This window comes from Herbidospora yilanensis (assembly GCF_001570565.1).
Taxonomy (GTDB): Bacteria; Actinomycetota; Actinomycetes; order Streptosporangiales; family Streptosporangiaceae; genus Herbidospora; species Herbidospora yilanensis.
In genome coordinates this window covers 1-55416 of record NZ_BBXE01000018.1, presented here as the reverse complement: position 1 = coordinate 55416, position 55416 = coordinate 1, and the positions used below count along the sequence as shown (strand labels likewise).

The 55416-nt window shown below is 71.3% G+C and carries 58 protein-coding genes and 1 pseudogene (1 of these 59 only partly in view); 29 read left to right on the top strand and 30 right to left on the bottom strand.

From position 1 onward, the window contains the following. Positions 1-769 carry the 3' portion of a radical SAM family heme chaperone HemW gene (hemW, locus tag AW273_RS11540; RefSeq protein WP_062348095.1) on the top strand. Its footprint begins 449 nt before the window's first position, so the window shows 769 of its 1218 coding nt (coding positions 450-1218); the start codon falls outside the window, past its left edge; its stop codon occupies positions 767-769. On the opposite strand, the gene AW273_RS11535 is transcribed toward hemW, so the two are convergent. Both AW273_RS11535 and AW273_RS11530 read right to left on the bottom strand, forming a co-directional pair. Further along, entirely contained in the window at positions 753-1559 is an 807-nt protein-coding gene (locus AW273_RS11535) for a DUF3097 domain-containing protein (protein ID WP_083949688.1), read from the bottom strand. The two genes, hemW and AW273_RS11535, sit on opposite strands and share 17 nt — an antisense overlap. A gap of 10 nt (positions 1560-1569) precedes the next feature. Beyond that, on the bottom strand, positions 1570-2229 hold the full coding sequence (locus AW273_RS11530; RefSeq protein WP_157555712.1) for a hypothetical protein: 660 nt from the start codon (positions 2227-2229) through the stop codon (positions 1570-1572). A 140-nt stretch (positions 2230-2369) separates the two neighbouring features. Here AW273_RS11530 and hrcA point away from each other — a divergent pair, with 140 nt between their 5' ends. From hrcA to AW273_RS11515, 3 genes are read left to right on the top strand one after another with little or no spacing between them, the layout of a single operon-like run. Beyond that, entirely contained in the window at positions 2370-3383 is a 1014-nt protein-coding gene (hrcA, locus tag AW273_RS11525; RefSeq protein ID WP_062348091.1) for a heat-inducible transcriptional repressor HrcA, read from the top strand. Next, complete coding sequence (gene dnaJ / locus AW273_RS11520; protein ID WP_062348089.1) at positions 3384-4514, top strand: molecular chaperone DnaJ; 1131 nt, start codon at positions 3384-3386, stop codon at positions 4512-4514. It abuts the gene before it with no gap. Continuing rightward, positions 4511-5236 (top strand): 16S rRNA (uracil(1498)-N(3))-methyltransferase, encoded by a 726-nt coding sequence (locus tag AW273_RS11515; RefSeq protein ID WP_062348087.1) that lies wholly within the window; start codon positions 4511-4513, stop codon positions 5234-5236. Before dnaJ ends, AW273_RS11515 begins: the two co-directional genes overlap by 4 nt. A 154-nt stretch (positions 5237-5390) precedes the next feature. Here the strand turns inward: AW273_RS11515 and AW273_RS11510 are convergent, their stop codons facing one another. Together AW273_RS11510 and AW273_RS11505 are read right to left on the bottom strand one after the other, a co-directional pair. Beyond that, positions 5391-6098, bottom strand: a complete 708-nt coding sequence (locus tag AW273_RS11510) for a hypothetical protein (RefSeq protein ID WP_062348085.1) — start codon at positions 6096-6098, stop codon at positions 5391-5393. Further along, positions 6095-6574 carry a SigE family RNA polymerase sigma factor gene (locus tag AW273_RS11505; protein ID WP_051759275.1) on the bottom strand — a complete coding sequence of 160 codons (480 nt, stop codon included), beginning with the start codon at positions 6572-6574 and terminating at the stop codon, positions 6095-6097. The genes AW273_RS11510 and AW273_RS11505 overlap by 4 nt, the downstream gene beginning before the upstream one ends. Before the next feature lie 255 nt (positions 6575-6829). Here AW273_RS11505 and AW273_RS11500 point away from each other — a divergent pair, with 255 nt between their 5' ends. From AW273_RS11500 to AW273_RS11485, 4 genes are read left to right on the top strand one after another with little or no spacing between them, the layout of a single operon-like run. Beyond that, a complete protein-coding gene (locus AW273_RS11500) occupies positions 6830-7171 on the top strand; it encodes a histidine triad nucleotide-binding protein (RefSeq protein WP_062348083.1) in 342 nt (113 codons plus the stop codon). A gap of 59 nt (positions 7172-7230) precedes the next feature. After that, positions 7231-8253: a PhoH family protein gene (locus AW273_RS11495; RefSeq protein ID WP_062348081.1), complete on the top strand. Its 1023-nt coding sequence runs from the start codon at positions 7231-7233 to the stop codon at positions 8251-8253. After that, positions 8250-8714, top strand: coding sequence for an rRNA maturation RNase YbeY (ybeY, locus tag AW273_RS11490; RefSeq protein WP_062340126.1), 465 nt, complete (start codon positions 8250-8252; stop codon positions 8712-8714). The genes AW273_RS11495 and ybeY overlap by 4 nt, the downstream gene beginning before the upstream one ends. A 5-nt stretch (positions 8715-8719) precedes the next feature. Then, positions 8720-9991 (top strand): hemolysin family protein, encoded by a 1272-nt coding sequence (locus AW273_RS11485; RefSeq protein ID WP_062348080.1) that lies wholly within the window; start codon positions 8720-8722, stop codon positions 9989-9991. Between the two features lies 1 nt (position 9992). Here the strand turns inward: AW273_RS11485 and AW273_RS11480 are convergent, their stop codons facing one another. From AW273_RS11480 to AW273_RS11465, 4 genes are all read right to left on the bottom strand, one after another. Next, entirely contained in the window at positions 9993-10499 is a 507-nt protein-coding gene (locus AW273_RS11480) for a M15 family metallopeptidase (protein WP_062348078.1), read from the bottom strand. 105 nt (positions 10500-10604) lie between these two features. Continuing rightward, entirely contained in the window at positions 10605-11762 is a 1158-nt protein-coding gene (locus AW273_RS11475) for a sensor histidine kinase (RefSeq protein ID WP_062348076.1), read from the bottom strand. Position 11763: 1 nt separating this feature from the next. Then, a complete protein-coding gene (gene cseB, locus AW273_RS11470) occupies positions 11764-12426 on the bottom strand; it encodes a two-component system response regulator CseB (RefSeq protein WP_062348074.1) in 663 nt (220 codons plus the stop codon). 96 nt (positions 12427-12522) lie between these two features. Further along, complete coding sequence (locus AW273_RS11465) at positions 12523-12912, bottom strand: pyridoxamine 5'-phosphate oxidase family protein (RefSeq protein ID WP_157555710.1); 390 nt, start codon at positions 12910-12912, stop codon at positions 12523-12525. Between the two features lie 303 nt (positions 12913-13215). Here AW273_RS11465 and AW273_RS11460 point away from each other — a divergent pair, with 303 nt between their 5' ends. The 3 genes from AW273_RS11460 to era are packed head-to-tail and all read left to right on the top strand — an operon-like array spanning position 13216 to position 15105. Continuing rightward, complete coding sequence (locus AW273_RS11460) at positions 13216-13872, top strand: hypothetical protein (protein WP_062348071.1); 657 nt, start codon at positions 13216-13218, stop codon at positions 13870-13872. After that, entirely contained in the window at positions 13869-14198 is a 330-nt protein-coding gene (locus AW273_RS11455) for a cytidine deaminase-like protein (RefSeq protein ID WP_062348069.1), read from the top strand. The genes AW273_RS11460 and AW273_RS11455 overlap by 4 nt, the downstream gene beginning before the upstream one ends. Beyond that, complete coding sequence (gene era / locus AW273_RS11450) at positions 14191-15105, top strand: GTPase Era (RefSeq protein ID WP_062348067.1); 915 nt, start codon at positions 14191-14193, stop codon at positions 15103-15105. The genes AW273_RS11455 and era overlap by 8 nt, the downstream gene beginning before the upstream one ends. Here the strand turns inward: era and AW273_RS11445 are convergent. The 6 genes from AW273_RS11445 to AW273_RS11420 all read right to left on the bottom strand — a co-directional run bounded on the left by AW273_RS11445 (position 15096) and on the right by AW273_RS11420 (position 19915). After that, on the bottom strand, positions 15096-15518 hold the full coding sequence (locus AW273_RS11445; protein ID WP_062348065.1) for a hypothetical protein: 423 nt from the start codon (positions 15516-15518) through the stop codon (positions 15096-15098). The two genes, era and AW273_RS11445, sit on opposite strands and share 10 nt — an antisense overlap. A gap of 66 nt (positions 15519-15584) precedes the next feature. Beyond that, positions 15585-16391, bottom strand: a complete 807-nt coding sequence (locus AW273_RS11440; RefSeq protein ID WP_063909924.1) for an urease accessory protein UreD — start codon at positions 16389-16391, stop codon at positions 15585-15587. Beyond that, entirely contained in the window at positions 16388-17065 is a 678-nt protein-coding gene (ureG, locus tag AW273_RS11435; protein ID WP_062348064.1) for an urease accessory protein UreG, read from the bottom strand. Before ureG ends, AW273_RS11440 begins: the two co-directional genes overlap by 4 nt. Beyond that, positions 17055-17858 carry an urease accessory protein UreF gene (locus AW273_RS11430; RefSeq protein WP_232327297.1) on the bottom strand — a complete coding sequence of 268 codons (804 nt, stop codon included), beginning with the start codon at positions 17856-17858 and terminating at the stop codon, positions 17055-17057. Before AW273_RS11430 ends, ureG begins: the two co-directional genes overlap by 11 nt. Positions 17859-17868: 10 nt before the next feature. Continuing rightward, entirely contained in the window at positions 17869-19581 is a 1713-nt protein-coding gene (locus tag AW273_RS11425) for an urease subunit alpha (RefSeq protein ID WP_062348440.1), read from the bottom strand. A 7-nt stretch (positions 19582-19588) separates the two neighbouring features. Then, the gene (locus AW273_RS11420; RefSeq protein ID WP_062348062.1) at positions 19589-19915 is read right to left on the bottom strand and encodes an urease subunit beta; all 327 of its coding nucleotides are present in this window, start codon (positions 19913-19915) and stop codon (positions 19589-19591) included. A gap of 74 nt (positions 19916-19989) precedes the next feature. Between AW273_RS11420 and AW273_RS11415 the strand changes: the two are divergent. Next, positions 19990-20907: pseudogene (locus AW273_RS11415) on the top strand (RNA-guided endonuclease InsQ/TnpB family protein); the annotation flags it as partial. 26 nt (positions 20908-20933) lie between these two features. On the opposite strand, the gene AW273_RS11410 reads toward AW273_RS11415, so the two are convergent. Continuing rightward, positions 20934-21236 carry an urease subunit gamma gene (locus AW273_RS11410; protein ID WP_030450727.1) on the bottom strand — a complete coding sequence of 101 codons (303 nt, stop codon included), beginning with the start codon at positions 21234-21236 and terminating at the stop codon, positions 20934-20936. 231 nt (positions 21237-21467) lie between these two features. Between AW273_RS11410 and urtA the strand changes: the two genes are divergently transcribed. The 5 genes from urtA to urtE all read left to right on the top strand — a co-directional run bounded on the left by urtA (position 21468) and on the right by urtE (position 26126). Further along, positions 21468-22697 carry an urea ABC transporter substrate-binding protein gene (gene urtA / locus AW273_RS11405; RefSeq protein WP_062348060.1) on the top strand — a complete coding sequence of 410 codons (1230 nt, stop codon included), beginning with the start codon at positions 21468-21470 and terminating at the stop codon, positions 22695-22697. Between the two features lie 61 nt (positions 22698-22758). After that, positions 22759-23625 (top strand): urea ABC transporter permease subunit UrtB, encoded by an 867-nt coding sequence (gene urtB / locus AW273_RS11400; protein WP_030450725.1) that lies wholly within the window; start codon positions 22759-22761, stop codon positions 23623-23625. Continuing rightward, on the top strand, positions 23622-24692 hold the full coding sequence (urtC, locus tag AW273_RS11395; protein ID WP_083949686.1) for an urea ABC transporter permease subunit UrtC: 1071 nt from the start codon (positions 23622-23624) through the stop codon (positions 24690-24692). The genes urtB and urtC overlap by 4 nt, the downstream gene beginning before the upstream one ends. Beyond that, positions 24689-25450 carry an urea ABC transporter ATP-binding protein UrtD gene (urtD, locus tag AW273_RS11390; RefSeq protein WP_062348058.1) on the top strand — a complete coding sequence of 254 codons (762 nt, stop codon included), beginning with the start codon at positions 24689-24691 and terminating at the stop codon, positions 25448-25450. The genes urtC and urtD overlap by 4 nt, the downstream gene beginning before the upstream one ends. Continuing rightward, the gene (urtE, locus tag AW273_RS11385) at positions 25437-26126 is read left to right on the top strand and encodes an urea ABC transporter ATP-binding subunit UrtE (protein WP_062340107.1); all 690 of its coding nucleotides are present in this window, start codon (positions 25437-25439) and stop codon (positions 26124-26126) included. Before urtD ends, urtE begins: the two co-directional genes overlap by 14 nt. A 137-nt stretch (positions 26127-26263) precedes the next feature. Here the strand turns inward: urtE and AW273_RS11380 are convergent, their stop codons facing one another. Genes AW273_RS11380 through AW273_RS11370 form a run of 3 tightly spaced genes read right to left on the bottom strand, consistent with a single transcriptional unit; the run spans position 26264 to position 28446 of the window. Next, complete coding sequence (locus AW273_RS11380) at positions 26264-27211, bottom strand: GNAT family N-acetyltransferase (RefSeq protein ID WP_062348056.1); 948 nt, start codon at positions 27209-27211, stop codon at positions 26264-26266. Next, the gene (locus AW273_RS11375) at positions 27208-28161 is read right to left on the bottom strand and encodes a GNAT family N-acetyltransferase (protein ID WP_062348054.1); all 954 of its coding nucleotides are present in this window, start codon (positions 28159-28161) and stop codon (positions 27208-27210) included. The genes AW273_RS11380 and AW273_RS11375 overlap by 4 nt, the downstream gene beginning before the upstream one ends. A gap of 42 nt (positions 28162-28203) precedes the next feature. Beyond that, on the bottom strand, positions 28204-28446 hold the full coding sequence (locus AW273_RS11370) for a DUF2630 family protein (protein ID WP_062348431.1): 243 nt from the start codon (positions 28444-28446) through the stop codon (positions 28204-28206). A gap of 191 nt (positions 28447-28637) precedes the next feature. Here AW273_RS11370 and leuA point away from each other — a divergent pair, with 191 nt between their 5' ends. Next, positions 28638-30353 (top strand): 2-isopropylmalate synthase, encoded by a 1716-nt coding sequence (gene leuA / locus AW273_RS11365; RefSeq protein ID WP_062348052.1) that lies wholly within the window; start codon positions 28638-28640, stop codon positions 30351-30353. 135 nt (positions 30354-30488) lie between these two features. On the opposite strand, the gene AW273_RS11360 is transcribed toward leuA, so the two are convergent. Next, complete coding sequence (locus AW273_RS11360; RefSeq protein ID WP_063909923.1) at positions 30489-31625, bottom strand: NAD(P)/FAD-dependent oxidoreductase; 1137 nt, start codon at positions 31623-31625, stop codon at positions 30489-30491. 70 nt (positions 31626-31695) lie between these two features. On the opposite strand from AW273_RS11360, the gene AW273_RS11355 reads away from it, so the two are divergent. Continuing rightward, positions 31696-32589 carry a Gfo/Idh/MocA family protein gene (locus AW273_RS11355; protein WP_062348048.1) on the top strand — a complete coding sequence of 298 codons (894 nt, stop codon included), beginning with the start codon at positions 31696-31698 and terminating at the stop codon, positions 32587-32589. Positions 32590-32595: 6 nt separating this feature from the next. Here AW273_RS11355 and AW273_RS11350 read toward each other — a convergent pair whose 3' ends face one another. Beyond that, a complete protein-coding gene (locus tag AW273_RS11350; RefSeq protein ID WP_062348046.1) occupies positions 32596-33567 on the bottom strand; it encodes a Glu/Leu/Phe/Val family dehydrogenase in 972 nt (323 codons plus the stop codon). Between the two features lie 168 nt (positions 33568-33735). Beyond that, positions 33736-34404 (bottom strand): TetR/AcrR family transcriptional regulator, encoded by a 669-nt coding sequence (locus AW273_RS11345; RefSeq protein WP_062348044.1) that lies wholly within the window; start codon positions 34402-34404, stop codon positions 33736-33738. An 82-nt stretch (positions 34405-34486) separates the two neighbouring features. On the opposite strand from AW273_RS11345, the gene AW273_RS11340 reads away from it, so the two are divergent. From AW273_RS11340 to AW273_RS11330, 3 genes are read left to right on the top strand one after another with little or no spacing between them, the layout of a single operon-like run. Next, positions 34487-34927: an SRPBCC family protein gene (locus AW273_RS11340; RefSeq protein ID WP_062348042.1), complete on the top strand. Its 441-nt coding sequence runs from the start codon at positions 34487-34489 to the stop codon at positions 34925-34927. Next, entirely contained in the window at positions 34924-35820 is an 897-nt protein-coding gene (locus tag AW273_RS11335) for an NAD-dependent epimerase/dehydratase family protein (protein WP_062348040.1), read from the top strand. The genes AW273_RS11340 and AW273_RS11335 overlap by 4 nt, the downstream gene beginning before the upstream one ends. 17 nt (positions 35821-35837) lie before the next feature. Further along, positions 35838-37406: an alkaline phosphatase D family protein gene (locus AW273_RS11330; RefSeq protein WP_062348038.1), complete on the top strand. Its 1569-nt coding sequence runs from the start codon at positions 35838-35840 to the stop codon at positions 37404-37406. Here the strand turns inward: AW273_RS11330 and rocD are convergent. The 3 genes from rocD to AW273_RS11315 all read right to left on the bottom strand — a co-directional run bounded on the left by rocD (position 37390) and on the right by AW273_RS11315 (position 39985). Beyond that, positions 37390-38568, bottom strand: coding sequence for an ornithine--oxo-acid transaminase (gene rocD / locus AW273_RS11325; protein WP_062348036.1), 1179 nt, complete (start codon positions 38566-38568; stop codon positions 37390-37392). The two genes, AW273_RS11330 and rocD, sit on opposite strands and share 17 nt — an antisense overlap. A gap of 11 nt (positions 38569-38579) precedes the next feature. Continuing rightward, complete coding sequence (ddaH, locus tag AW273_RS11320; RefSeq protein WP_062348034.1) at positions 38580-39353, bottom strand: dimethylargininase; 774 nt, start codon at positions 39351-39353, stop codon at positions 38580-38582. Between the two features lie 200 nt (positions 39354-39553). After that, the gene (locus tag AW273_RS11315) at positions 39554-39985 is read right to left on the bottom strand and encodes an Lrp/AsnC family transcriptional regulator (RefSeq protein ID WP_062348429.1); all 432 of its coding nucleotides are present in this window, start codon (positions 39983-39985) and stop codon (positions 39554-39556) included. 144 nt (positions 39986-40129) lie between these two features. Between AW273_RS11315 and AW273_RS11310 the strand changes: the two genes are divergently transcribed. The 3 genes from AW273_RS11310 to AW273_RS11300 all read left to right on the top strand — a co-directional run bounded on the left by AW273_RS11310 (position 40130) and on the right by AW273_RS11300 (position 42392). Further along, positions 40130-40330 carry a hypothetical protein gene (locus AW273_RS11310; RefSeq protein WP_062348032.1) on the top strand — a complete coding sequence of 67 codons (201 nt, stop codon included), beginning with the start codon at positions 40130-40132 and terminating at the stop codon, positions 40328-40330. Continuing rightward, entirely contained in the window at positions 40330-40674 is a 345-nt protein-coding gene (locus tag AW273_RS11305; RefSeq protein WP_062348030.1) for an ArsR/SmtB family transcription factor, read from the top strand. The genes AW273_RS11310 and AW273_RS11305 overlap by 1 nt, the downstream gene beginning before the upstream one ends. Before the next feature lie 68 nt (positions 40675-40742). Next, positions 40743-42392 (top strand): SulP family inorganic anion transporter, encoded by a 1650-nt coding sequence (locus tag AW273_RS11300; RefSeq protein WP_083949714.1) that lies wholly within the window; start codon positions 40743-40745, stop codon positions 42390-42392. 740 nt (positions 42393-43132) lie between these two features. Here the strand turns inward: AW273_RS11300 and AW273_RS11295 are convergent. The 4 genes from AW273_RS11295 to AW273_RS11280 all read right to left on the bottom strand — a co-directional run bounded on the left by AW273_RS11295 (position 43133) and on the right by AW273_RS11280 (position 50001). After that, the gene (locus AW273_RS11295) at positions 43133-43360 is read right to left on the bottom strand and encodes a DUF397 domain-containing protein (RefSeq protein ID WP_030450704.1); all 228 of its coding nucleotides are present in this window, start codon (positions 43358-43360) and stop codon (positions 43133-43135) included. A 60-nt stretch (positions 43361-43420) separates the two neighbouring features. Then, positions 43421-44311: a Sco1979 family transcriptional regulator gene (locus tag AW273_RS11290; protein WP_232327295.1), complete on the bottom strand. Its 891-nt coding sequence runs from the start codon at positions 44309-44311 to the stop codon at positions 43421-43423. A gap of 137 nt (positions 44312-44448) precedes the next feature. Then, complete coding sequence (locus AW273_RS11285; RefSeq protein ID WP_062348028.1) at positions 44449-46551, bottom strand: MMPL family transporter; 2103 nt, start codon at positions 46549-46551, stop codon at positions 44449-44451. Between the two features lie 81 nt (positions 46552-46632). After that, entirely contained in the window at positions 46633-50001 is a 3369-nt protein-coding gene (locus AW273_RS11280; RefSeq protein WP_062348026.1) for an ATP-binding protein, read from the bottom strand. Positions 50002-50094: 93 nt separating this feature from the next. On the opposite strand from AW273_RS11280, the gene AW273_RS11275 reads away from it, so the two are divergent. Both AW273_RS11275 and AW273_RS11270 read left to right on the top strand, forming a co-directional pair. Next, entirely contained in the window at positions 50095-50754 is a 660-nt protein-coding gene (locus AW273_RS11275) for a hemerythrin domain-containing protein (RefSeq protein ID WP_062348024.1), read from the top strand. Between the two features lie 38 nt (positions 50755-50792). After that, positions 50793-51449: a hemerythrin domain-containing protein gene (locus AW273_RS11270; RefSeq protein WP_062348022.1), complete on the top strand. Its 657-nt coding sequence runs from the start codon at positions 50793-50795 to the stop codon at positions 51447-51449. Here the strand turns inward: AW273_RS11270 and AW273_RS39080 are convergent. Continuing rightward, positions 51446-52162, bottom strand: a complete 717-nt coding sequence (locus AW273_RS39080) for a DUF5941 domain-containing protein (RefSeq protein WP_062348020.1) — start codon at positions 52160-52162, stop codon at positions 51446-51448. The two genes, AW273_RS11270 and AW273_RS39080, sit on opposite strands and share 4 nt — an antisense overlap. Further along, a complete protein-coding gene (locus tag AW273_RS39075) occupies positions 52159-53694 on the bottom strand; it encodes a CDP-alcohol phosphatidyltransferase family protein (RefSeq protein WP_062348019.1) in 1536 nt (511 codons plus the stop codon). The genes AW273_RS39080 and AW273_RS39075 overlap by 4 nt, the downstream gene beginning before the upstream one ends. Positions 53695-53862: 168 nt before the next feature. On the opposite strand from AW273_RS39075, the gene recO reads away from it, so the two are divergent. Both recO and AW273_RS11250 read left to right on the top strand, forming a co-directional pair. After that, positions 53863-54609, top strand: a complete 747-nt coding sequence (recO, locus tag AW273_RS11255) for a DNA repair protein RecO (RefSeq protein WP_062348017.1) — start codon at positions 53863-53865, stop codon at positions 54607-54609. Positions 54610-54654: 45 nt separating this feature from the next. Then, the coding region (locus tag AW273_RS11250) for an isoprenyl transferase (protein ID WP_062348423.1) at positions 54655-55416 on the top strand (762 nt) is incomplete at its 3' end.

Genomic DNA, 55416 nt, shown 5'->3' with positions numbered 1-55416 from the left:
CTTCGGCATGCAGAGCGCGCGCGACCACGTGCTGCGGGTGCTCGACCGGCGGCACACGCCGGGGCGCGCGGCCCAGGCCGTGCAGGAGGCGAAGGAGGCGGGGTTCGGCCACGTCAACCTCGACCTGATCTACGGCACCCCGGGCGAGACCGACGACGACTGGCGGGCCTCGCTCGAAGCGGCCATCGCGGCCGGGCCCGACCACGTGTCGGCCTACTCCCTGATCGTCGAGACCGGCACCCGCCTGGCCACCCGCATCCGGCGCGGCGACCTGCCCATGCCCGACGACGACGTCGCCGCCGACCGCTACCTGATCGCCGACGAACTCCTGACCAAGGCCGGCTTCTCCTGGTACGAGGTCTCCAACTGGGCCACCAGCGAGAAGGCCCGCTGCCGCCACAACCTGCTCTACTGGTCGGGCGCCGACTGGTGGGGCGCCGGACCGGGCGCCCACAGCCACGTCGGCGGGGTGCGCTGGTGGAACGTCAAACACCCCTCGTCCTACGCCGCCCGCCTCGCCCAGGGCCACTCGCCCGCCCACGCGCGGGAGCAGACCACGGCCGAGGAGCGCACCCTCGAACGCGTCATGCTCGAACTCCGCCTGGTCGACGGCTACCCCCTCGCCGACCTGGCCAAGGAGGTCAGGCCGGCGGCGGCCAAGGCGCTCGCGGGCGGGCTGCTCGACGTCGAGGCGTTCAAGAAGGGCCGTGCGGTGCTCACCCTCCAGGGCCGCCTGCTGGCCGACGCGGTCGTCAGAGATCTGACGTGACGAAGTCGATGAGCTCCTCGACCCGGCCCAGCAACTCGGGCTCCAGGTCGGCGTAGCTGTTCACCCGGCCGAGGATGTGCCGCCACGCGTCCGGCGGCTCCATCCGCCAGCCCAGGGCGGCGATGACGCCTTCTTTCCACGGGATGCCGCGCGGCACCTGCGGCCACGCCCCGATGCCCAGGGCCGCGGGCTTGACGGCCTGCCAGACGTCCACGAACGGATGGCCCGTCACCAGCACGTGGGGGCCCGCCACCTGGGCGGCGATCCGGCTCTCCTTGGAGCCGGGGACGAGATGGTCGACCAGCACGCCGAGCCGCCGGCCGGGCTCCGGCGCGAACTCGGCGACGATCTCGGGCAGGTGGTCGACGCCTTCGAGGTATTCGACGACCACGCCCTCCACCCGGAGGTCGTGGCCCCAGATCTTCTCCACGAGCGCGGCGTCGTGCACGCCCTCGACGTAGATCCTGCTCTCCTTGGCCACCTGGGCCCTCAGGCCCTCGACCGCGATGGAACCCGAGGCGCTGCGCCTCGGGCCCTGCGGCCTGGCCTGGGGACGGACGAGCGTGACGGGCTTCCCCTCCAGGAGGAAGGCGGCGGGTTCCAGGGGGAACAACCGTCGTCGCCCGAACCGGTCCTCCAGGGTGACGGCCTCCTTGTCGCAGGCCACCACCGCCCCGCAGAACCCGTCGTCGGCCCACTCGACCACGAGGTCGAGCTCGGCTGGGATCTGCGGGATCGTCCCCTTCTTGGGGCGCCGCCAGTCTCCGGAGAGCACGTCCCGCTCGTACATGCCGCGAACGTTAGTACATGCCCATCATCCGGCGGCGGGCGCGGGAGCGCCGCACCAGCACGACGATGGTGGTGATCACGGCGGTCAGGAAGCCGAGACCCGCCAGGCCGATGAAGGCCGCCATGCCGCCCAGCATGCCGCCCATCGCGCCGCCGGCGGCGGACAGGAGCTGCTTGCCGACGCCGAACGTGACGCCGTCGCCGTCGCAGGCGACCTGGTATTCGCCGGCGGCCGGGACGCCGATCGTGAAGAGCATCTCCCAATCGGTGCCGTTGTAGCTGAGGGTCTGCGAGCCGGTCGCCTTCTCCAGCGTGATCTGCTGACTGGCGTCACCTCCCGTGACCTGGCACTGGACATCGGTCGGTTGCCCGGCGGCGGCCCAGATGGCGGGGCTGTCGGCCGGATTGAGGTTCACCTTGACGGTCTCGCCGCCCTGGAAGGACGAGGAGGGGGCGATCTCGCCGATGTTGGCGATGGTCGAGCCGACGCCCGCGGCGAAGATCACGGCGCCGACGACGAGCGTGACGATGAAGAACACCCAGGACAGAACGATCCACAGGATCCTCGGGCGGACGGGGCCCTGAGGGGGCGGAGCGCCGTAGGGGGACTGGGGGGCGCCGTAGTAAGGGTGGGGCTGCTGGCCATGGTTCTGGCCATATTGAGCGGTCATAGGGGAGATTGTGTAATGCGCGACTTGCGACGTATTTGCAGTCGGCTTGTTCCGGCCGTGCCCGGTTGTGTTATCGCACCCTGGGAGCGGTGGCCGTACACTTGGCACTCGGGAACACGGAGTGCCAGGGAGGTGAGACCGTGCTTGACGACCGGAAGCTGGCGGTACTGCGGGCGATCGTCGAAGACTACGTCTCCACCAACGAGCCCGTGGGCTCCAAGGCGCTGGCCGACCGGCACAACCTCGGAGTCTCGCCGGCCACCATCCGCAACGACATGGCGGCCCTCGAAGACGGCGGCTACATCCACCAGCCCCACACGAGCGCGGGGCGGGTGCCGACCGACAAGGGCTACCGGCTGTTCGTCGACCGGTTGTCCCAGGTCAAGCCCCTCTCGGGAGCCGAGCGGCGGGCCATCGAGACGTTCCTGGCCGGCACACTCGACCTCGACGAGATCGTCACCCGGACCGTCCGGCTGCTCGCGCAGCTCACCCGGCACGTCGCGGTCGTGCAATACCCGTCCCTGACCCGCTCGACGGTCCGTCACGTGGAGATCGTGCCGCTGGCCGAGACGCGGGTGATGCTGGTCCTGATCACCAACACCGGGCGCGTCGAGCAGCGGGTGGTCGACCTGCCCGAGGTGATCGCCGACGACCGGGTGTCCCACCTGCGCGCCGTGCTCAACGCGGCGCTCGACGGCTGCGGGCTGGCCAAGGTCCCCGAGACCGTGGCCGCGCTGCCCGAACGGCTGTCCCCCGAAGACCGGCCGGTGGCCGCCACGATCCTCTCGGTGATCCTGGAGACCCTGGTCGAACGGCACGAAGAGAAGATCGTGTTCGCCGGGGCCGCCAACCTCGCCGCCGCCGATTTCACCATCGGCCTGCGCGACGTGCTGGAGGCCCTGGAGGAGCAGGTCGTCCTGATGCGCCTCCTCGGCGAGACCGACGACCTGTCCGAGCTGACCGTCCGGATCGGCTCGGAGAACCCCTACACCGGTCTGCGCGGCACCTCGATCGTGGCCGCCGGATACGGCGCGGGAGACAAGGAACTGGCCCGGCTCGGAGTGCTGGGCCCGACGCGAATGGATTATCCGGTGACGATGGGTGCGGTGCGCGCGGTCGCGCGCTATGTCGGCCAGATCCTGGCGGGGTCATAAGTGGCCAAGGACTATTACGCCACCCTCGGCGTACGCCGCGACGCGAGCCAGGAAGAGATCAAGAAGGCCTACCGACGGCTGGCCCGTGAACTGCATCCCGACGTCAACCCCGACCCGGCGACGCAGGAGCGCTTCAAGGAGATCACCGCGGCCTACGAGGTGCTCTCCGACCCCCAGAAGCGCCAGATGCACGACATGGGCGGCGACCCCTTCGGCGGCGCGGCCGGCGCCGGCGCCGGCTTCGGCGCGGGCTTCCCGTTCAGCGACATCATGGACGCCTTCTTCGGCACGGCCTCCGCCTCCCGCGGCCCCCGTTCGCGGGCCCGCCGGGGCCGTAACGCGACGATCCGGGTCGAACTCGACCTGGCCGAGTCGGGCTTCGGCACCACCCGCGAGCTCGTGGTCGACACCGCGATCCTCTGCGAGGTCTGCCAGGGCTCCGGCGCCGCGGCCGGCACCCACCCCGACACCTGCGACATGTGCCACGGCCGGGGCGAGGTCTCCCAGGTGACCCGTTCGTTCCTGGGCCAGGTCATGACGTCGCGCCCCTGCCCCCAGTGCGGCGGCTTCGGCAGCGTCATCCGCCACCCCTGCCAGGAGTGCTCCGGCGACGGCCGCGTGCGCACCCGCCGGACCATCAAGGTCCGCATCCCGGCGGGCGTCGAAGACGGCACCCACATCCAGCTCGCGGGCGAGGGCGAGGTCGGCCCCGGCGGCGGCCCGCCCGGCGACCTGTTCCTGGAGATCGTGGAGCGCCCCCACCCGACCTTCGAACGCCGCGGCGACGACCTCCACTGCACCGTCTCGATCCCCATGACGGCCGCCGCCCTGGGCACCTCGCTGACCATGGAGACCCTCGACGGCCCCGAACAGATCGACGTCCGCCCCGGCACCCAGTCGGGCCAGGTCATCCCCCTCTACGCGCGGGGCGTCCAGCGCCTCAACGAGAGCGGCCGGGGCGACCTGCTGATCCACGTCAACGTCGAGACCCCCCTCAAGCTCGACCCCGAGCAGGAGGAACTGCTCCGGAAGTTGTCCCAGTTGCGCGGCGAGGAGCGCCCGCCCGGCAAGTTCGCCCCGGGCCAGCAGGGCTTCTTCTCCCGCCTCAAGGACGCCTTCAACGGCCGATGACCGTCCCCGTCTTCCTGGGTGAGGTCACCCCGGGCCCGCGCCTGACCCTGGCCGGGCCCGAGGGCCGCCACGCGGCGGCCGTGCGCCGCATCACGGCGGGCGAGCGCGTCGACGTCACCGACGGCGCCGGCCGGGTGGCCGAGTGCACGGTCGACGCGGCCGGGAGAGACCACCTCGACCTGACCGTCCTTCGCGTGTACGAGATCCCGCCGCCCGCACCCCGCCTGGTGGTCGTGCAGGGGTTGCCGAAGGGCGACCGGGGCGAGCTGGCGGTCGAGATGATGACCGAGGCGGGGGTCGACGCGATCGTGCCCTGGTCGGCCTCCCGGTCGATCACCCAGTGGAAGGGCGACCGCGCGGCCAGGTCGCTGGCCCGCTGGCGCTCGACGGCGCGTGAGGCGGGCAAGCAGGCCCGGCGCTTCCACCTGCCCGAGGTCCTGGAACCGGCCACCACGAACCAGGTGGCGGCGCTGCTCGAAGCCGCCGCCCTGGCCGTGGTGCTCCACGAGGAGGCGGCCGAGCCGCTCTCCCGGGTCGAACTGCCAGAGAAGGGCGACATCGTCCTGGTGGTGGGCCCGGAGGGCGGCGTGTCCGACGAGGAGATCACCCGCTTCCGCGCGGCCGGGGCGCTTCCGGCGCTCCTGGGGCCGACGGTGCTGCGCACCTCGACGGCGGGGGTCGCGGCGGCCGCGGTCCTGATGGCCCGCACCGGCCGCTGGTAGACGCGGCACTTACGCTTTCGCGCCCAATGTTTCGGAAATGTCCCGGGGCATTTCCCGTTTCGCCGTCAATCGCCGCCGCCGAATCGCCGGAAAGCGAAAACGGGCCCCCTCGGTGCGTGCTTGGCACGTTCCGGGGAGGCCCGCCGCGACAGGCTCAGGACGCCGGGGCCGAGACCTCCACCGTCGTCGACGGCGTCTCCGCGGGAGACGGGGCGGGCGTCGGGGTCGGACAGTTGTCGCCGCAGCCTGTGGGGGTCGGGCTGGGGGCGTCGGCCGTCGGGGTGGGAGACGGCTTGGACGGGGACTTGGTCCCGCCCGGGTTCGGCTTCGTCGTGGGTCCCGAGCTCGGGTTGGCCTCCTGCGTCGGGCACTTCGCCGCGGTGGCCGGGTCGGGGGCCGGGGTCGGCTCCGGGGTGACGCACGGGTCGGACGACGGTTCGGGCGGCGGCGCGGCGGCGGGCTGCGACGGGGCGGACGAGGCCGCCGGGGGCGTCGTCTCCGCGGGCCGGGTGGGATTCTGCGTGGTGATCGAGATCCCGGGCTGGTCCTGGGTCGGCGGCGGCTGGGCGGTCGAGCCGGCACTCGGCAGCTCTCCCGCGGGGGGCTGCTCGGTTCCGGTGTTGACCTCGATGATGCCCACGTTGTCGCGTATCTGAGGAACCGAGACGACCACGATTCCGGCCACCAGGGCGGCGGCGGCCACGGACGCACCTATGCGCCACCACAGCAGACCGCGGAGGCCGCGGTTCTCGATGCGGTGGCGGATTATCTCCAGTCCGTCGGGAGACGGCACGACCGAGTCCGCCTCCGCGCGCATGACACGGCGGAGGAGGTCGCCGTGCTCGTCGGGGGGGATGGTCATGAGAACTTCTCCAGCACTTGACGTAATGAGGCCATGCCTCTGGCGGTGTGACTCTTCACCGCGCCTTTGGAGATGCCCATGGCGTGGGCGATCTCGGCCTCGGACAGGTCGCCGTAGTAACGCAGGACCAGCGCCTCGCGCTGCCGCTGGGGCAGGGCGCGCAGCGCCTCGATCACCGCGGTGCGCTCAAGCTCGCCGATGGCGCCGTTCTCGGCGCTCGGCGCGTCGGGGAGGCCCTTGGGGGCGTACTTCTCCACGACGGCTCGATGGCGCAGCACGGAGCGCGAACGGTTGACGACCGACTGTCGCAGGTACGCAAGTGCCTTGTCGGGGTCGCGCAGCCTGCGCCAGGCGCCATGGATGGCGACGAACGCGTCCTGCACGACTTCTTCGGCGCTGGCCACATCGCGGACCAGCAGCACCGCGAGACGCACCAGTGACCGATAGTGGGCGCTGTAAAGCGCCGTAACGGCCATGTCGGCATCCCACCCGACCGGCACCGTGCCCAGCGACCTGTCGGCCACGAGGGTCTCGGTGGTCACATCAGTAGGACGCTCGTCCTTGCCAGGGGGTTTACGTTCTTCCGAATCATTAGGGGGCATGACCCAGTTGTGTCCTCGCCCGACACAGGGGATTGGTTGACGGTGCAGTCTCGCACATAAACCCTATCCGGGCAGATCTTTGCACGGGACATTCCGGGGATTACCGATTGGCAACGCTAGGCTTCCCCCGTGAAGAATGAGTGCCTGTTCTGCGGAATCGTGGCTCGTGAGATACCCGCGACGGTCGTGTACGAGACCGACGCCACACTTGCCTTCCGTGACATCAACCCCCATGCCCCCACGCATGTTCTGGTCGTACCGAAAAACCATGTGCGCGACGCGGGGGAACTGGCGGAGGCTGGTCTCGCCGACGAGGTGATCAAAACGGCGAAGGCCGTCGCGGTCGCCGAGGGCATCGCCGAGTCCGGCTACCGGCTGGTCCTGAACACCGGGCCCGACTCGGGGCAGAGCGTCTTCCACGCCCACCTCCACCTGCTGGGCGGGGCGCCGCTGACGCTCCAGATGGGGTAGCGGACGGCTACCATTGACAGCGGTTAATAGGGAGGCGAGCAGGCCCGACGAGGCCGCCCATGTCCGAGACGCGCGAAACACAGAAGACCCACGCCAAGGTCGTGATCCCCGACGAGCACGCGATGATCAGCATCCTGGGCTCGCGTGACGAGCTCCTCCGGGTCATCGAGAGAAGCTTCCGGGCCGACATCCACGTGCGGGGCAACGAGATCACCATCACCGGGTCCCCCGACGAGAGCGGTGTCGTCGTCCGGCTGTTCGAGGAGCTGGTCGAGCTCGCCCGTTCGGGGGCGCAGCTCACCCCCGACGCGGTCGAGCGCAGCATCGCCATGCTGCGTCAGAGCAACGGCCGGCCGGCCGAGGTGCTCTCGCTCGACATCATCTCCTCGCGCGGGCGCACGATCCGCCCGAAGACGGTCAACCAGAAGAACTACGTCGACATGATCGACAAGCACACGATCGTCTTCGGCATCGGCCCCGCGGGCACCGGCAAGACCTACCTGGCGATGGCCAAGGCCGTGAAGGCCCTGCAGGAGAAGCGGGTCAACCGCATCATCCTGACCCGCCCGGCCGTGGAGGCCGGCGAGCGGCTGGGCTTCCTGCCCGGCACGCTCTACGAGAAGATCGACCCCTACCTGCGGCCGCTCTACGACGCCCTCCACGACATGATCGACCCCGACTCGATCCCGCGCCTGATGGCGGCGGGCACGATCGAGGTCGCCCCGCTGGCCTACATGCGCGGCCGCACCCTCAACGACGCCTTCATCATCCTCGACGAGGCCCAGAACACCTCGCCCGAGCAGATGAAGATGTTCCTGACCCGTCTGGGGTTCAACTCCAAGATCGTCGTCACCGGTGACGTCACCCAGGTCGACCTGCCGGGCGGCACCCAGAGCGGCCTCAGGGTGGTCCAGGACATCCTCGACGGCATCAACGACATCCACTTCAGCCGTCTGACCAGCGCCGACGTGGTCCGCCACAAGCTGGTGGGGCAGATCGTCGACGCCTACGGCCGCTACGACGCCGCGCTGGCGTCCGACCCGCGCGCCAACGGCACCAACCGGCCCAGGGGGCGGCGATGACGATCGAGGTCAACAACGAGTCCGGCACCGAGGTCGACGAGAACCGCCTCGTCGCCCTCGCCGGGCACGTCCTCGGCCAGATGGGCATCAACTCCCTGGCCGAGTTGTCCATCCTGGTCGTCGACGAGGCCGCGATGACCGCCCTCCACGAGCAGTGGATGGGCGAGCCCGGCCCGACCGACGTGCTGGCCTTCCCCATGGACGAGCTCCGGCCCGGCCAGGGCCGCAACGACGACGCCTCGCCCGACCCCGCGCTGCTCGGCGACGTCGTCCTCTGCCCGACGGTGGCGGCCCGGCAGGCCGCCGAGGCGGGCCATCCGACGCAGGACGAACTCGATTTGTTGTGCACCCACGGCATCCTTCATCTGCTGGGCTACGACCACGCCGAGCCCGAGGAGCACGCCGAGATGTTCGGCCTCCAGGGCGAGCTGCTGGAGTCGTGGCGTAAAACAGCCCCTTAGGAACCATGAGTAACGGCTGGTTGATCTCGGCCGTCGCCCTCATCATCGGCGGCGGCCTGCTCGCGAGCGCGGAGACGGCGCTCACCCGGATCTCGCGTGTGCGCGCCGAGGAGTTCGTCAAAGACGGGCGCCGCGGCGCGAACCGCCTCCAGGCCATCGTGGCCGACCCCCCGCGCTACCTGAACCTGCTGCTGCTCCTGCGGATGAGCTGCGAGCTCGGCGCGACCGTGATCGCGACGCTGCTGTTCATCGACTGGCTGGGCGACACGGGCCAGGCCTACACGGCGGCGGCCGGGGCCATGATCGTCATCGCCTACGTCATCGTCGGCGTCTCCCCGCGCACACTCGGGCGCCAGCACGCCGAGCCGATCGCGCTGGCCAGCGCGCCCGTCGTCTACGGGCTGACCCGGATCTTCGGGCCGCTGCCGACGCTGCTGATCCTGCTCGGCAACGCGGTCACGCCCGGCAAGGGCTTCCGCGAGGGGCCGTTCACCTCCGAGGCCGAGCTGCGCGACCTGGTCGACCTGGCCGAGGAGCGGCGGGTCATCGAGCCCGACGAGCGCGAGATGATCCACTCGGTGTTCGAGCTGGGCGACACGCTGGTGCGCGAGGTCATGGTGCCCCGCACCGACATGGTCTTCATCGAACGCCACAAGACCCTCGAACAGGCGCTGTCGCTGGCGCTGCGCAGCGGCTTCTCCCGGGTCCCGGTGACGGGCGAGAACGAGGACGACGTCATCGGCATCGCCTACCTGAAAGACATCGTCCGCCGCATCCAGGAGACCGGCGACGACGAGGGCGCGGTCGAGGAGCTGATGCGCCCGGCGACCTACGTCCCGGAGAGCAAGCCCATCGACGACCTGCTGCGCGACATGCAGGCCCGGCAGATCCACCTGGCGATCGTGATCGACGAATACGGCGGCACCGCCGGGCTGGTCACGATCGAGGACGTCATCGAGGAGATCGTCGGCGAGATCGCCGACGAATACGACCAGGAGGCCCCCCGCGTCGAGCACCTCGACGACGGCGCCGTCCGGGTCACCGCCCGGCTGCCGGTGTGGGAGCTGGAGGAGCTGTTCGACACCGAGATCGAGTCGGAGGACGTCGACACCGTGGGCGGCCTGCTGGCCCACGCGCTCGGCCGCGTGCCGATCGCGGGCTCCGAGGCGACGGTGGCCGGGCTGCGGCTGAGGGCCGACGAACTCGCGGGACGCCGCAACCGCATCAGCACGGTGGTGGTCCGGCGCGTCGACGACGACGCGGTCGCGCGGCACTGACTCACGACGCGTCCGGCCGCATCGGAGGGCAGTCGCCGCCCGGCTCGGTGGCCAGTTCGAAGTGCCAGATCTCGTTCGTGTACGTCTGGCAGAGGCCGTACCCGGCGCCGTGCCGGTTGAGCCAGTCGTCGGCGTCGGTGGGGCCGACGTCGACGGCGTCGCCGGTGACGTGACGGGAGCGGTCGGGGGTGCTGACGAAGCGGCGGGCCTCCTGCTCGCTCCCATACTCGGTGATCGCCTCGTCGTACAGCTTCCGCTGGTAGCGCTCGCTGCGCCAGGCGGTGGTGAGGAACAGCGGGACGCCGTCGGCGGCGGCGTCGCGGGCGGCCGAGCGCACGGCCCGCAGCAGGGCGGGGTCCAGGTTCGTGATCGCGGGCAACTCCGTGTCGAACGGGGAGATGTGCGCTCCGTCGGCCACGAAGCCGTCCGCCACGCCGACCGGGTCGTCCGGCAGGGCCACGCAGGCGGTCGTGAGAATGAGCAGCAGGGGCACCAGTCGGCGGCGCATGGGTGAACGTCCGTTCCTGATCGGCATCGGGTGGATGCGTTCAGGCTGGTCGGCGCAGGTGTCAGTCCCGCGGGGGCCGCGTTTCGGCGGTCGCTCGGCCGTGTATCAGTTCAGTCGCACGGTGGCGACCGCGCCGCCCTCCGGAGCGTTGGCGAACCCGAGCCGGGCGCCGATGACCCGGGCCTGCCCGGCGGCGATGGTCAGCCCCAGGCCGTGCCCTCGGCCGCGCTCGCTCGCCCCGGTCCGGAACCGTCGCGGCCCCTCCGCGAGCAGCGAGGCGGGAAAACCGGGCCCGTGGTCGCGGACGGTGATCGTCGTGCCCGCCACACGCACCTCGACCGGGGCCCTCCCGTGGCGGTGGGCGTTGACGACCAGGTTGGCGAGGATGCGGTCGAGGCGGCGGGGGTCGGTCACGGCGATCGGGTCGCCGTGCACGGTCACCTCGGCCGCCAGGCCCGTGCGGTGCACGCAGTCGCCGGCGAAGCGGCCCAGCGGAACCTCCACCCGGTCGGCGGATTCGGCGCCCGCGTCCAGGCGGGAGATCTCCAGCAGGTTCTCCACGAGGGTGCGCAGGACGCGGACCCGGTCGCGCACCAGGTCGGTCGCCTCCCCCTCGGGCAGGAGCTCGGCCGAGGTGACCAGGCCCGTCAGCGGGGTGCGCAGCTCGTGGGCGACGTCGGCGGTGAACCGCTGCTCGGTGCGCAGGCGGTCGTGCAGGGCCGCGGCCATCGTGTCGACGGCGGCGGCGATGCCGGTGATCTCGTCGCCGCCGCGTCCGGCCGAGGTGCGGGCCTCCAGGTCGCCGTCGGCGACGCGGCGGGCGGTGCGGGCGACCCGCCTGAGGCGGTGGTTGGGCAGTTCGGCGGCCAGCGCCGCCAGCGGCACCACCAGGCCCAGGACGCCCAGCGAAGCGAGCACGATGTGGCGGTCGAGGGCGCGCAGGTTGCGGAGCTCCCCGCCCATGTCGATCCTGACGGCCTTGGCGGTGGTGGCCGCCCACATCCACGGGACGTCGGGGTCGCGGTCGTCGTACCAGGTGACGTAGGTGTCCGGCCCGCCGATCTGGGCGGCCAGCGCGGCCGGGAGCGGGCCCGGGTCGGCCGGGTCGGCCATCAGGGCGGTCAGGGCCCGGTCTCTGCCGAGGTTCAGTGAGCGGTCGAAGGTGCTCCGGTGGACCAGGAGGCCGACGGCCAGCGCCACCACGCCGGACGCCACGGCGACCAGGGCGGCGATCTGCCAGCGCAGGGATCTCCAGGGGGACATCTCAGCGCCGCAGCTTGTAGCCGAACCCGCGGACCGTCTCGACCCGGTCGGCGCCGATCTTCCTGCGCAGCCGCTGGACGCACAGGTCGACGACCCGGCTGTCGCCGTCCCAGCCGTAGTCCCAGACGTCGCGCAGGAGCGTCTGACGGTCCAGGACGATGCCGGGATTGGCGGCGAACTCCAGCAGCAGCCGCAACTCGGTGGGCGCCAGGGAGATCCGCTCGCCCGCGACGTACACCTCCAGCGCCTCGGGGTCGACGGTCAGGTCGCCGAAGACGAGACGGGGGGTGCCGGGGGCGGGCGTGGCCCGGCGCAGCAGTGCCCGGATCCTGGCCACCAGCACGGAGGTGTCGGCGGGCTTGACCACGTAGTCGTCGGCCCCGGCCTCCAGCCCGGACACCACGTCCAGGGCGTCGCCGCGCGCCGACATCATCAGGATCGGGACCAGGCTGGTCTCGCGGACCCGGCGGCACAGTCCGATGCCGTCGAGGCCGGGCAGCATCACGTCGAGCAGCAGGAGGTCGTGGCCGCCGGATCGGAACCGCTCCAGGCCGGTCAGGCCGTCGGCCGCCGAGGCGACGCGGTAGCCGTAGCGCTCCAAAGCCATGCCGACGCTTCTGCGGATCACCTCGTCGTCCTCGACCAGGAGCACCGAAACCGACATCGATCTCCAATGACGCGCGAACAGGTCCGATGCAGAATACGCGGACCGGACGGCCGCCCCGCCTCAGCCGGGTATCAGCCGTGAATCGGCGGGTTCCTACGTCCTGATCGGGTGGACGCGGTACTCGTAGGCGTGCTCGTCGAAGAGTAACCACTCGGTGACGTCGATCCGGTAGAGCCGCTCGCCCGGGGCCAGCCTGACCGGGTCGGGTGACTCGGCGGCGGTGGCCAGGCCCGCGAAGGTCACGCCGCGCCCCTCTCCGGCGATGATCGAGCCCGCCACCTTCGGTCGAACGGCCAGGCCGGCCACCAGCGGGCGGTCGCGGTGGGCGATGAACAGGAGCCGGTCGGGGCCGAAGGCCGCGTGGAAGGGCAGGGGGAGGAGCGCCGGTGCCCCATCGCCGTCGACGGCGGACAGGGACATGAGCCGGGCGCTGCCGACGTACTCCTGCAAGAGGCGTCGGTGGTGGGCGAGCGCGGTTGTCACGTGCCAAGAATGCTCTCAGCTGCTTGGGTGTGTCTTGCATCCGACAGGGAGTTTCTCCGCAAGCGTTCTTTAAGCGACTTGCAAGTCATCTCCGGCATTCTTTCCTCAAGGCGTCCGGGAGGGGTTCGGGGCGCCGAACAAGGGGTCGATCGGTGCGCCGGGAGGGGTTCGCGGCGCACCGGCTGATCTGAGGGGGATCATCGATTAGGGGGCTCTCGTCCGGCGAGAGCCCCCTAATGATGTTTTTAGGCCCGTCGCCATTCGGGAATGTAGCCCGGGGGATGTCGACGGGGGGACCTGAAAATGCGCGTGGCGAGACTGACCATCGCCTGCTGTCTGCTCGCCGCCGCCGTCGCCGGGTGCGGCTCGGCCCCCGTCGGCGACGTCCGCTCCACCCCGCAGGCGCTCAAGATCAAGGCGCTGTTCGCCGATCTCGACGAGATCCCGCGCGGTTTCGCGACCCGGTCGCGGCCCGGCTGGGAGGAACCGTTCAAGCCGGTCGTGCAGGAGTGCCGCCGCCTGTTCAACCTGATGGCCGGCCGGCCCGCCCGCAAGGGCCTGACCGCCGCCACCACCGCCAGCTACCTGGGCGAGGGCGTCGGCCAGACGGCCGCCGTCTCACTCGCCCTCTACGGCTCCCGCGAGGCCGCCGAGCAGATGGACGCCCTGGCCAAGGCCTCCCGCGCCTGCACCACGGCCCGCGACCAGGCCCCCGGCGAGGTCAACCGGCTGACGGTGGCCCCGCTCGCGGTCTCGGAGAAGGTGCTCGTAGGCGGCGGCGTCGCGCGCCGCCTGGTCGGGCGGGTCGGCGGCTATCCCTACGAGATGCACCTGATCGTGGCCCGGCAGGGCGGGGCGGTGATCGGCCTGGTGAACGCCGGCATGAGCGGCGCCGACGCCCGCACGACCGAGGAACTGGCCCGATTGGTGTCCCGCAAGGTCGCTACCCTTGACCTGTGACGCTCGACCCTGAAGACCAAAAGATCCTCACCCTGGCGCGGTCGGCCAGGGCCAGGAACGGCACCGCCGAAGGCGCCGCCGTCCGTGACGAGACCGGCCGGACCTATGTCGCGACCGACGTGAACCTGCCCTCGCTGCGGCTGACCGCCGTGCAGGTCGCGGTGGCGACGGCGGTGTCGAGCGGGGCCCAGGGCCTGGAGGCCGCGGCGCTCGTCAACGACGCCGAGGAGCCCGCCCGGGAAGACCTGTCGGCGGTGGAGGACCTGGGCAACGCCATCCTGTTCCACGCGGGCGCCGACGGCTCGCTGAAGGGCCGTTATGTCTGATCGGTCGGCGTCTGAGTTCCGCGCGGGGTTCGCCGCGTTCGTGGGGCGGCCCAACGTGGGCAAGTCGACCTTGATGAACGCCCTGGTCGGCACCAAGGTCGCGATCACCTCCTCCAAGCCTCAGACCACCCGGCGGGTGATCCGCGGCATCGTCCACCGGCCCGACGCGCAGCTCGTCATCGTCGACACCCCCGGCCTCCACCGGCCCCGCACCCTCCTGGGGGAGCGGCTCGACAGCCTGGTGCTCTCCACGCTGACCGAGGTCGACGTGCTGGGGTTCTGCGTCCCGGCCAACGAGCCCATCGGGAAGGGCGACCGGTTCATCGCCGAGAAGCTCGGCGCGGTCAAGAAGACGCCCGTGGTCGCGGTGGTCACCAAGTGTGACCTGGCCTCCCGCGAGGAGGTCGCCAAGCAGCTGCTCGCCGTGTCGCAGCTCGCCGAGTTCGCCGAGATCGTGCCGGTGTCGGCGAAGGGCGACGACCAGCTCGACGTGCTGGCCGACCTGCTGATCGAGCGCCTGCCCGAGTCGCCGCCCCTCTACGCCGGCGGCGAGCTGACCGACGAGCCCGAGCAGGTGCTGGTCGCCGAGCTGATCCGCGAGGCGGCCCTGGAGGGCGTGCGCGACGAGCTGCCCCACTCGATCGCGGTGGTCGTCGAGGAGATGGGCCCCCGTGAGGGGCGCGACGACCTGCTCGACGTGTACGCCTTCATGTTCGTCGAACGCGACTCGCAGAAGGCCATCGTCATCGGTCCCGGCGGCTCGCGGCTGAAAGACGTGGGGAGCAGGGCCCGCAAGCAGATCGAGGCGCTGCTCGGCAGCCGCGTCTACCTCGACCTGCGGGTCAAGGTCGCCAAGGAGTGGCAGCGCGACCCGAAGCAGTTGCGCCGGCTCGGCTTCTACGACTGATCCGGCGGGCGGCGCCTCATGAGCGCCACGCAGGCCAGCGCGGCGAGCACGATCGAGGCGCCCAGGCCGGCCCACCAGCCGTAGAGGATCACGGGTTCGACCCTGACCAGGCCGGGGATGGCCATCGTGAGCCGGTCGAACCCATGGGGCCTGGTCAGGAACATGGCCAGCGAGAACGCCGCGACCGCGCCCGGCAGGATGGCCAGGCCGGTGATGATCCGGCTGCGCGAGATGCCCAGCGCGCCCAGCCCGGCGGCGACGACGCCCGACCCCATCACCCACCATCCGGCCCCGTCTTCGGTTCCGTGGACGGAGGTCAGGTCGGCGTTGACGACCCCGAAGGTGGCGCTTATTCCGGCCCAGGGCAGCACACCGGTGACGGCGAGGGCGAGCCCGGCGGCGACGACGGCCACGCCCAATAAGGCGCTTGTCCCGCTTCGATCCGGTCTGGAGGGATGTGCGGTTGCCACCTCTCCACCCTAGGGGAAGCGAGACGCCGGCGGCCGGAGGCCGACGGTGGCTCGCGCTGGCGAATCTGCCTGAATGGACACGCGGCTCTCTCCCCAGGAGAGCCGGGCGCGGAGTTCGACGGCGTCGGCGGCGAGCGCCGAGACGAGAGTGCCGGGACCGGCCAGCGGGAGCACGGCGACCCCTTCGGCGACTTCCGCCTCCCTGGGGTCGCTTTTCGGCTCGTCCGCCGGGGTTTCGGTCGTGATGAGGGTGCTGCCGACGCAGCGGGCCGTACCGAACACCGCTGGGCTGCCGTCGGATTCCGGGTCGCCCACGACGAACTCCTGGCGGAGCAGGGGGCGGCCGCCGACCGTCGCGTCGAAGCGGGAGTGGCAGCGGCCGGGCCGCTCGCCGTGGCGGCCGAAGACGATCTCCTCGCGCCAGAAGAGGGACGCGTCCGGGGCCAGTGCGATGGTCGTGGTCATCCGGTGGTCGCAGCCGGCCGCCAGGACCGTCGGCTCGGGGGCGAAGACGAGGGTGGCGCCGGAGGCCACGTCGACGTGGATCTCCATCAGGGAGCGGCCGGTGCCGGGCAGCACCAGCGTGCTCGCGATGGAGCGGACCGTCAGGGAGGTGCCCTCGGCGACCTCGATGTCGAGGCGGAGGTGGTCGCCGCCCAGCGGGCCGGCGCCCGTGGAGACGAGATGGATCTCGCCCGGCGCGGTCTGGCGCAGGGTCAGGGGCGGGTCGGAGCGCATGGTCTCGATGCGGGTGAGGCCCCGGTCGTCCAGGCCCGTGCGGAGGATCGCACGGGCCCGGACCAGCGCTTTCGTCATGACAGGTGGCTGTGGGAGTGCTGGTGCCGCCACGACTCGACGATGCCGGCGACCCATTCGGCGACCGAATGGGCACCCCTGTCCTCGCGGATCGAGGTGAACAACACCGGCTTGCCCTCCCGGACGGCCGCCGCGTCGCGGGACATGACCGTGAGGTCGGCGCCGACCATCGGGGCCAGGTCGGTCTTGTTGACGACCAGCAGGTCGGCCGACGTGACGCCGGGGCCGCCCTTGCGGGGGACCTTGTCGCCGCCGGAGACGTCCAGGACGAAGATCTGGCGGTCGGCCAGGCCCCGGCTGAACGTCGCGGTCAGGTTGTCGCCGCCCGACTCGACGATGACCAGGTCGAGGGGGCCGAAGCGCTCCTCCAGGGTCTCGACGGCGTCGACGTTGGCGGCGATGTCGTCGCGGATCGCGGTGTGCGGGCAGCAGCCCGTCTGCACGGCCATGATCCGGTCGGGGTCGATGACGCCGGCTCTGCGCAGGAAGTCGGCGTCCTCGGTCGTGTAGATGTCGTTCGTCACCACGCCCAGGCGCAGCGACGGGCCGAGGCTCCGGCAGAGCGCCGCGGTGAGAGCGGTCTTGCCGCTCCCGACCGGGCCGCCGATGCCCAGGCGCAGCGCCCGGCCGTGCCCGTCGGGCGCGTCGTGGTGGTCATCGTGGTTAGCTGACAAAGAGCCTTACCTCCGTACGTAGGTGCTGTTCGGCCAGCAGATCGAGAGCGGGGGCGGCGTGCGCGGGTAGCGCTGACCAGTCGTGCTGTTCGGCGATGACCGAGTCGGTGAGGTCCGCCAGGGGGAGTTCGGCCAGGACGCGGTGCACGGTCACCGGGTCGAGCCCCAGCAGCCTGACCGCGGCCGTGGCCGCACCGGTGACGGACGTGTAGGCGGCGGCCATGGCGGCCTGGGCCGGAGTGCACCCGGCGGCCTGGGCGGCGGCGCCGAGGGCGATCGGGTGGTGGGCGCCGTCGGGGACGGCCCCGGCCAGGGTGCCGAGCGCCGTGGACGGCCAGACGCGTTTCGCGGTCCTGACCAGGAGACGGCCCTGGGTGCGGCTGGCCAGCCGCTGGGCGGGAGAGGCGATCCGGGCGTCGGCCTCGGCGTCCAGCAGCCGCCAGGCGGTGGCGGCATCGGCCGCATGTGCGTGCCCGTCCGGAGCCGTGTTGTGGGAGTTCGGCCGCCTCATGTCCGGAAATTTCGGGTCATGGGCCGCCACGCACGCGGACCAGGCCAGGGCCGCCGCCACCCGGCCCGCCGTCGCGAGCCGGCCCCGGAGGAACCGCGCCAGGTCCTCGGGGCCGGAGATCGCGCCGGTGCGGCAGGCCTCCTCCGCGCCGCCCGAATGGGCGTGGCCGCCCGCGGGCAACCGCGAGTCGGCGAGCAGCAGAAGACCGGCCAGACCGTGTGTGGGCGGCATCCCGGGGGCCGCGCCGTTCACGGCGGGTCCTCCGGCAGCCGTTCCGTCCATGGTCGTTTTCCTAGAAGAGGAAGTAGCGCTGGGCCATGGGCAGGACCTCGGCCGGGGCCGGTTCGATCAGTTCGCCGTTCACCTTCACGGCGAACGTGTCGGGGTGGACCTCGATGTCGGGCAGGGCGTCGTTCAGGGGCATCGACTCCTTGCCCCGGGACCGGACGTCGGCCACCGGCACCAGCCGCCGGTTCACCCGCAGGCGGTCGGCCAGATCGCCTTCGAGGGCCAGGGGCGCGACGAAGTGGACCGAGGTCCGCGCCGGGGCCGCGCCGTAGGCGCCGAACATCGGGCGGGGGAGGACCGGCTGCGGGGTCGGGATGGACGCGTTGGCGTCGCCCATCTGGGCGTAGGCGATCATGCCGCCCTTGACCACCAGGTCGGGCTTCACGCCGAAGAACGCCGGGGTCCACAACACCAGGTCGGCGAGCTTGCCGACCTCCACCGAGCCGACCTCGGCGTCGAGGCCGTGGGCGATCGCCGGGTTGATGGTGTATTTGGCGACGTACCGGCGGGCCCTGAGATTGTCGGCCACGCCCTCCAGGGCGCCGCGGCGCTTCTTCATGACGTGGGCCGTCTGCCAGGTGCGGATGATCGTCTCGCCGACGCGGCCCATGGCCTGGGCGTCCGAGCCGATCATCGAGATGGCGCCGATGTCGTGCAGGACGTCTTCGGCCGCCATCGTCGACGGGCGGATGCGGGACTCGGCGAAGGCCAGATCCTCCGGGATCGACGGGTTCAGGTGGTGGCAGACCATGAGCATGTCGAGGTGCTCGTGGTGGGTGTTGACCGTGTGGGGCCGGGTCGGGTTGGTCGACGACGGCAGGATGTTGCGCTCCCCGGCGACCTTGATGATGTCGGGGGCGTGCCCGCCTCCGGCGCCCTCGGTGTGGTAGGCGTGGATGCTCCGGCCGTTGATCGCGGCCAGGGTCGACTCGACGAACCCGGCCTCGTTGAGAGTGTCGGTGTGGATGGCGACCTGCACCCCGGTCACGTCGCAGACCGCCAGGCAGGCGTCGATCGCGGCGGGGGTGGTGCCCCAGTCCTCGTGCAGCTTGAAGCCCGACGCGCCCGCCCTGAGCTGCTCCAGCAGCGCCTCGCTGCTGACCGTGTTGCCCTTGCCGAGCAGGGCGACGTTGACGGGCATGCCGTCCATCGCCTCCAGGATCCGGCCGACGTACCAGGCTCCGGTGACGGTGGTCGCCTTGGTGCCCTCGGCCGGGCCCGTGCCGCCGCCGACCAGGGTGGTCACGCCACTGGCCAGGGCCTCCTCGACGATCTGGGGGCAGATCAGGTGGACGTGGGAGTCGACCGCCCCGGCCGTGACGATCTTGCCGTTGCCGGCCAGGATCTCGGTCGACGGGCCGATCACCAGGTCGGGGTGGACCCCGTCCATCGTGTCGGGGTTGCCGGCCTTGCCGATGGCGACGATCCGGCCGTCGCGCACCCCGATGTCGGCCTTGACGACGCCCCAGTGGTCGAGGATGACCGCACCGGTGATGACCAGGTCGGGGGCGCCCTCGGCGCGGGTGGCGCGGGCCTGGCCCATCGACTCGCGGATCACCTTGCCGCCGCCGAACACCGCCTCGTCGCCGGCCCCGGCGGGCCCCATCGCGAGGTCGTCGGTGACCTCGACGAACAGGTCGGTGTCGGCCAGCCGGATGCGGTCGCCGGTGGTCGGGCCGTAGAGGGCGGCGTATCGGGCGCGGCCGATCTCAGGAATGCGGGTCTCAGGCATGGGGGCTCCCGTCGAGAGGGCCGGCCCATTCGGAGCGCAGGCCGGGCACGACCCGCTTCCCGGTGATGGGCACCAGGGTGACGTCACGCTCGACGCCCGGCTCGAACCGGACGGCGGTGCCCGCCGGCACGTCGAGCCGGTGGCCCCAGGCGGCCTCGCGGTCGAAGTCGAGCCCCGGGTTGGCGGCGGCGAAATGGTAGTGGGAGCCCACCTGGACGGGCCGGTCGGCGGTGTTCACCACACGCACGGTCACCCGCTCACGCCCCGGGTTCAGCGGGACGGGCGTCTCGCCCGGGATGATCTCTCCGGGGACGGTCATCAACGCTCCCAAAGGGTGGATACTCCCGCCTGCGGGCGGGAGAGGAGATACAGGCTGGCATCACAAGATCGAACATGTGTTCTATTTTCCGCTCGATCCGGGCTGGATTGCCGATCGTGGCGAAGATGGTGAAGCGGGCTTACAGGTACCGCTTCCATCCGGCCTCCGAGCAGGCAGAGGAGTTGTCCCGGACGTTCGGTTGTGTACGTCTGGTCTACAACAAGGCCTTGGAGGAACGGATCCATGCTTATCGGGTGGAGGGCGAAAGGACCTCCTACATGCAGTCCCCGGCCAGGTTGACGGCATGGAAACGCACGAAGGAGCTGAGTTTTCTCAGTGAGGTGTCGTGTGTTCCGCTGCGGCAGGCCCTGCGACATCTTCACGTGGCGTTCGGGAACCCGGCGTTCAAGTCTCGGAAGCGGTCGCGGGCTTCCGCCGAGTACACCCGTTCGGCGTTCCGTTGGCGTGGAGGCAGGCTGACCCGGGCCAAGATGGACGCTCCGCTGGACATCGTGTGGTCGCGACCGCTGCCCAAAGGCAGCGGCAACCGGGCCAGAGCCAAACAGGTCGTCGCCCGGATCCAGGCCAGAACCGCCGATCGCAGGCGAGATCATTCGCACAAGGTCACCACACGGCTGGTTCGCGAGAACCAAGTGATCGCCGTGGAAGATCTGAACGTCGCCAGCATGGTCAAGAACCGATCGCTCGCACGCACGATCAGCGATGCGGGATGGCGGGAACTGCGCTCGACGCTGGCTGACAAAGCCGCCTGGTATGGGCGGGAGCTGATCGTCGTCGACCGCTGGTTTCCCTCCAGCAAACGGTGCTCGGCCTGCGGCGCCTCTCACGACCGAGACGTGAACGCGGCCGAGAACATCCTCGCGGCCGGGCTGGCCGAGAGGTGAAACGCCTGCGGAGCTGGTGTAAGACCCCAAGGGAGACTCCTCTCTGGCGGGCGGCCGGCGGTGAAACGGGAATTCTCGCGGGTGACCGTGAGAACCCCTGCGATGGGGAGAGGTCAAGAGATGGGGTGGTGGACGGTGACGAGCTTGGTGCCGTCGGGGAAGGTCGCCTCGATCTGCACGGAGTCCAGCATTTCCGGCACGCCCTCCATGACGTCCTGACGGCGCAGGACCTTGCGGCCCGCGTCCATGAGTTCGGCGACCGACTGGCCGTCGCGGGCCCCTTCGAGCAGGAACGAGGCGATGATCGCGGTGGCCTCCGGATGGTTCAGGCGCAGGCCCCGGTCCATCCGGTCGCGCGCGACGCCGGCCGCTACGTGAATGAGCAGGCGTTCCTGCTCGTGTGGGGTGAGCCGCATGGCCGGACCCTAAGAAAGATCGGTTTCAATGGCGTTTCCGCGCGATGACGGACGCGTTTCCGAGTTTTCCGGCGCTCCCGGTCAATGATAGCGCCGTCCGCCGCGTTCATTGATTGAGTGAAGTTTCGGTAATCGGCTATTAACCTCACCGATTTTCCCGGGAAATCGCGCTCGATCACCTTTGCGGCAGATGGGTCGGTGCGGGGGCCGTATCGGCAAGGAGGAAATTCATTGCGCAACGCATTCTTACGGACCGCGGTGGGCGCGGGTCTGGTGCTGGTTCTGGCCGCGTGCGGCGGTGACCCGACCGAGAGCACGACCGGTGGCGGGGCCGCGGCGGGCGGCGACACCATCAAGGTCGGCCTGCTGCACTCGCTGAGCGGCACGATGGCCATCAGCGAGGTCACGGTCCGCGACGCCGAGCTGCTCGCGATCGAGGAGATCAACGCCGCGGGCGGCGTGCTCGGCAAGAAGCTCGAACCGGTGGTCGAGGACGGCGCCTCCGACTGGCCGACCTTCGCCGAGAAGGCCAACAAGCTGATCAGCCAGGACAAGGTCGCCACCGTCTTCGGCGGCTGGACGTCGGCCTCGCGCAAGGCGATGCTCCCGGTCTTCGAGCGCCACAAGGCGCTGCTCTGGTATCCGGTCCAGTACGAGGGCCTTGAGTCGTCCCCGTACATCTTCTACACCGGCGCGACGACCAACCAGCAGATCATCCCGGGTCTCGACTACCTGAAGGAACAGGGCAAGACCAAGATCTTCCTGGTCGGCAGCGACTACGTCTTCCCGCGTACGGCCAACAAAATCATCAAGGCCTACGCCGCCGCGAACGGAATGACGATCCTGGGCGAGGAATACACCCCGCTCGGCCACACCGAATACTCCACATTGACCAACAAGGTCGTTCAGGCCAAGCCCGACGCCGTTTTCAACACGTTGAACGGCGACAGCAACGTGGCCTTCTTCAAGCAGTTGAAGAGCGCCGGTGTGACGGCCGAGTCGATGCCGGTGCTTTCGGTTTCCGTGGCCGAGGAGGAGGTCACCGGAATCGGCGTCGACAACATCGTCGGCCACCCGGTGGCGTGGAACTACTACCAGACCACCGAGAACGCGGCGAACACGAAGTTCGTCGCCGCGTTCAAGGCGAAATACGGCGACGCGAAGGTCACCTCCGACCCGATGGAGGCCGGCTACAACGCGGTCTACCTCTGGGCCGAGGCGGTCAAGAAGGCCGGCACCACCGAGGTCGAGGCGGTGAAGAAGGCCTCCGGCGGGATCGCGCTGGAGCGTCCCGAGGGCCTGGTCACCATCGACGGCGAGACGCAGCACATGTACAAGACGGCCCGCATCGGCATCATCCAGCCCGACGGGCTGATCAAGGAGGTCTGGAACTCGGGTGAGCCGATCAAGCCCGACCCCTACCTGAAGTCGTATCCGTGGGCCGGGAGCCTCGCCTCCTGACGCCGACTTCCCGGGGCGTCGCGCGGGCGCCCCGGGACCGTACTTCCAGAAAGGGGGCAGGGTGGAGGGAATCCTCAACCAGTTGCCGATCGGACTGTCGATCGGGGCGGTCCTGCTGCTCATCGCGCTCGGCCTGACGTTCACGTTCGGGCAGATGGGCGTGATCAACATGGCCCACGGCGAGTTCATCATGGCCGGGGCGTACACGGCCTACCTGCTGCAGGACTTCGCCGGCCGGAACGCGGTGCTGGTGGCGCTGCCGGTGGCGTTCCTGGTGGCGGGGCTGATGGGGCTGATCCTCGAACGGACGGCGATCCGGCACTTCTACGGGCGCCCGCTCGACACGCTGCTGCTGACCTGGGGCGTCTCGCTCGTCCTCCAGCAGGTGGCGCGGGACCTGTTCGGGGCGCCGAACGTGCAGGTGCTGTCGCCCACGTGGTTGCAGGGTGCGCTCGGGCCGATGCCCTACAACCGGCTGTTCATCCTGTTGCTGGCCGTGGGCTCGGTCGTGGCGATCTGGGTCTACATGAACCGCAGCGCGCAGGGACGCCGGATGCAGGCCGTGATGCAGAACCGGCAGCTCGCCGCGACCAGCGGCATCAACACCGGCCGGGTCGACCAGCGGACCTTCTTCATCGGGTCGGGGCTGGCCGGGATCGCCGGGGTGGCGCTGACCCTGATCGGCCCGGTGGGGCCGACGCTCGGCACCTACTACATCGTCGACGCGTTCCTCGTGGTCGTCGCGGGCGGCCTCGGTCAGCTCCGGGGCGCGGTCATCGCGGCGCTCGCGCTGGGGCTGCTGAACTCGTACGCGGAGTTCTGGACCAACGCCAGCCTGGCCAAGGTGATCGTGTTCGCGGTGATCATCGCCTTCCTCCAGTTCCGGCCGCAGGGCCTGTTCGTCCTCCGTTCAAGGGCGCTGACATGACAGCCACACTCGAGAAGCCCCCCGTCGCCGAGGCCCCCGTCAAGGAGCCGCGCGACTGGCGCGGGCCCGCCCTCTTCGCGCTCGTCGCGGTCATCGGGCTCGTGGTCATGCCGCTGGTGCTGGAGCCGTTCCGGCTGGGGCTGCTGGCCAAGTACCTCACCTACGCGATCGTCGCCCTCGGCATCGGCCTGGCCTGGGGCCAGGGCGGCATGCTGACCCTCGGGCAGGGGGTGTTCTTCGGCCTCGGCGGCTACGCCATGGGCATGCACCTCAAGCTCAACGACGCCGGCGACGGCCTGCCCGACTTCATGGTCTGGAGCGGCGTCGAGACGCTGCCGGCCCTGTGGGAGCCGTTCCGCAACCCGGTCTTCGCCATCGCCATGGTGGTGGTCGTGCCCGGGGCGGTCGCCTGGCTGCTCGGCACGCTCGTGTTCCGGCAACGGGTGCGGGGCGCCTACTTCGCGATCCTCACCCAGGCCCTCGCGGCGGCGATGGTCATCCTCCTCGTCGGCCAGCAGGGGCTGACCGGCGGCACCAACGGCCTGACCAACTTCTTCGAGTTCTTCGGCCGGGACGTCGCCGCCGACTCGACCCAGCGCGGGCTCTACTTCACCGTCGCGATCGTGCTCGGCGTCCTGTTCGTCGGGGCCTGGCAACTCCAGCGGTCCCGGTTCGGGCGGCTGCTGCTCGCGGTGCGCGACGGCGAGGACCGGGTGCGGTTCCTCGGCTACAACCCGGCCACCGTGAAGACGATCACGTTCACGATCTCGGCGGTCATGGCCGGCATCGCGGGCGCGTTGTTCGTGCCGGTCGTCGGGATCATCTCGCCGGCGCTGCTGGGCGTCGTGCCGTCACTGGAACTCGTCGTCGCGGTGGCCGTCGGCGGGCGGTTCGCGCTCGCCGGGGCCGTGCTCGGCGCGGTCCTGATGGGCTACGCCAAGACCTACTTCAGCGAGGAGTTGCCCGACGCGTGGCTCTACCTCCAGGGGGCGCTGTTCATCCTGGTCATCGGCCTGGCGCCGAAGGGGATCATCGGATTCTTCCGCAGGAAGGACGTGGCGGCATGACGGCCCTGCTGGAGGTCCGCGACGTCTCGGTCGTCTTCGACGGGTTCCGGGCGCTCGACGGGGTGAACTTCACCGTCGACCACGGGGAACTGCGTTTCCTGATCGGCCCCAACGGCGCCGGGAAGACCACCCTGATCGACATCATCACGGGCCTGACCAAGCCGACGACCGGCACGGTCGGCTTCGACGGGTCGGTCATCAACGGCAAGCGGGAGCACCAGCGGGTACGGCTCGGCATCGGGCGCACCTTCCAGACCTCGGTGGTCTTCGAGGAGCTGACCGTCCTGGAGAACCTCGACCTGGCGGCCTCGTTCCGCCGGCCGCTGGTCTCGCTGCTGGCCCGGCGCAAGGGGGTGACCGAGAAGGTCGCCGAGGCGCTGGAGACGACCGGGCTCGGGGAACTCGCGCAGAAGAAGGCGGGCGTGCTCTCCCACGGGCAGCGGCAGTGGCTGGAGATCGGCATGCTGATCGCCCAGGGCCCCCGCCTGCTGCTGCTCGACGAGCCGGTGGCGGGCATGTCGGCCGACGAGCGGGCCCGCACGGGCGAGCTGCTGACCGAGATCGCCAAGGACCACACGGTCATCGTGATCGAGCACGACATGGACTTCCTCCGGCGGTACGCGTCCACCGTCACCGTCCTCCACGAGGGAAAACTCCTGATCGAGGGATCTGTCGACGAAGTGCGGGCCGATCCGCGGGTACAAGAGGTCTATCTGGGTCGCGCGCGCGAGGAGGCCGCACACGATGTTGTCAGTTGACAGTTTGGAGGCCGGATACGGCCGCGCCCGGGTGCTCTTCGGCGTCGGGCTGGCCGTCGAACCGGGGCAGCTCGTCTGCGTCATGGGGCGCAACGGCGTCGGCAAGACGACCCTGCTCAACACGATCATGGGCGTCATCCCGGCGACCGGCGGGACGGTGACCTTCGAGGGCCACGACGTCACCAAGATGAAGCCCCACGAGAGGGTCAAGCTCGGCATGGGGTACGTCCCCCAGGGCCACGAGACCTTCCCCCAGCTCAGCGTCCTCGGCAACCTGCTGGTGACGCTGGAGGCGTCGGGGAACCCCCAGTCGGCGCTCGACGAGGCGCTCGACGTGTTCCCCCGCCTCAAACCGCTGCTGAAGCGCCGGGCCGGCTTCCTGTCCGGCGGTCAGCAGCAGCAGCTCGCCATCGCGCGGGCCCTGGTGACCAAGCCCAAGCTCCTGATCCTCGACGAGCCGACCGAGGGCATCCAGCCGTCGATCATCATCGAGATCGAGGAGGCGATCGAGACGCTGCACGCCTCGGGAATCGCCGTCCTCCTCGTGGAGCAGTATCTCGACCTCGCCATGAGGCTGGCCGATCGCTACCTGATCCTCGACGGAGGCCATGTCGTCCACGCCGGGACGGCCGCCGACCTCCAGGGAGAGGAGGCCCGTAAACTGCTGGCCGTCTGACCGTTCTTGACAGTTCTCAGTAACGGCGCAGCTCAACGGCCAGAAGAAGGGTAGCGTCTAAGTCAGGACCCGTCGGGCCTCTCCCGGACTTGGTGGCACAGTCCGGGCCGGCCCGGCGGGTCCCCCTTTTTTCTCCGTCAGGTGCGCAGTTCCCAGACGTGCCACACGTCCAGGAGCTCGTAGCCCAGGCGCTCGTTGATGGCGATCATGTGGCGGTTCGAGACCGCGTTCCAGGTGATCACGCGTTCGACGGCGGGTTCGGCCGCGAACATCCGGGCGGTGTTGCACAGCTTGACGTGGTATCCCAGGTTCTGGCCGCGGTGCCCCTTGAGCACGGCCGTGTCGGTCTGCCGGGCCCAGCCTCCAGGCTCGTCGGCGTCGACGAAGATCCGGGTGAACGCCGCGGCCTCGCCGTCGGCGGCGCGGGCGACCGTGGTGTAGACGGTCTGCCGGGCCGGTTCCCAGGTGTCCTCGTAGCCGCGGATCAGGCCGGTGGTCCACCGCTCGGCGTCGACCTCGTGGTCGTCGGTCGGGGCGTCGTTCATCGCGTCCAGCAGGGGCACCATCTCGGCCAGGCGGCCGGGCGGGGTGGGGCCGACGGTCGTCTCGAAGGTGTAGCCGGGCGGGCCGGGCAGCGGCCCCGCGTGGCGCGACCGGTGCAGCACCCGCCTGGCCTCGGTGTAGACGGCGCGGAAGCCGTGGCGGGCCAGGAACCCGTCGTCCTTCGCCTCGACGACCAGCTTCGAGCGGCCGAGGGCGCGGGCGCGCTCGCGGGCGACGCCGAGCAGCGCCGAGCCCACACCCCGGCCCCGCCACCCGGGGGCCACTTCGAGGACGCGGATCAGCACGTCGCCGAGGCGGTCGCGGTCGAACAGGTGCAGGGTCACGCCGCCGATCACCCGGCCGTCGTCGAGGGCGAGGAAGGTCTCCGAGGGGACCGATCGCCAGCCGCGCTCCACCCACAACCGGAACAGGTGGGGTGACATGGGCGGTCCGGGCGCGTGCAGGTGGCCGGCCACCCGGTGGTAGCCGGCCGCCAGCTCGGGGGAGGCGCCGAAATCGAGGGGGACGATGTCGGGCGTCATACGCGGAGCTCCCATACGTGCCAGACGTCGAGCAACCGGTAGCCCAGCGCCTCGTTGATGGCGATCATGTGGCGGTTCGAGACGGCGTTCCAGGTGATCACGCGGGTGAGGTCGGGGCGGGTCCGCTTCAGCCAGGCCGTGTTGGCCTCCTTGACCCACCTGCCGAGGCCCCGGCCCCGATGGGCGCGGAGCACGGCGGTGTCGGTCTGCCGGGCCCAGCCGCCGGCTTCCCCGAGGCCGGCGAACAGGCGGGTGAAGGCGGCGGGCGAGCCGTCGCCGGCGCGGGCGACCACCGTGAAGACGTCCTGGCAGGCCAGGTCCCAGGCCTCCTCCATCTGCCGCACGGAGGCGGGGGTCCAGCTCTCGTCGTTGATCGCCAGGTCGTCGAGGGGCGCGTCGTTCATGACCTCCATGAGCGTGATCATGTCTCCGGTCAGCGCCTCGGGGCTGCGGCCGCGCAGGAACTCCAGCCGGTAGCCGGGGACCTCCCGCTCCGGCGCGGCGAAGGCGGCGAGGTCGAGCACCCGCCGGGCCTGGGAGGCGACCTCGCGCATCCCCTTGGCCCGCGCGAAGGCCGCGCCTGGGCCGCCCTCGGCGATCTCGATCAGGATCATCACGCGCCCCTCCGACCGGGCCCGGCCGGTGGCGTGGGCCAGCAGTGCGCTCCCCACCCCCCGGCGGCGGTACGCGGCGTCCACCGAGAGGAACCGGACGAGCGCCACGTGGGCGTTGGCGTCGTCGGGCAGGTGGAGGGTCACGCCGCCGATCACCCGGCCGTCGTCGACGGCCAGCCAGGTCTCGGCGGGCGTCGCGCGCCAGCCGCGTTCGGCCACCAGCCGGAACAGGGGGGCGGGCATCCTCGGCCCGGGCGCGAAGACGTCTGCCATCAGCGTGTGGTATTCGGCCAGCCTGCCCGGCTCGGCCGCGAAATCGAGGGGGACGATGTCCATCGGGCCAGTCCACCCCCGAGAGGCGCTCGAAAGCGACCGAATTTACTGCTGGTAGCCCTCGACCTCGGAGACGGGGCGGGCCACCGCGCCGTCGGGGTTCTCGCCGGCGCCGCGCCGGGCCCGCCGCTGGCGGAGCAGGTCCCAGCACTGGTCGAGGGACTCTTCTAGGTGCTTGATGCGGCCGCGTTCGTCGGTGGTGGCCTGCCCGGCGGAGATGCGGGCGCGGAGCTGGTGTTCTTCGTCGATGAGGTCGCCGATGCGGCCGAGAATCTCGTTGTCCTGCATGATCCCCACTCTATTGGTCCTCTCGGGGAGGCCACTCCGGGGGCTCTGGTAGCCTCGGACCTATGCTGCGCGGGCTGCTCCTCCTTAGCCGCCGCGTCGAGGGCCTGTAACAGGCCGGCTCCCTCGTCGCGGTGCGAGTCATGCGCGTCGGCCACGTCCTGTGATGTGACCACCTAAGAGGAGCCCTCGAAATGTACCCCCGGCAACAGCCCAGCCCCATGCCCTTCCGGCGTTATCAGCCCTTCACCCCCGTCGCCCTCGGCGACCGCACCTGGCCGTCGAAGGTGATCGACAAGGCCCCCCGCTGGTGCGCGGTCGACCTGCGCGACGGCAACCAGGCCCTGATCGACCCGATGGACTCCACCCGCAAGCTGAAGATGTTCGAGCTGCTGGTGCAGATGGGCTACAAGGAGATCGAGGTCGGGTTCCCGGCCGCCTCCCAGACCGACTACGACTTCGTCCGCAAGATCATCGAAGAGGGGCGCATCCCCGACGACGTCGTCATCCAGGTGCTGACGCAGGCGCGGCCCGAGCTGATCGAGCGCACCTACGAGTCGCTGCGCGGGGCCAGGCAGGCCATCGTCCACCTCTACAACTCCACCTCCACCCTGCAGCGCCGCGTGGTGTTCGGGCTGGACAAGGAGGGCATCACCGCCATCGCGGTCGAGGGCGCCAAGTTGTGCAAGAAGCTGGCCGACGACATGGCGGGCGAGACCGAGATCTACTTCGAGTACTCGCCGGAGTCCTACACGGGCACCGAGCTGGAGTACGCCGTCGAGGTCTGCGACGCCGTCAACGACGTGTGGCAGCCGACCCCCGACCGCAAGGTGATCATCAACCTGCCGGCGACGGTCGAGATGGCCACGCCCAACGTCTACGCCGACTCGATCGAGTGGATGCACCGCAACCTGCGCTACCGCGACTCGATCGTGTTGTCGCTGCACCCCCACAACGACCGCGGCACCGCCGTCGCCGCCGCCGAGCTCGGCTACATGGCCGGGGCCGACCGCATCGAGGGCTGCCTGTTCGGCAACGGCGAGCGCACCGGCAACGTCTGCCTGGTGACCCTGGGGATGAACCTGTTCTCGCAGGGCGTCGACCCCGAGGTCGACATCTCCGACATCGACGAGGTACGCCGGGTCGTCGAATACTGCAACCAGCTCCCCGTCCACCCGCGTCACCCGTGGGGCGGCGAGCTGGTCTACACCGCGTTCTCCGGCTCCCACCAAGACGCGATCAAGAAGGGCTTCGAGCACCTGGAGCGCGACGCCGCCGCGGCGGGCGTGCCGGTCGACGAGTTCGCCTGGGCGGTGCCCTACCTGCCGATCGACCCGAAGGACATCGGCCGCACCTACGAGGCGGTCATCCGGGTCAACAGCCAGTCGGGCAAGGGCGGCGTGGCCTACATCATGAAGGCCGACCACCAGCTCGACCTGCCCCGGCGGCTGCAGATCGAGTTCTCCCGCGCGGTCCAGGCCCGCACCGACGCCCAGGGCGGCGAGGTGACCCCGGCCCAGATGTGGGAGGCGTTCACCGACGAATACCTGCCCAACCCGGCCAACCCGTGGGGCCGCATCGGCCTGCTGGCCCACCGCACCAGCTCGGCCGTCGACGACAAGGACGCGATCAGCGCCGACGTCCGGGTCGAGGGCCAGATCCGCGAGATCCACGGCACCGGCAACGGCCCCATCTCGGCCTTCTGCGACGCGCTGGGCTCGCTGGGCATCGAGGTGCGCGTCCTCGACTACACCGAGCACGCCATGAGCGGCGGCGCCGACGCCAAGGCGGCCTCCTACGTCGAGACCGAGATCGGCGGCCGGGTCCTGTGGGGCGTCGGCATCGACGCCAACACCACGACCGCCTCGCTGAAGGCGATCATCTCGGCGGTCAACCGCGCCGGCCGATAGGTCCGCCGAAAGGCGCGGGGTCCGTCGATCCCGCGCCTTTCTCCTTTCGGTCACGGCTCCGCCCACCCCGGCACCACCCGCCGCCGCCGGCCCGCGCCGCATCCGGCGCCAACCGGCCGCGCCACGCCGCCACCGTCACGACAGAGAGCCGGCCGGCCCGGGGAGACGTCCCGGCGGTGCCGTGAACCGGCTCGGGGAGAGGTCCGGCGGGGGCGCGGACTGACCGAGGACCATCTCCGCCGCCATCCGGCCCACCGCCGGGGAGATCGCGAAGCCGTGGCCGCCGAAGCCGGCCGCCACGTAGAGCCCTTCGGGCCCCGCCGGGCCGACGAGCGGGGCGAGGTCGGGCGTGATGTCGTAGCAGGCCGCGTAGGACCGCGGGAAGACGACGTCGGGGAAGGCGGGGAAGCGGGTGGTGAACCTGGCCGCCGCGCGTTCGAGCTCCACGTCGGTGGCCTTGTTGAGGTAGCCGTCGGGGGTGGTGAGCTCGGCGCCCGTGTGGGAGCCGATGAGCAGGCGGCCGTTGTTATCGTGGCGGACGTACTGCATGCCGACCAGGTCGGTGAAGGCGGGGACGGGGCCGACGGGGGCGCCGGGGGCGGCGATCACGATGGGCTCGCGCATCGCGCCGACGGGCAGGGTGACGCCGAGGGGGGCCACCAGGTCGGCGGTCCAGGCTCCGGCGGCGACGATCACGGCGCGCGCGCCGACGACGCGGCCGTCGGCCAGGCGTACACCCGCGATCGAGGAGGAGTCGCCCAGGAGGGCGGCGACCCTGGTGTGCTCCAGGATGCGGGCGCCGCCGCGCTGGGCCGCGACGGCGAAGTGGCGGCAGGTCGCGACCGGGTCGCCGTGGCCGCCGCGGGGTTCGAAGGCGAAGGCGGCGAAGTCCTTGGTCTCCAGGCCGGGCCACAGAGCCGCCACGTCGTCGTGGGTGACCGTCGCGACGTCGACGCCGAGGTCCTGGCGGCGGGCCACGTTGGCGCGCAGCGCGGCGGCCGACTCCTCGCCGACGCCCACGATGTGACCGGTCTGCCGGAAGCCGAGGCCGGGGTGGCGTTCGAAGAAGCCGATGCCCTCCCAGGCCATCGCGGTCAGGGTGGCGCACTCGTAGTGGCACCGGACCAGCCCGCTCGACTTGGCGGTGCCGCCCGAGCCGGTGGTCCGGCGCTCCAGGACGAGCACGTCGCGTTGCCCTCGGGCGGTCAGCGCGGCGGCGATCGACAGGCCTTCCAGCCCACCCCCGATGATCACCACGGCGTGTGAGCTCATGGCGGGAAGTGAACACTTGCCGCATTGCCCCCATGTGGCCCGCCGGTTTCCGGAGGGTAACCTTCGGGCCATGAGGATCGCGGTGATCGGTCTGGGCGACATCGCCCGGAAGGCGTACCTGCCGGTGCTCGGCGCCGTCGAGGGGGCCGAGCTGATCCTCTGCACCCGGAACCCCGAGACGCTGCGCGAGCTGGGCGACGCCTACCGGGTGACCCGGCGGCACACCTCGGTGGCCGAGGTCGTCGGCGGGGGAGCCGACGCGGCGTTCGTGCACACCGCCACCGAGGCCCACCCGGCGATCGTGACCGAGCTGCTGGAGGCGGGGGTGCCGGTCTTCGTCGACAAGCCGCTCGCCTACCGGCTGGAGGACTGCGAACGGCTCGTGGAGCTGGCGCGCGAGCGCGGGGTGCCGCTCATGGTCGGCTTCAACCGGCGCCACGCCCCCGGCCTCACCGCCCTCCTGGAACTCCCGCGCGACCTGGTCGTCCTCCAGAAGAACCGGAACACCCGGCCGGAAGACCCGCGCACGATGGTGTACGACGACTTCATCCACGTCGCCGACACGCTCCGGTTCCTGGCCCCGGGCGAGGTCACCGCGACGTCGGTGCGGTTCCGGAAGACCGGCGGCCTGCTGGAGCACGTCGTGCTCGAACTGTCCGGCGACGGGTTCACCGCCCTCGGGATCATGTCCCGGGTGAGCGGCCAGACCGAGGAGACCTGCGAGGTCATCGGCCGGGGCGAGAAGCGCAAGGTGCTCGACCTCGGCGAGGAGGTCGCCTTCACCGCAGGCGGCGAGGTGCGGAGACGGCGTCCCGACTGGGTCCCCGTCGGCACGCAGCGCGGGTTCCGCGGGGCCTGCCTCGCCTTCCTTGAGGCGGTCGGCGAGGGCAGGCTGCTCGACGCGGGCGACGCGCTGGAGACGCACCGCCTGTGCGAGCGGATCGTCGACGAGGTCGGCCGGTAGACCCGGTCAGCGGCTTCTCGACCGGCAGGCGGCCGCCACCCTGCCGACGGCGATCACGTGGGCGGCCTGGCGCAGGGTCAGGCCCTTGTCGCGTGACAACGCCGCGACCTGCCGGTAGGCGGGCTCCAGGTGTTCGCGCAGCCGGGAGTCGAGATCGCCGACCGTCCATTCGCTGTGGGAGGCGATCACGCCGCCGGCGTTCCCGAGCAGGTCGGGCACGACCACGCAGCCCCGACCGGCCAGGATCTGGTCGGCCGCCGGGGTGATCGGGCCGTTGGCGGCCTCGACGACCGTCCCGGCCCGGACCTCCGTGGCGTTGTGGGCGGTGATCGTGCCGGTGGTGAGCACCAGCACGTCGGCGTCGGCGCCCAGCCCGCCGCCGGCGACCGTGAACCGGGCCTCGGCCAGCTTGGCGGTCACCATGGCCGCGACCGCGCCCGACCCGTGGACGGCGACCGTGCGGCCCCCGCCGGGGCCGAGCAGCACCCGCACGCCGAGCGCCACGGCCTCGGCCAGGTCGGGCCGCGCGGAGGTGAGCGGGATGTCGCGGCCCGCCAGCGGCTGGATCTCGTGGGTGTAGCGGCGGGTCAGCCGGTCGAGCTCCCGCTCGGTCAGCACGGCCGGGTCGACGGCCACGCCGCCCTTCGCGCCGCCGTAGGGCAGCCCGGCCAGGGCGCACTTCCAGGTCAGGCCCATGGCCAGGGCGGTGACCTCGCCGAGGTCGGTGGCGGGATGGAACCGGACGCCGCCCTTGGCAGGGCCGCGCGACAGGTTGTGCTGGACCCGGTAGCCCTCGATCACCTCGATCCGGCCGTCTTCGCGGCGGACCGGGACCGAGACGGTCAGCGATCGGCGGGGCGTGGCGAGCAGGTGGTGCAGGCCCTCGTCGAGGGCGAGGAAACGGGCGGCCTCGGCGAGGTGGTGCTGGGCGGAGGCCAGCGGGGCCGACGGCGCTGTCGGGATTTCCGTGACGGTCATAGTGGTGGTGCCTCTCGGATCGATCAGCCGTCGCCATTGACGGGTGATGTCCACCATTGTCGTGAAGTTGGATCACGGCGATGTCCCGTTTAGGGGCATGTCGCCGTGTTTTCGCGGAGCCTGGTGTCCACTATCGCACCGGTTTTGTCACTGATCGTGAACGGGGTGTTACAAACCGAGGTATCTCGCGAGCGACCGCATGCCGTGGTCGAAGAACTCGCGGCGGTGCGTGATCGTGTTGTCGAACTGGCCGAACAACTCGAAGCTGACCGCGCCGAACAGGGCCGTCCACGCGGTGACCGCACGGGTGACCGCGACGTCGGAGACGCCGGGCATGACCTGCCGGAGGGCCTCGACGTCGGGGGCGAGCAGGGCCGGCGGCGGGGTGGGGTCGGGCGGCGTCGGGCCGGCGTCGGCGATGATCCGCCCGCAGACGAGGGTCGTCCGCAGGGCGGGGCCGACGGTGTCGGCCGGAGCCCGGTATCCGGGCACGGGGGAGCCGTAGAGCAGGGCGTACTCGTGGGGGCGGCCGAGCGCGAAGTCGCGGACGGCGTGGCAGAGGGCCAGCCAGCGGCCGGTGGGGTCCTGGTCGCGCTGGGACGCCTCGGCCGCGTCGCCGAGGGCGTTGTAGCCGTCGATGATCAGGGCGGTGAGCAGGTCGTCCTTGGTCGGGAAGTAGCGGTGGATCGCCGACGACGCCATGCCCATCTCGCGGGCGATCGCCCGTAGCGACAACCCGGCCGCGCCGTCCCTGGCCAGGTGGGTGCGGGCGATGTCGGTGATCTCGCGGACCATCTCGGCCCGCACGCGTTCCCGCGCGGTCTTGGCTGCGCTCATCTCCGCAGCGTAACAGAGCGGCGTACAGAAAAGAGAGCAGTGCTCTTGACGAGCGATGCTCTAAAGAGAGAGCATTGCTCTCATGAGAGACCTGCAGAGCTTCGAGGCGCACGCTCCGGTGCGGAACACCTCCTCGATCGAGATCGACGTTCCCCCCGCCGAGGTCTGGGCGCTGCTGTCCGACCTGCGCGGCTGGCGGCGCTGGTGGCCCGAGCACCGGGTGCTCGAACTGGGGGAGATCACCCCGGGCGAGCGGTACCGGTGGCGGCTGGGCGGCGTCCGGATCCGCTCCCGGTTCGCCGTCGTGACCGAGGGCCGCGAGCTCACCTGGAGCGGGGTGGCGCTCGGCGTCTACAAGGCGGTCGACCGCAACGTCGTCGAGCCGCTGCCCGGCGGGCGCACCCGCCTGACCATCTCCGAATCCCTCGCCGGGCCGCTGGCCGGGCTGCTCTACCCGGCCGCGAAGCTGCGCGCCGGACACGAACGTTTCCTCAGCGCGATCAAGAAGGAGGCCGAGAAATGAGACACGTCGTCATCGGGGCCGGCCAGGTCGGCGGTCAGCTCGCCGAGCTGCTGCTGGCCGAGGGGCACCAGGTCGTCCAGGTCTCGCGGTCGGGGTCGGGCGCCGCCGGGGCCGTGAAGATCGCCGCCAGCGCGGCCGACGCCGAGGCGCTGCTGCGGGCCTGCGACGGGGCCGACGTGATCTACAACTGCGTCAACCCGCCCTATCACCGCTGGCCGCTCGACTGGCCGCCGATGCACGCCGCGATGGTGCGCGCCGCCCGGGAGACCGGCGCGGTGCTGGTGATCCTCGGGAACCTCTACGCCTACGGCCCCGTCTCCGGCCCCATGACCGAAGACCTCCCGCTGGCCGCCACCCACGTCAAGGGGCGGGTGCGGGCCGAGATGTGGGAGGGGGCGCTGGCCGCCGGGATCAGGACCACCGAGATCCGCGGCTCCGACTACTTCGGACCCGGCTCGACCGGGGAGGCCTACCTGACCACCCAGGTCATCCGCCCCGCCGCCGAGAACCGGCCCGTGGTCGTGCTGAGCGACCCCGGCGTCCCGCACTCGTGGACCTACCTGCCCGACGTCGCCCGCGCCCTGGTGATCGCCGGCGCCGACGAACGGGCCTGGGGGCGGCCCTGGCACGTGCCGACCTCCGAGGCGCTGACCTTCCGCGAGGTCGCCGAACGGTCGGCCGCGCTCGCGGGCGCCCGGCGGCCCCGGATCGTGCGGGTGCCGCGGGCGGTCTTCCACGCCATGGGCTGGGCCTCGCCGAAGATGAAGGAGCTGCGGGAGACCCTCTACCAGTTCGAGGCGCCGTTCCTGCTGGACTCCGGCGACTTCGAGAAGACCTTCGGGATGACGCCGACGCCGATCGACGAGGCCCTGGTGGCATCCATCCCGAGATAAGCGGTATCACTAGGAGAGTGGCACAACTAGTGATCGGCCCCCTCCTCCGCCACGTCGACGCGACCACCGCGTCCATCTGGGTGGAGACCAGCGACCCCTGCGCGGTCACCGTCACTGCGGGCGCCGAACAGTCAACAGAACGCACCTTCACGGTGCACGGGCACCACTACGCGATAGTGGACGTCCCGGTGAGCGAACCCGTCCCCTACCAGATCCACCTCGGCGACGAGGCGGTGTGGCCGCTGGAGACGATGGACCCCAGCGTCATCCGTCCCGTCGACCGGCTGAACAAGGTCGTCTTCGGCTCGTGCCGGACCAGCGTCCCCCACGACACGCCCCACACGATCACCCACGGCGTCGACACCCTCTTCGCCTTCGGGCACGCCCTGACCGTCCACGACGAGCTCCCCGACCTGCTCATCATGCTCGGCGACCAGGTGTACGCCGACGAGCCGTCACGGGAGATGCTCGACTACATAAAGGCCCGCCGGGGCGACCAGGAGCCCGTCGGCGAGATCGCCGACTTCGAGGAGTACGCCGAGCTCTACCGCCAGGCGTGGAACGACCCGGAGATCCGGTGGCTGCTCTCGACCGTGCCGACCACCATGATCTTCGACGACCACGACCTGCGCGACGACTGGAACACCAGCAAGGACTGGCGGGCCCAGATGGCCCAGGTGTCCTGGTGGCCGCGCCGGGTCGTGGCCGGGCTGGGGGCCTACTGGGTCTACCAGCACCTGGGCAACCTGTCCCCGGCCGAACGGGCCGCCGACGAGGTCTACACGAAGATCCGGGCGGGCGAGGGCGACGGCGCGGCGGTGCTCGACGCGTTCGCCCGGCAGGCCGACGCCGACCCGTCGACCAGCCGGTGGAGCTACGCGCGCGACTTCGGCGACACCCGGCTGATCATGCTCGACTCGCGGTGCGCCCGCCATCTGGAGCCGCGCGAGCGGTCGATGCTCGACGCGACCGAATGGGCGTGGCTGGAGGAGGCGCTGGCCGACCCGCCCGCGCGGGTGCTGGTCGGGTCGTCGGTGCCGATCCTGCTCCCGGCCGGCATCCACCACATCGAGACCTGGAACGAGGCCCTGTGCGACGGGGCCTGGGGCAAGACGGTGGCCCGGTTCATGGAGAAGGCCCGGCAGGCCGTCGACCTGGAACACTGGGCGGCCTTCCGGCGCTCCTTCGACCGCCTGCTGACGATGCTGGCCGCCTCGGGCACCACGGTCATGCTGCTGTCGGGCGACGTGCACTACTCCTACGTCGCCCGGGTCAGGGGGCTGCCGATCTACCAGCTCGTCTGCTCGCCGATCCGCAACCCGCTCAGCCGCACCCTGCGCCTGGCCAACGTGATCGCCCAGTTCGGGGTGGCCACGGTGATCGGCGGCCTGATCGCCAAGACGGCCAAGCTCCCGAGGCCGCCGGTGAAGTGGCGCATCACCGACGGCCCCTGGTTTCCCAACGCGCTGGCCACCCTCACTCACGAGGACGGCAGGCACGTGGTCCGGTGGGAGACGCCGACCGTCCTCGACGACCCGCCGAAACTCAAGGAGGTCTCCCGGGTGGAGCTCACTCCGATCCGGTGAGCACCGCCTCCAATCGCGCCAGCGCCCACTCGATCTCGCGGGCCTCGACCACCAGGGGCGGGGCCAGCCGGATCGTGCTCCCGTGGGTGTCCTTGGCCAGCACGCCGCGTGCCATCAGGCGCTCGCACACCTGCCGGCCGGTGGCCAGCGACGGGTCGATGTCGACCCCCGCCCACAGGCCCCGGCCGCGTACGGCGGTGACGCCCGGCAGCGCCCGCAGGCCCTCGAACAGGACCGATTCGAGCTCGCGGGCGCGGGCCTGGTATTCGCCGGTCTTCAGCAGGTTGACCACGGTCTCGCCGACCGCGCAGGCCAGCGGGTTGCCGCCGAACGTCGACCCGTGCTGACCTGGCTTGATCACGCCCAGCACGTCGGCGTCGGCCGCGACCGCGCTCACCGGGACGACGCCGCCGCCCAGCGCCTTGCCCAGGACGTACATGTCCGGGACCACGTTCTCGTGGTCGCAGGCGAAGGTGCCGCCGGTGCGGCCCAGGCCCGACTGGATCTCGTCGGCGATCATGAGGATGCCGCGCTCGGTGCAGAGCTCCCTGACCTGGCGGAGGTAGCCGTCCGGCGGGACCAGCACCCCGGCCTCGCCCTGGATCGGCTCCAGCAGCACGGCCACGGTGTTCTCGTCGATCGCGTCGGCGATCGCGTCGGCGGAGCCGTACTTCACGACCCGGAACCCGGGCGTGTACGGGCCGAAGCCGTCGTGCGCGTCGGGGTCGGTGGAGAAGCTGACGATCGTGGTGGTGCGGCCGTGGAAGTTGTCCTCCATCACGACGATGTTGGGCTCGGTGACGCCCTTCACGTCGCGGCCCCACTTGCGGGCGACCTTGATCGCGGTCTCCACGGCCTCGGCGCCGGTGTTCATCGGCAGGATCATGTCCTTGCCGCACAACTCCGCCAGCCCGGCCGCGAACGCGCCGAACCGGTCGTTGAAGAAGGCGCGGCTGGTCAGGGTGACCCGGTCGAGCTGGGCGTGGGCCGCCGCCAGGATCACCGGGTTGCCGTGGCCGAAGTTCAGCGACGAATATCCGGCCAGGCAGTCGAGATAGCGCTTGCCCTCGACGTCGGTGACCCAGGCGCCCTCGGCGGAGGCGATCACCACGGGCAGCGGGTGGTAGTTGTGCGCGCTCCGGCTCTCGGCCAGCTCGATCATGTCTCGCGTGTTCAAAGGCGGATCTCCAGGGTGCAGCACTTGGGGCCGCCGCCGGCCTTGCGCAGTTCCGACAGGTCGACCGGGACGACCGAGTAGCCGCTCCGCTCCAGTTCGGCGCTGAGCCCGGCGGCCTCGGCGTTGACGATCACATTCTTGCCGTCGGAGACGGCGTTCAGCCCCAGCACCAGCGCGTCCTCCTCCGAGGCGATGATCGCGTCGGGGAACATCCGCCGCAGCACCCGCAGGCTGCCCTCGGAGAAGGCGCCCGGGTAGTAGGCGACGTTGTGCCCGTCGAGCGGGAACAGCGCCGTGTCGAGGTGGTAGAACCTCGGGTCGACCAGCCGCAGCGTGATCACCGGGCGGCCCAGGAACTCCTGCGCCTCCATGTGGGCGGCCACGTCGGTCCGGAAGCCGGTGCCGGCCAGGATCACCTCGTCGAGCGTGAGGAAGTCGCCCTCGCCCTCGTTGGTGAAGCCGGCCTCCTTGACCGGCAGGCCGAGCTCGGCGAACCACTTGGCGTAGGCCGGGCCCTCGTCGGCCCGCTCGGCGTGCGCGAACCGCGCGCCGTAGACGTGCGCGTCGACCACGAGGGCGCCGTTGGCGGCGAACACCATGTCGGGCAGCCCGTCGATCGGGTCGATCAGGCTCACCCGGTGGCCCAGCGACTCGTAGGCGGCCTTCAGGGCGTCCCACTGCTCAAGGGCCTTCTCGGCGCTGGCCCCGGCGGCCGGATCCATCCAGGGGTTGATCGTGTACGTGACGGCGAAGAATTCCGGCCGGCACATAAGGAAATGACGTACCGTGGCCACCCGCTCGCGGGTGGTGGTCGTCGTCTCGTAAGCGGGTGTCTTCACGCACGTCTCCGGCGGTGAGCTGGGGCAACTGCTCTCAGACTAGGAACAGGCGACCTGGGCTCCAATGCGGCGACATTGCGTCCTTAACGCGGTCTCTTGCGTTCTTGAGGCGGTCTGCGGTGATTTGTTGCTCAGGTGATGAGCCGGGTGAGCACGATCGCGCTTTTCGTCCGGGTGACGAACGGCTCGGCGGCGATCCGCTCGATGACCTGCTCGACGTGCCGGACGTCGGTGGCGCGGACGTGCAGCAGCGCGTCCGCCTCGCCGGTCACCGTGCAGGCCGACACCACCTCCGGGTGCCGGGAGACGGCCAGCCCGATCTCGGCGGGGGAGGTCTTGCCCCGGCAGAACAGTTCGACGTAGGCCTCGGTGGTCCACCCGAGGGCGGAGGGCTCGACGCGGGCGGTGAACCCGGTGATGGCCCCCTGCTGGACCAGCCGGTCGACCCGCCGTTTGACGGCCGGGGCCGAGAGCCCGACCTGCCCGCCGATTTCCGCATATGTCGCCCGGGCGTCGTCCACGAGGGCCCCGATGATCGCCCGGTCTAGCTCGTCCAGCTTCACGAGCATCTGTATACCGCCTGAAACCACGTCCCCCGTTGGCGGGACGCGCCGGACGCGCCGATAAACTATCGTAATTGCGAAAAATCGCAATTACGAAACCGCGGATCCTTCCGGTCCCGCGGCCGAGCGACGAGGAAGAGTGTTGTGAGCACAGCCTTCGCCGCAGCGATCCGAGAGCGGGCCCAGAGGGCCCGCCAAGCGCTGCTGGCCGCACGCGGAAACGGTGACGCCCATGCCGTTCTGCTGGCGGAGGAAGAGTGGGACGACGTACGACGGCTGGCACAGGCCCATTCCCTGCCCCTCCCCGACAACGGAGACATCGACTCCAAGGCGGCGGAGGCGTGATGTCGGTTCCCCTCTATCAGGCCAAGGCGGAGTTGTTCCGCCTGCTGGGCCACCCGGTGCGGATCCGCGTGCTGGAACTCCTCCAGGACGGCCCGACGCCGGTCCGCGACCTGCTCGCCGCGATCGACGTCGAGCCGACGGGACTGTCCCAGCATCTGGCGGTGTTGCGCCGCTCCGGCCTGGTGAGCGCCCAGCGAGATGGAGCCACAGTGGTGTACGCACTGGCGGGTGGCCAGGTGGCCGGGCTCCTGCGGGCCGCCCGTGAACTGCTGACCGAGAAGTTGTCAGGACAGAACGAGCTCCTGAGCGAACTGCGTGGCGAGAAGGCCGAGACAGGCGCGTGAAGAGCCAGATCACGGCCGGCTGGGGACGTCTCCGATCGGTTCTGCCCCAGCGCGCCGAACTCGCCGCCATGCGCCGTCATCCGCGCCGGGACCTGCTGGCGGGCCTGACCGTGGCGATCGTCGCGCTTCCGCTGGCGCTCGGATTCGGCATCTCCTCGGGACTGGGCGCGGAGGCCGGTCTGGCCACCGCGGTGGTCGCCGGAGCGGTGGCCGCGTTCTTCGGCGGATCGGTGCTCCAGGTGTCCGGCCCGACCGGGGCGATGACGGTGGTGCTGGTGCCGATCGTGCACGCGCATGGCGCGTCCGGCGTGCTGGCCGTCGGAATGCTGGCAGGGCTCATGCTCCTGGGACTGGCGCTGGCCCGGGCCGGTAAGTACATGGCCTTGATCCCCGCTCCCGTGGTCGAGGGCTTCACCGTGGGCATCGCCTGCGTGATCGGCCTGCAGCAGATTCCCGCCGCGCTCGGCGTGAGCCCGGGCGACGGCGAGAAGGTCGTCATGGTGGCCGGGCAGGCCGCCCGCGACTTCCTGGCCGAGCCCGACTGGCGGGCGCCGGTCATCGCGGCAGGGGTCGCCATGCTCATGCTGGCCGGTGCGCGATGGCGGCCGACCGTGCCGTTCTCGCTGATCGCGGTGGCCGCCGCCACCGGCATGGCGGAACTGGCCGACCTGGACGTGGCCCGGATCGGGGCGCTGCCCGCCGGACTGCCCGCCCCGTCTCTGAACTTCCTCGACATCGGGGCGCTGGGCTCTCTTGTCGCCCCCGCCGTCGCGGTGGCCGCGCTGGCGGCTCTGGAGTCCCTGCTGTCAGCCGCCGTCGCCGACGGCATGAGCGTCCGGCACCGGCACGACCCGGACCGTGAACTGTTCGGCCAAGGGCTGGCCAACCTGGCCGCACCGCTGTTCGGCGGGGTTCCGGCGACGGGCGCGATCGCCCGGACGGCCGTCAACGTGCGCTCCGGGGCCTCCTCCCGGCTGGCCGCGCTCGCGCACGCCGCCATCCTGGCGGCGATCGTCTTCGCCGCGGCGGACCTGGTCGCCCAGATCCCGCTGGCCGCGCTTGCCGGGGTGTTGCTGGCCACGGCCATCCGCATGGTGGAGGCCGGATCGGTCGTGGCGATGATGCGCTCGACCCGGGGCGACGCGGTGGTGCTGGCGCTCACCGCGGTCGCGACGCTGGCCCTGGACCTCGTGCAGGCCGTCATCCTGGGCCTGATCGTGGCCGGCGCGCTGGCCCTGCGTGCGGTGGCCCGCGACGTGCGCCTGGACGCCATGCCGCTGCGGCCGGATCTGCCGGACGATCACACAGAGGAGGAGCACGCGCTGCTCACCGAGCACATCGTCGCCTACCGGCTGGACGGCCCTCTGTTCTTCGCCGCCGCCCACCGCTTCCTGCTCCAGTTGTCGAAGGTCGCCGACATCTCGGTCGTCATCCTGCGCATGTCCCGGGTCACCACCATCGACGCCAGCGGCGCCCTGGTGCTGGCCGACGCGATCGAACGACTCCAGCGGCGCGGCATCACCGTCTACGTCTCCGGCATCCGCGACGGCCACCACCAGCCGCTGCACGCCCTGGGCGTGATCGCCCGCCTCGACGCCGCCGGCCGGATCCTGAACACCACCCCCGAGGCCATCGCCGCCGCCCGCGTCCACCTCCACCACGCCGGACTACTCCCGGCCTCCCCCCGCACGACCCCCACCGGCACTCCCCGCCCGTAGACGCGCGTCCGGCTCGAACGTGCCGTCGGTGGTGTCACTGATCGGGTCCCGGCGGCTCTGTTCAGGTTGTACTCGCCGCCCCGCGGCCCGCCGAACAGGCGGATCCGGTTCGCTCGGGCGATCTCGAAGAATGCGATGACCTCCTCGGCCCTCCCCGGCGGTGACGGGTCCGGCCCGAAGGATGAAGCCGCGGAAGCGGAGAAAAGAGGGTCGTAGTTGTGAAGAAATATGTGTGCGGATTTTTCCGGACGCCTTCATCGGACGGTTGCCCCGAGTGCAAACGATCTTGATGGCCAGGCGTCCCGAAAAGCAGGGTGACAAGAAGTGGGTCATCGGATGACTGCGTTTGTTGTGGCGGCGCATTATCCGCGCGAAAGGCTCCGTAACGCTTTTGTGATCGTTTTCGGAGTGGTCCCGCTCGTGCTGGTGATCAGCATGGCGCCGGAGCTCGCGGCGGCTCTCGTGCGGGGCGGCCCGCACGCTCGGCGGCGAGTTGTTCCCGCCGGTCGCCGGCACGGCGGTGGTGCCCCCGCTGCTGCCGCCGGGGGCGCTGCTCCCCATGGAGGGCGCCCTCTGGCTGGACGTCGCCTCCCAGGCCACCCCGTTCCGCCATGTCGTCGACGCCCTGCGGGCACTCTTCGCCGGGTCGGCGGAGAGGCCGGGCCGGCGGTCGTGGCGGTGGCGCTGTTCCCCGCGGTCGCGCTCCCCCTGGCGACGCGCGTGTCCGGCCGGGAGAACGCCTAGCCGAGCAGGTGGTCGAGGCGGCCCGACTTGATCTCGGTGAGCATCGCGGTCAGCGCCTCGGCGCCGAAGACCAGCGCCGGGCCCTCGGGGTCGCGGGAGTTGCGCAGGGCCGTGGTGCCGTCGGGGAGGCGGGCGAACTCCACGCAGCTTCCGTTCGGGTTGCTGTGACTGCTCTTCTTCCAGACGACGTGCCGCAGCTGACCGGAATTCGGAACGTATCCCATCGCACCCTCTCATTGGTTCAGAGGGCCACCCTAGTAGGTCATCTGCACGTGCATCGGAGATTACAGAGAGGTGCGAATCTCCGTCAGGAGATCGTGTGTCTGCCGGGCCTGGTGGGCCTCCACGCACAGGCTGTTCATGACCTGCATGTAACGGTCCACTTCGTCGAGTTTCTCCAGGTAAAGGGCGCTGGTGAGCTGTTCGAGGTAAACCACGTCGGGCAGTTCGCGCTCGTCGAAGCGCAGGATCGTGAAGGGGCCGCCGGCCGCCGCGTGGCCGCCGCGTTCGAACGGCACGATCTGGAGCGTGATGTTCGGGTGCTCGCTCATCTCCAGCAGGTGGTCGATCTGGGCGCGCATCACGTCGCGGCCGCCGAGCGGGCGGCGCAGGGCGGCCTCGTCGATGACCGTCCACAGCTTGACCGCGTCGGGGCCCTCCAGGCGGGCCTGCCGGGTCATGCGGAGGGCGACGCGGCGATCGATCTCCTCCTCGGGGGCGCCGCCGTTGCCGAGCAGGATGACCGCGCGGGCGTAGTCGGGGGTCTGGAGCAGCCCGTGGACGAACTGGACCTCGTAGGCCCGGATCACCGAGGCGGCCTCCTCCAGGCCGACGTACATCTCGAACCACGAGGGGAGCAGGTCGCTGTACTTGTGCCACCAGCCCGGCGAGTTGGCCTGCCGGGCCAGGGTGATCATCGCGTCGCGGTCGACGGCGTTGGTCACGCCGTAGAGGGTGAGCAGGTCGGCGACGTCGCGTTCCTTGAAGCTGACCCGGCCGAGCTCCAGGCGGCTGATCTTCGCGTGGGAGGCCCGGATGACGTGACCGGCGTCCTCGGGAGAGATGCCCTTGGCCCGCCGGAGCCGCCGGAGCTGGGCGCCCAGGAGGATGCGCAGCACCGTGGGGCCACCACGGGAGTACGAGAGCACGCCGGGGTGGTGCGGTTCAGCGGTCACGACAGTCTCCACACGGGTACGTCACAGGTCGGGCATTTCCTTAACCAGTGCATCATTGTCGCATCAGCGGCCCTTGGCAAACAGTGCCGCATTCATGTGAAAATGCCAAGAGCCGCCACCTGCACGTGCATATGCAGTTATTTGTTGATTAGTACTGATTCGTTAGACCGGCTGACAATCGGGGCCCCGTCGTGGTGGCGCATCTCCGGCAGCAGCCGGTCGAGCCAGCGCGGCGACCACCAGTTGGCCCGCCCGAGCAGCGCCATCGTGGCCGGGACCAGCACCAGCCGCACGAGCGTCGCGTCGATCAGCACCGCCGCCGCCATGCCCACCCCGGTCGTCTTGACGGTCACGTCGGGGTCGAGCGCGAAGCCGACGAACACCGCCACCATGATCGCGGCGGCGCTGGAGATCACCCGGCCGGTCGAGGCCAGGCCGCGGATCACGCTGCCCCTGGCGTCGCCGGTGGCGAGATAGTCCTCCCGGATCCGGGACAGCAGGAACACCTCGTAGTCCATCGACAGGCCGAACAACACGGTGAACATCAGGATCGGCACCCAGCTCGACACCGCGCCGCCGTGCGGCAGGCCGACCAGGGCGGCGCCGGCGTCGGTCTGGAACACCGCCGTGATCACCCCGTACGCCGCCGCGACCGACAGCAGGTTCATCACCGCGGCCTTGAGGGCGACGACCGGCGCCCGGAACAGCACGGTCAGCAGCAGCAGCGACAGCGCCACCACGAACGCGACCACCACCCAGAGCCGTTCGGCCAGGCGGTCGGAGATGTCGCCGAACACCGCCACCACGCCGGTCACCATGACCCCGTCGGGGAGGGTCGCCCGCAGGTGCCGCACGAGCTCGGTGGTCCGCTCGTCCTGCGGCCCCGTCGCCGGTTCGACGGTGATCACGGCGGCCCGGCCCTGCGTGATCGGCGGGGCCACCGCCGTGACGCCGGGGACGGCCGGCAGCCGCGCGGCGACGTCCGAGGCCAGCGAGGCGTCCATGGCCAGCACGATCGGGCCGTTCGCGCCGGGGCCGAACTCCGCCGCGACGAGGTCGTAGGCGACGCGGGTGGTCTTGCTCTCGGGCTGGGTGCCGGCGTCCTGCGGCCAGGTGCGCATGCCCAGCGTCGGCGCGGCCAGCGCCAGCAGCACCACGACCGCGACCAGCGCCGACCGGACCGGGCGCTCGCCCACCCACGCGGCCCACCGGGCGGTGCGCGGAGCCCGGACCACGGGCCGCGCCAGGCCCAGCCGTTCCCGGCGCGGCAGCACCCGGCGGCCCGCCAGGCCCAGCATCGCCGGGACCAGCGTGATCGAGGCGATCATGACGGCCCCGACGGTGGCGAAGGTGGCGTACGCGAACGACGCGTAGACCGGCAGCGTGGACAGGTTCAGCCCGAGCAGCGAGACCAGCACGGTCAGGCCCGCCATCAGCACCGAGGTCCCGGCGGTCGCGGTCGCGCGGGCCGCCGCCTCCTTCGGCGACAGGCTCGCCCGCAGCCCTTCGACATGGCGGCTGACCAGGAACAACGCGTAGTCGATGCCGACCCCGAGGCCGACCATCGTGGCGATCGTCGGGGCGATGGTGGAGATCTCGGTCAGCGCGGCCAGCAGGGTGACCAGCGCGGTGCCGACGCCCAGGCCCATCAGGGCGACCAGGATCGGCAACCCGGCCGCGACCAGCGAACCGAGCCCGGCGACCAGGATGACCAGGGCGGCGACGACGCCGACCACCTCGGCGGTGCCGCTCGGCGCCGAGACGTTCTCCGGCACCTCGCCGCCGAACGCGACCGTGAACCCGGCCTTCTCGGCGGGGGCGGCGGCGTCGGTGAGGGCGTCCACGGCCTCGGAGCCCTGGAAGTCGGTGACCGGCACCGAGTAGCCGATCTCGATCAGCGCGGTGTCGCCGTCGGCCGACAGACGCGGCGGGGCGACGCGGGAGACGTGGGGCATCGCGGTGAGCCGGTCGGCCAGCGTGGCCAGCAGGTCCGGCGGCACCTCGCCGTCGCCGTGGACGACGACCCGGGATCCGGCGCCGGCCATGGCGGGGAAGTGCTCCTCCAGGAAGGCCTTGCCGTCCTGGGACGGGATGCCGGGCACGTCGTAGTCGTCGTGGGGGGTGCCGCCCGCGGCCATCGACAGGCCGGTCGCGGCGACGAGCGCGACCAGCCAGACGGCGAGCGTGCGCCACGGATGTGCGGCGGCCGCGCCACCAAGGCGGCCGAGCAAGCGTGACATCGGGGGTGTCCTCTCGTAATCGGTACACCCCACGGTGGGCCCGGCCGCTTGGCCGTCTCTTGGGACGCGCTTGGAGAACCTTCAGGGCTTCGAGAGCGCGGCCAGCGCCTTCTCCGCGTCGGCCACCCACAGCGGCGCGCCCCTGAGCCGGGCCACCTCGGCCGCGTGCCGGTAGTGGCCGGCCGCCTCGTCGAGGTCGCCCAGGTGCACCGCCAGGTCGCCCAGCAGGTGGGCGACCGGCCGCAGCGAGACCGACAACGACGCCGCGCCCGGCATGCTGTCGCGCAGCGGCAGCAGTTGCTCCCGGATCTCCCTGGCCTCCTCCCGCGACCCCACCTGGACCACCGCCAGGGCACGCAGGCCCAGGTAGAGGGAGTAGTAGAAGTCCTTGCGGATCGGGGCGAGCCGAGCCCGGATCTCGGCGGCCTCCTTCAGGCGGCCCTCGCGGCTGAGCGCCACCGCCAGCAGGTCGGCGACGATCGCGCCGTGCTCCTCGTGCAGGGCCCAGGCGATGTCGGCGTACTCGCCGTGCCGGTCCTGGGTGAGCCGGATCGAGAAGACCGCCAGTGCGTGGGCGCCCTCGGCGTTGAGCGAGCCCTTGCGGTGCAGCAGGCCGAAGGCGGCGGAGTAGGCCGCCAGGGCGCCGTCGAGATCACCGGCCACATGGCGGAGCGTCGCGTAGGCGACGTTGGCGACCTCGCGCGCCTCGATCATCTGGTACGCCGCGGCGAGGTCGTTGGCCGCCTTGAGGTGCCGGTGCATGCCGGGCAGGTCGCCGAGCACCCAGCAGGCCCGGGTGGCGACGAACTCGCCGTACCAGCGGTAGGCCAGCAGGTGGTCGTGGCGGGTGGCCAGGTCGACCAGCCGAACCGACAGGTCGAGGACCCGCCGCGGCTCCAGCTCGAACGGGATCTCCTTGATCCGGACCGTGAGGGCCAGCGCCGTCATCGCCGGGTCGCCGAGCGTGGCGGCCAGCTCCTCCAGCTCGGCGGCGGCCGCGGCGCTGCGCGGGTCGCCCTCGTTCTCCAGCTCGGAGACGATCATCTCCAGCAGGCGGCACCGCACGACCGGGTCGAGGTCGGCCCGCTTCAGCAGGCGGGTGATCAGGCCGACGGTGCGTTCGTCGACGTAGGAGTAGGGGCGGATGAGCCACGGGGTGGCCTCGGTCCAGCACGAGAACGCGGCGATCAGCAGGTCGTCGCGGCCCGCCGCCTGGGCGATCTCCACGGCCTTCTGCCGGGTCACCCGGGCGTGCGCCACCGCGCCGTCCAGCACCTGGGCGCGGACCAGCGCGGCCAGCAGCTCGACCCTGGCGGCGTCGCGGTCGGCCATCGCCTGGGCCGGCAGCCGATCGAAGGCCACGAGCGCCTGTTCGTAGAGCTCGGTGGCGGTGTCGTAGGCGTAGCGCCGGGTGGCCAGCTCGGCGGCCTTGACCGAGTGGGCGACGGCGCGTTCGGCGGTCGCCGAGGTGCCGGCGCGGGCGTAGTGGTGGGCCAGCGCGGTGTGGTCGTCGGGGTGCAGGGCGGCCAGGGCGTCGGCGATGCGGGCGTGCATGCGGGTGAGCCGCACCTGCGAGAGGTCGTGGTAGAGGGTGTCGCGGACCAGCGCGTGGGTGAACCGCACCCGGCCCGGCGACGGCTCGGTCAGCAGGCCGGTCAGCACGCCCGCCTCCAGGGCGTCGAGCACGCCGTCCTCGTCGGCGTCGGCGGCGCCCACCAGCACCTCGACCTCGGCCTCCCGGCCGACGGCGGCGGCGAGCCGGAGCACGGTGACGGCGGGCGCGGGCAACCGGGCCAGCCGCCGGCGCAGGACGTCGCGGACCCCTTCGGGAACACTGCGGGCCACCCCCGCCAGGCTGCCCTCCGAGGCCAGGAGGCGGGCGCTCTCCCGTACGTAGAAGGGGTTTCCGCCGGTGCGCTCGGCGATCCAGGCGACGGTGCCGGCCTCGACCTCGCGGCCGCAGACCGAGGTGACCAGCCGCTCGACGTCGCCCTCGGACAACCCGTCGAGGTGGAGCCGCGTGGGGGAGCGGGCGGCGAGCGCGGCCAGCGCGTCCTCCTGGGCGTCGGTCACGTCGGAGGGCCGGTAGGCGGCCACCAGCAGCACCCGCGCGGCGGTCAGCTCCTCGGCCACCGCGACCAGCAGGCCCAGCGTCTCGGCGTCGGCCCGGTGGAGGTCGTCGAGCACGATCGCCAGGGCCCGTCCCGAGGTCGTGCTCAGCGTACGCAACCACGCGCAGGCGGCGCGGTGCATGCGGAACCGGCCGGTGGCGCCGTCGTCGGAGGGCGGGCGCGCGTCGCCGAGCAGCGGGGCCAGCGCCTCGGCGTGCTCGTTCAGCGGGGCGATCCGGGTCAGCGGCGACAACGCCTCGATCCACGCCCAGGCGGGCGGCGCGCCCTCGGTCTCGGGGCAGCGCCCGGTCGCGACCAGCCACGTCGCCGGGTCGAGGTCGTCGGCGATGCGGGCCATCAGGGTCGACTTCCCGGCCCCCGGCTCGCCGCTGATCAGCACCACGCCCGCGTCACCCGCGGCGGCGCGGGCGGCGGCGTCGGAGATCTCGGCCAGTTCGAGGTCGCGGCCGACGAACAGCGGCCCCGCGGGATCGGTCCAGTTCTCCGCCGCGCGCGGCGCGGCGACCGTGACCGGCGTGTGCCCGGCCGGTCCGGGCGCGCGGGTGGCGGCGTGGAGCAGGTCGAGCCGCTGCGCCAGCACGGCGTCTTCGAGGTCGGTCAGCGCCGGGCCGGGGTCGAGCCCGAGCTCGTCGGCCAGGGTGGTGCGGGCCCGGCGCAACGCCGCGAGCGCGTCGGCCTGCCGCCCGCTGCCCCACAGGGCCAGCGCCAGCAGCCGCCAGCCCTCCTCGCGGAGCGGTTCGCGCCGCGTCAGCATCTCGGCCGCCGGCACGGCGTCGGCCGGCGGCGCCGACCGCAGGGTGGTCTCGACCAGCAGCTCCTGGGCGACCAGGCGCACCTCGGTCAGCCGGGCGGCTTCGGCGACGGCCCAGTCCTCGTCGGCGAACTCGGCGAACGCCGCGCCCTGCCAGACGCCCAGGGCGTCGCTCAGCAGCGTGCGGGCGGCGGCGGGGTCACGGGCGCTCAGGTCGCGGGCCTCGGCGGCGGAACGTTCGAACCGCCAGGCGTCGACGGCGTCGGCGTCGAGGCGGACGGCGTATCCGGGGGCGGCGCTCACCAGCACCGAGGCGGGGGCACGCGGCGGACGGCCGGGTTCGAGCAGGCGGCGCAGGTTGGCCACGTAGGACTGGAGCGACGCGATCGCCTTGGCCGGGGGCTCCCCGCGCCACAGGTCCTCGATCATGCGGTCGACGGAGACGACGTCTCCGCGTGAGGCGACCAGGAGGGCGAGCACGGCGCGCTGCCGTGGCCCGCCGAGGAGCACGGAACGCCCGTCGACGTCCGCTTGGAGGGGACCAAGCACCCGTACACGAACGGTCACGCGGCCAGGTTATACCCCCAGAACATCCCAAGAGACCCCCAAGCCGCATGGCGGACATTCGTCGCCTGACCTCGACAGAAAGGTAAGAGGATCATGTCTGCCGATCGGCCCGACACCCACGACATGCTCGTGGTCCACCGGGTGTTCCGCCGCGAGTCACGGGTGCTCGCGGAACTCGTGCCCACCGTCGCGGCCGGCGACGTCGCCCGCGCCGCGATCCTGGCCGCCCACCACCGCGACTACGCCCAGCGCCTGCACCACCACCACAGCGGAGAGGACGACCTGATCTGGCCCAAACTGCTGGCCAGGGTCGACCTGGAGGCCGACATGGTGATCCGCATGGAGCACCAGCACGAACGCTTGCAGTCCGGCCTCGACCGCATCGGCGCGGCGCTGCCCGAATGGGAGCGCACCGCCGACCCCGGCCTGCGCGACCATCTCGCCGGCCTGTACGCCGACCACCGGTCGGCCCTGCTCGAACACCTCGACGACGAGGAGAAGCACGTCCTGACCCTGATCGAGGAGCACCTCACGGTCGCCGAGTACGCCGCCGCCGGGGCCCGGTTCGGCACCGAGACCCCCATGGACAAGCTGCTGCTGTTCCTCGGCGCCCTGCTGGAGGAGTCCACCCCGGCCGAACGCGCCCACCTGCTCGCCACCCTGCCCCCGGCCGCCCGGCTGGCCTGGCTCCTGGTGGGCCGCCGCCGCTACGCGCGGCACATGGTGCTGGTACGCGGCTCTACAAGACGCTGACCAATCATCTCCAAGTACCCTGCCCCACCCTGGAGCGCATGACGAACGAACGCCCTTACGTCCAAGAGATGGTCATGATCCACCGGGTCTTCCGGCGCGAGTCGAAGATGATGCCCGAGCTGTTCCGCCGGGTCAGGCCCGGTGACGTCGCCCGCGCCGCCCTCATGGCGGAGCACTACCGGGGCTACGCCGACGGGCTGCACAGCCACCACACCAACGAGGACGACCTCCTGTGGCCCAAGCTGCTCGCCCGGGTCACCCTGGAGGCCGACCTGGTCAACCGGATGGAGCACCAGCACGAGTACGTCGCCGACAGCATCCGCCGCATCGGCGACCTGCTGCCCGAGTTCGAGCGCACCGCCGATCCCGCCGTCCGCGACCGCCTCGCCGACCTGCTGACCGACCACCACCTGGCGCTCGACGAGCACCTGCGCGAGGAGGAGGAGCACATCCTGCCGCTGGTCTCCCGGCACATCACGGTGGCCGAGTGGAAGGAGATGGGGGAGCGCGGCGCCAAGGAGGCGGCGGCCGGCTCGCCGAAGCAGCAGCTGATCGTGCTGGGCGCGATCCTGGAGGAGGCCACCCCCGAGGAACGCGCCCACTTCATGGGCAACCTGCCCGTCCCCGCCAAGATCGCGTGGACCCTGGCGGGGAAGCGCCTCTACGCCAAACGCTCGGCGCTGGTGCGCGGCTAGTTGGGCTCGGCCTCGCCGGTGGCGGCCTCGACCGCGTCCTCGGGGCTGGCCTCCAGGTCCTGCTCGGCGTTGGCCACCGCCAGCGCCGACTGCTTGTCGAGCCGCACCCAGCTGTTGACGCTCTCGACCGAGAACAGCACCACCAGGTAGAGGGTGAGCACGCCCGCCACCCAGGTCAGCGTGCCGGTGGCCGCGCCCACGCCCAGCACCAGCAGCCGCACCTCCCAGCCGAGACCCGCCTGGAAGATCCACGCCGGGGGCCAGATGCTCTGCCGGGTCCGGTAGACGGTGTCGTAGGTGTGGTAGCCCACGATGTAGAGCAGCACGAACAGCAGCCACTTGGGGGTGCCGGAGGCCAGCCCGATCAGGATGATCGTCAGGAACTCGGCCGCCCTGAGCAGCGGCGGCGTCAGCCAGTCGAAGCGCCCCAGGTGGTCGTGCGAGGCCGTCGGCAGCACCAGCAGCGTCAGCACCACGGCGGGGACCAGCAACATCGGCCCCTCGGTCAGCGACCCGGTCACCGCCAGGGCGACGATCGCCAGCAGCGCCGCCAGCGTCATCGGCACCGGCGGCAGCCCGCGGCCCATCCGGGGCTTCAACAGGGAGACCAGCGGGCCGTCGTCGCGGTAGGCCACCAGGCGCGCGGTCTGCACCCGCTGCCGCTCCAGGTGCGGGTCGAGGACCTCGGGCTCGGGCTGGGGGTGCGTGATCATGCCATCGACCTCAGGAGACGTCCGGTCAGGGTGTACGTGGCCGCGATGCCGCCCCAGGTGATCAGCACCAGGAACGTGACCCTCGGGTCGAAGAACGCGGTGACGATGGCGATGGCGGCGAACCGCTCGCCGATGGGGAAGACGATCATCTTGCGGGCCCAGTGGACGGTCCGGAACTTGCCGGCCTTCGTCCACAACCGCAGCAGGTTCTTGACCGCGCCGCCGCTGGTGGCCTTGCGCACCTCAAGGGCGTCGCGCAGCGGCCGGTCGTCGGCCACGGCCAGGTCGAGCGTCGGCAGCGGGTTCGGCGGCTTGCGCCGGTTGGCCGCGCCGAAGGAGAAGTCGAGCAGGTGCTTGACCGACTGGAGCGCCAGCGCGATCAGGGCCAGCGTCCAGATCTCCTCGCCGTCGCCGAACTGCCCCGAGACCGTGGCGCCCACGGCGAGGCCGACGAAGACGGCGTACTCCTTGAACCGGTCGAACGTCGCGTCGAGCCAGGCCCCGAGCACCCCGAACTTGCGGGCGTACCGGGCGACCTGCCCGTCGACGCAGTCGAAGACGAACGCGAAGTAGATCAGCACGCCGCCGGCGACGTAACCGGGCCGCCCGCCGGTCGCGAACGCGCCCGCGGCCAGCAGCCCCAGCGCGATCGAGATCAGCGTGACCTGGTTGGGGGTGAGCCCCCGCCGCGCCGCCCACCGCGCGATGAAGCGCGAGTAGGTGCTGACGAAGTAGGTGGTGAAGAAGCCGTCGGCGCCCTTCACGGCGTTGTCGAGCCGGGCCCGGTCCTCGTCGAAGGTCAGGAACTCCTGGACGGCCTCGTGCGCGTTCCCGGCGTCGACCTGCCGGTAGAACAGGTCGCGGCGGCCCCGGATCCCGACGGACACCCCGCGGCGGACCAGCCCCAGCACCAGCAGCTCGGTCACCCCGTCTTCCGGGCCCGTGAGCGAGGCGAACTCGGCCAGGTCGCGGGCGGCCTCGGCCAGGTTGGGCACCTGGCTCGCCTTGAGGTGCAGCGGCCCGAGCAGCGCCGCGTTGGGCCGGGTCACCTGGTGGTAGGCGCTGCCCTGCGAGATCACCCGGGTCTTGCTGATGCGGGCCCGCTGGGGACGCCCTTCCAGGACGTTCATCCCGATCTCGGGCACCGCCTCCTCGATGGGCGGCGGCTCGGGGGCGTCGGGGTCGCGCTCTTCGCGGACGACCAGCGCGACGGCGCCCCGCTTGGACTTCACAAGCTGGTAGATCAGCTCGTCGTGGATCAGCGAATCGGCCGGGAGGACCAGCAGGTCCTCGTCCAGCCCCGCGGCCACCTCGGCGATCGCCCGCAGGTCTCCGGCCCGGTCGGCGCTCTCCACCGTCCGGGCTCCTGGGTAGGATGCGGCTTGACCTGGCCGAATGATCACGACCGGCTCGGGGTCGTAAGGCGCGGCCTGGTCGATCAGCCGCTGGAAGGCCATGGGGGAGCCCGGCAGGCCGGTGAGCGGCAGCGGGGGCGCTCCGTTTTCGGAGCCCAGCAGCACCACGCGGGTCATGGCACCCTTTCTCTGGTTCATGCGGCGGGCGGAGGAAACCCACGCAGAGGCCAAAGCTTAGTGACCTTTCGGTTAACCCGTCGCACCACAGGTTTACCGGACGTATAGACAGCGCCACGAGGTTACTTACCTAAATTTCACCAAACGTGACCCGAGTAGGCTGACGCCGTGAGTCTCTACCGTGACGAGGGCGTCGTCCTGCGCACCCACAAACTGGGCGAGGCCGACCGCATCATCACGATCCTGACCAGACGCACCGGCAAGGTCAGAGCGGTCGCCAAGGGCGTCCGCAAGACCAAGTCCCGCTTCGGCGCCCGCCTCGAACCCTTCACCCACGTCGACGTCCAGTTCCACACCGGCCGCTCCCTCGACATGGTCACCCAGTGCGAGACCATCCGCCCCTACGGCGAGCCCCTGGTCTCCGACTACCCCCGCTACACGGCCGGCACGGCCATGCTGGAGACCGCCGACCGCCTGACCCTCGGCGAGAAGGAACCGGCCCTGCGCCAGTTCCTCCTGCTGGTCGGCGGCCTCCGCACCCTGGTCGACGGCTCCCACGAGCCCCGGCTCGTCCTCGACGCCTTCTTCCTCCGCTCCCTGGCGGTCGCCGGCTACGCCCCCGCCCTGTCGGAGTGCGCCCGGTGCGGCGCGGAGGCGGTGCGGGCCTTCGCGATCGTGGCCGGGGGAGTGGTGTGCGGAAACTGCCGCCCGTCGGGCGCGGCGGTCCCGGCCGCCGAGACGATCGCGCTGATGATCGCGCTGCTGCGGGGCGACTGGGAGGCGGCCGACGCGTCGGAGGCCCGGAACCGGGTGGAGTGCAGCGGGCTGGTGGCGGCGTATCTGCAGTGGCACCTGGAACACGGGATCAGGTCGCTCAAGCACGTCGAACGCGGGGCCGTCGCCCTGAACGACTAGAACGCCGTCCTGACCTCCGGTCCCGACCGAATACGCTCAGGGACCATGGTTCGACCCCCGACGCCCCACCCTTCCGGGGCCACCCCGCCCGCCCTGCCCGCGGACCTGGTCCCCCGCCACGTCGCGATCGTCATGGACGGCAACGGCCGCTGGGCCAAGCAGCGCGGCCTGCCGCGCACCAAGGGTCACGAGATGGGTGAGGCGTCGCTGTTCGACGTCATCGAGGGCGCCATCGAGATGGGCATCCCCTACCTGTCGGCCTACGCCTTCTCGACGGAGAACTGGAAGCGGTCGCCCGACGAGGTCCGGTTCCTGATGGGGTTCAACCGCGACGTCATCCGCCGCCGCCGCGACGAGCTCGACGCCATGGGCGTGCGGGTGCGCTGGTCGGGGCGTCCGGGGCGGTTGTGGAAGTCGGTCATCCAGGAGCTCACCGAGGCCGAGCAGCGGACGAGGGGCAACTCGACCCTGACGCTGCAGTTCTGCGTCAACTACGGCGGCCGGGCCGAGATCGTCGACGCCGCGCTCAAGCTGGCGGCCGACGTCCAGGCCGGGCGGATCAAGCCGGGCAAGGTCAACGAGAAGACCTTCGCGCGCTACCTCCACCAGCCCGAGATCCCCGACGTCGACCTGTTCGTCCGGTCGTCGGGGGAGCAGCGCACCAGCAACTTCCTGCTCTGGCAGTCGGCGTACGCCGAGATGGTCTTCCTGAACCGCCTGTGGCCCGACTTCGACCGGCGGGACCTGTGGCAGGCGTGCGAGATCTACGCCAGCCGCGACCGCCGTTACGGCGGGGGGGGTCCCCCC

Coding starts and splice junctions, on each gene's coding strand:
- cseB (WP_062348074.1), bottom strand. CDS start 12,426: ATGTCGGTTTCGGTGCTCCTGGTCGAGGACGACGAGGTGATCCGCAGA.
- urtE (WP_062340107.1), top strand. CDS start 25,437: ATGTTGTCAGTTGACAGTTTGGAGGCCGGATACGGCCGCGCCCGGGTG.
- AW273_RS11515 (WP_062348087.1), top strand. CDS start 4,511: ATGACCGTCCCCGTCTTCCTGGGTGAGGTCACCCCGGGCCCGCGCCTG.
- AW273_RS11480 (WP_062348078.1), bottom strand. CDS start 10,499: ATGCGCCGCCGACTGGTGCCCCTGCTGCTCATTCTCACGACCGCCTGC.
- AW273_RS11530 (WP_157555712.1), bottom strand. CDS start 2,229: ATGACCGCTCAATATGGCCAGAACCATGGCCAGCAGCCCCACCCTTAC.
- AW273_RS11495 (WP_062348081.1), top strand. CDS start 7,231: ATGTCCGAGACGCGCGAAACACAGAAGACCCACGCCAAGGTCGTGATC.
- AW273_RS11285 (WP_062348028.1), bottom strand. CDS start 46,551: ATGTCACGCTTGCTCGGCCGCCTTGGTGGCGCGGCCGCCGCACATCCG.
- AW273_RS11485 (WP_062348080.1), top strand. CDS start 8,720: ATGAGTAACGGCTGGTTGATCTCGGCCGTCGCCCTCATCATCGGCGGC.
- AW273_RS11305 (WP_062348030.1), top strand. CDS start 40,330: ATGTCGGTTCCCCTCTATCAGGCCAAGGCGGAGTTGTTCCGCCTGCTG.
- AW273_RS11340 (WP_062348042.1), top strand. CDS start 34,487: ATGAGAGACCTGCAGAGCTTCGAGGCGCACGCTCCGGTGCGGAACACC.
- era (WP_062348067.1), top strand. CDS start 14,191: ATGTCTGATCGGTCGGCGTCTGAGTTCCGCGCGGGGTTCGCCGCGTTC.
- AW273_RS11355 (WP_062348048.1), top strand. CDS start 31,696: ATGAGGATCGCGGTGATCGGTCTGGGCGACATCGCCCGGAAGGCGTAC.
- AW273_RS11430 (WP_232327297.1), bottom strand. CDS start 17,858: ATGGACGGAACGGCTGCCGGAGGACCCGCCGTGAACGGCGCGGCCCCC.
- AW273_RS11510 (WP_062348085.1), bottom strand. CDS start 6,098: ATGACCATCCCCCCCGACGAGCACGGCGACCTCCTCCGCCGTGTCATG.
- AW273_RS11375 (WP_062348054.1), bottom strand. CDS start 28,161: ATGGACATCGTCCCCCTCGATTTCGCGGCCGAGCCGGGCAGGCTGGCC.
- AW273_RS11270 (WP_062348022.1), top strand. CDS start 50,793: ATGACGAACGAACGCCCTTACGTCCAAGAGATGGTCATGATCCACCGG.
- urtC (WP_083949686.1), top strand. CDS start 23,622: ATGACAGCCACACTCGAGAAGCCCCCCGTCGCCGAGGCCCCCGTCAAG.
- urtD (WP_062348058.1), top strand. CDS start 24,689: ATGACGGCCCTGCTGGAGGTCCGCGACGTCTCGGTCGTCTTCGACGGG.
- AW273_RS11300 (WP_083949714.1), top strand. CDS start 40,743: ATGCGCCGTCATCCGCGCCGGGACCTGCTGGCGGGCCTGACCGTGGCG.
- AW273_RS11505 (WP_051759275.1), bottom strand. CDS start 6,574: ATGGCCGTTACGGCGCTTTACAGCGCCCACTATCGGTCACTGGTGCGT.
- AW273_RS11370 (WP_062348431.1), bottom strand. CDS start 28,446: ATGCAGGACAACGAGATTCTCGGCCGCATCGGCGACCTCATCGACGAA.
- AW273_RS11475 (WP_062348076.1), bottom strand. CDS start 11,762: ATGTCCCCCTGGAGATCCCTGCGCTGGCAGATCGCCGCCCTGGTCGCC.
- leuA (WP_062348052.1), top strand. CDS start 28,638: ATGTACCCCCGGCAACAGCCCAGCCCCATGCCCTTCCGGCGTTATCAG.
- AW273_RS11420 (WP_062348062.1), bottom strand. CDS start 19,915: ATGACCGTCCCCGGAGAGATCATCCCGGGCGAGACGCCCGTCCCGCTG.
- rocD (WP_062348036.1), bottom strand. CDS start 38,568: ATGATCGAGCTGGCCGAGAGCCGGAGCGCGCACAACTACCACCCGCTG.
- AW273_RS11275 (WP_062348024.1), top strand. CDS start 50,095: ATGTCTGCCGATCGGCCCGACACCCACGACATGCTCGTGGTCCACCGG.
- AW273_RS11345 (WP_062348044.1), bottom strand. CDS start 34,404: ATGAGCGCAGCCAAGACCGCGCGGGAACGCGTGCGGGCCGAGATGGTC.
- AW273_RS39075 (WP_062348019.1), bottom strand. CDS start 53,694: ATGACCCGCGTGGTGCTGCTGGGCTCCGAAAACGGAGCGCCCCCGCTG.
- AW273_RS11350 (WP_062348046.1), bottom strand. CDS start 33,567: ATGACCGTCACGGAAATCCCGACAGCGCCGTCGGCCCCGCTGGCCTCC.
- AW273_RS11440 (WP_063909924.1), bottom strand. CDS start 16,391: ATGACGAAAGCGCTGGTCCGGGCCCGTGCGATCCTCCGCACGGGCCTG.
- AW273_RS11295 (WP_030450704.1), bottom strand. CDS start 43,360: ATGGGATACGTTCCGAATTCCGGTCAGCTGCGGCACGTCGTCTGGAAG.
- AW273_RS39080 (WP_062348020.1), bottom strand. CDS start 52,162: ATGATCACGCACCCCCAGCCCGAGCCCGAGGTCCTCGACCCGCACCTG.
- AW273_RS11460 (WP_062348071.1), top strand. CDS start 13,216: ATGCGCGTGGCGAGACTGACCATCGCCTGCTGTCTGCTCGCCGCCGCC.
- AW273_RS11360 (WP_063909923.1), bottom strand. CDS start 31,625: ATGAGCTCACACGCCGTGGTGATCATCGGGGGTGGGCTGGAAGGCCTG.
- AW273_RS11410 (WP_030450727.1), bottom strand. CDS start 21,236: ATGCGGCTCACCCCACACGAGCAGGAACGCCTGCTCATTCACGTAGCG.
- ybeY (WP_062340126.1), top strand. CDS start 8,250: ATGACGATCGAGGTCAACAACGAGTCCGGCACCGAGGTCGACGAGAAC.
- AW273_RS11535 (WP_083949688.1), bottom strand. CDS start 1,559: ATGTACGAGCGGGACGTGCTCTCCGGAGACTGGCGGCGCCCCAAGAAG.
- ddaH (WP_062348034.1), bottom strand. CDS start 39,353: ATGTGCCGGCCGGAATTCTTCGCCGTCACGTACACGATCAACCCCTGG.
- AW273_RS11335 (WP_062348040.1), top strand. CDS start 34,924: ATGAGACACGTCGTCATCGGGGCCGGCCAGGTCGGCGGTCAGCTCGCC.
- AW273_RS11380 (WP_062348056.1), bottom strand. CDS start 27,211: ATGACGCCCGACATCGTCCCCCTCGATTTCGGCGCCTCCCCCGAGCTG.